Here is a 50,823-nt window from a genome sequence, read left to right as displayed (position 1 = left end):
TGTCGGTCTGGAACGCGCGGCCGATGGGGTCCGGCTTGACCGGCACACGGACCGGTGGGACGGCGCCGCGCACCCGGTTGGTGACGTCGGCGAGCATCGTCCGCAGGGACCGCTCGTAGTCGCCTCGCGCGCCGGGCTCCGTCGGCACTTCGATCTTCAGGTTGCGCTGGACCTGGTCGATGCGGCGGGCCAGGTCGGCGCGCAGAGCGTCGGTGTCCGCGCTGACCGGGATGCGGACCGCCTCGCGGCCGAGGGCACGGAGCTGCCGTTGGACGTCGTCGCGGAAGGCCCGCATCAGACCGTCAACGTCGGGGGTCTTCTCGCGAGGCGTGGTAGTGCGGGGGGTGGCCGGAGGCCGAGGCGGAGCCGGCGGCACGAGCGACTTCTTGTCGAACTGTGCCTCCACCGGAATCTTGATCTTCCGGCCGCCGAGGGAGTCGGTGATGGCCTTCTCGATCTCCGCCGACTTGAACTCGGCGACCACCGCGTCCCGCATCCGCCGGGCGAAGCCCTTGGCGGTGGCGGTGACCTCGACAGCTACAGCGCCGACGACAGCGGGGGAGGTCATGGGGATTGACCTCCCCCGCGCACGTCAGTCCTCGGTCGCCCGCCGCATTTCGCGGGCAAGGAACTCGTCGTCCAGGGCCCGTTCGAACTCGGCGGCCGTCGAAGGCCCGGCCTGCCCGGTGGCAGACGCCGGGGTCTGCCCGGCTGCGGCGGGGATGAGCCCGAGGTTGCGGAGCCGCTGGGCGACGTCGTCGCCGTTCGGTGCCTGCGCCTTCGGTGCCGAGATCGGCTTCTCACCGGGCAGCGGCACCGGCTCCGGGCGTTTGCCCTTCCCGCCGCCGCGCTGCCAGTTCGCTCCGGCCAGCCGCAGCTCGATACGCCGCAGCAGGTAGGTGTCGATGCTGACGTCGGCGGCGGGGCCGAGCATCCGCCGCCGGAACGCAGAGTCGGGCGGCAGGTGCTCGATGTAGCAGATCAGCTCCGTGACCGGGATGCGGTCTTGCGGCGGGCCGAAGAGGGCTTTTCGGAGGGCGATGCCGTGGTAGTGGTGGAGGTCGGCTGCGATGGCTCCGCCGTGCTCGTCGAGGAGTCGTCGGAGCCCTGCGCTTCCCCCGGCCGCATACCGGAGTGGGCGAGCCACTGGTCGAACAGGCGCATCATGGCGGGCGCAAACTGGTCGACGTCACCGAACCGCTCGGCCTGATCGCCAAGGCCCACGGTCAGCAGCTCGCGCATGGCCGCCATGTCCAGGCTGTCGGCGCGTTCGATGAGCCGCCAGTCCGAGATGTCGCCCAGGTGCGGCACCACCCACGACTGTCCACGCCACCGGAACGGGAACGGCTCGCGCAGCTCGGCGGCGTACGCGGCATCCAGGTCGAACTCGTCCACCGCCGGGGTCGTCGGCTGCTCAGACATTCGGGTTCACCTCCTCGGGCTCCTCGGCGCACACGGTGATGCGCTTCGCGAACAGGGTCAGGGTGACGAGCACGAGGCTGTCGGCGCGGATGTCCATCTCGTGGACCTTGACCGGGTGGTCGCGCGGCGCCAGCAGCTTCTGACCGTTGATGCGGATCTCGTTGGGGCAGATCACGTCGGCGGCCACGGTGGCGGGGGCGATGGGGTGGGTGCGCCGCTCGACGATCTCGATGACGGCGCCCACGGGACGGTCAGCCACGGTCGGTCACCTCCAGCCCTTCCGGTGCCCAGCCGGGGATGTCGCGGCGGGGATCGACGGGGGTGGGCTCCCACGTACGGGAGCGGGCGGCGCGGGCTGCGGCGACCGGCGACGGCTGTGCCGCGCCCAGGGTGACGGTGTCGGCCTGGAGGGTGAGGGTGACCTGCGGGCCCATCTCGCCGGGCACGACCTCGTAGGCGACCGCCGGCACCGGCAGGGTGACCCCGGCGATGGTGACGTCGAAGCCGACCAGGACGTCCGCCGGCTGTGTGCCGGTCGCCGGGTCGATCATGCCGAGGGCACCCAGCCGCTCGACGGCCTCGGTGCGGTCCTGCTGCACCTGTGGCGAAGCGGGGGCGCGGCGTTCGGTGATGGCGACGGTGACGCCCGGGGGCGTTGTGGACATGCGGGTCTCCTATGCGGGTCTCGTGCGGGTCAAGGGTTGGGTGTTGGGGTGGCGCTGGCGGGCGACCCGCACGGACTCCCGCCAGCGCCGGTTCAGGGCCCGGTCAGGGCAGGGCCAACGCGCTGTCTACGAAGTAGCGGTAGGCGACGTTGCCGTTGGGGTCGAGGAAGCACTTGACGGTCCACTGGTAGACCGTCACGTCCTGCGACGACCAGACGACGTCACCGCGCTCGGCGACCTGGCCGAGGGGGATGACGATGCGCTGCGCCTTCGTGCCGTCGAGGCCGTGCAGGATCCAGGTCCGCACGTCACGCACGGGCGGCTTCTCGGCGATCGACACACCCTCGGCGGTCTGGGTGATCGTGGAACCCGGGTACTGAATGCCGAGGGTGGTGAGGGTGGTCTGCATCGCCGCGAACTGGAACGTCTTCGTGAAGTCACCCGGAAGGCTGGCGGCGAGGGCGTTGCCCTGCCACATGAAGATGTCGTTCGTGTCCTGCGACGTGGCCTCGGTGATGCCGTCCGAGGTGATCGCACCGACGTCGCCGTAGATCGCCGCGTTAAGGGTGGTGGTGCCGTTTGTCGGCAGGACCGGGTTGGAGACGCCGTAGCCGGACACGGCGACGAGGCCGTTCTGGTAGGCGCGGATGGCGCTGGTGTCGACCGCCATGGGTCACTCCGTTCGTGGGCATGGTGAAGGCCCGGCGGTCGCCGGGTACGGACGTGTGCGGGTCCGAGAGAGCAGGTCAGAGGGTGTAGGCGGACAGCTTCAGCTCGGCGTTGTCGACGTTGATCTCCATCAGGGAGCCGTAGGCGACGGCGTCGAACGGGCCGATGTAGCGCGACGCCCCGGCGGGGATCGAGTAGGTGCGCGGGGCCGGGGCGAACCCGTCGATGGCGCCCTTGATGACGACGCCGAGGGTGCGGGCTGTCGCAGCGCCGTTGGCGTTGCGCACGAGCAGGAACGTGTTGCCGTTGTTGGCGACCTGGTGGTTGTTGGCGGGGTCGCCGTTCACCTCGGCGGCCGGCGCGACTCCGGAACGGGTGATGTTGGTGACGGGGACGGTGACGCGGGGCATGGCTCCTCCGGGCATGACGATGTCGCCGAGCCCGGCGCGGGTCGGCGTAGCAGGTGGGGTGGGGTCAGTCGGTGTGCAGGGTGAGCCGGTAGCTGGCGGTGCAGCGGCGGATCACCGGCACGTCGTACGGGATCAGGGCAGGCCGGGCGAGCGTGAGGACGTCCTTCACGAACACCCCGCCGTGGCTGGTGCCGGGCAGTAGCCGCCGCAGGGCCCGCCGGCACTCCTCGCCCAGATCGCGGGCCGCATCGCGGTCATCGGCGAAGCAGTCCACATCCACGTCGGCGACGTCGAGGGTGAGCACCTGGTCGCCAGGTCCGCCCGCGTCGTTGACGGCGACCTGCCGCAGGCCGGCGGTGAGCCGTGTCGGGAGGTCTTCCCCGACCGTCGGCTTCGGCGCGGTGAGGTGGGCGGGCAGCCACGCGACAATGAGCCCGACCGGGTTGGCGGACATCGGCGGCTATCCCCGGGCCGCAGGGAGCGCCCGCGACAGGATCCGCTGCGCCCGCATCTTCGACGTGCCCCGCTCCAGGTAGATCGCGTAGGGGGTGTTGTTGACGACCCGCGCGTACGCCGCGCCGTTCGGCTTGATGCCGGAGCGGACGGTGTGGGAGGCCACGTAGCGGCCGGTGCGGATCGGGGACAGCTGAACGGCCAGGGCCCGCACCAGCTCGGCGCGGCGTTCCACCTCCCGCACCATGAACGGCTCACCGATCATTCGGCGGATACCGGCCCGGTTGCTGCGCACCTTCACCTTCACCGGCACGACGCACCCCCGATCACAGGGCCGGCTGGTCGTGCAGGTTGCACGCCAACGTCTGCTGGAAGCGGATGGAGCCGTGCATGGTGCCCAGCACCACGAGCTGCTTCCCGACCAGCTCTGAGTCGCCGGGGCAGTCGACGATTTCGACGAGGTGGCCGGCGGTGACGGTGAGGCCGTCGGCCGCAGGCACGACCACCGCGAAGTTCGCTGCGGTGAGGTGTTGGTCGGCGACGATCGGTAGCAGCGACCCGTCGCCGGCCTGCTGCACGCGCAGCGGACCGTCGTAGATGAGCCGGAACGCGGTGTCGTAGATACGGCCGTGTGCGGTGCCCTGCCGGTCGGCGACCTTGCGGCCCCATGGCTCGAACCCTCGGTGGAACAGCCTGGTCCCAGGTAGCGGCACGCCTTCCCCCTCTACAGGTAGTCGTCGCCCCACGGAATCGGAGCCGGGAACGCCCACACCGGCATCAAGGGTTGGCCGCCTCCGGGCCCGGTGCCGCCTTGCTCGGCGGCGGCCTGCTCGCGTAGCGAGGTGGCCTGCGCCCGCAGCTCAGAGGCGACAGCGGGCCCGTCGGTGCTGAGGTCTTGCGTGCTGATCTTCTTCGCGATCAGCAGTTCCGACCGGGCTATGACTTCCAGCGCCGACGCCGCAGCGAGCTTGGCCTTGTCGCCCTCAGCGGCGAGGAGCGCCGCAAGCTGCCCGTCCTCGAACAGCGGTTCATGCTCGTTGACGTCGGTGATGAGTAGCCGCACCATGCCGATCGGGGTGGCCGGGTCCAGCTCGATCGGCGGCAGGCCGACCCTGGACCGAGCCACCACGAACGTGCCCTCGATCGCGTCGTCGACCCCCGACACTGACAGCCGCCAGGCGTGAGCGCCGGGCACCGTGGGCACATATCGTCCCGTGTAGACGTTCCCGATCGACGTGACCGTCATTGGCATGGTGACACCGCTCGGCAGGGTCACCGTGCCGACGACGGCAACGCCTGTCGCAGGTTCCTGGTCTTCGTCGAGGAGCGTCCAGTCGACGCTGAATCGGGAGCCGACCCAGTAGGCGCGGACCGGCCGGTACGGCTGCTGTGGGATCTCCTCGAACTCGTCGCCGCCTGCTGGCACCGGCATGGGGTCACCCCCCGTCGGCGTCGCAGGACAGCACGTCCGGCCGATCCATAAGTCCCGGGCTGGGTGCCGGCCGGACGGCAGGACCAGTCAGTAGCTCGTTCAGCTCAGCCAGGGCGCGACCGGCAAGCTCGGCCAGCGGTACCAGGTTCGGGTCGGAGACGGGGATCTGCTGCCGCAGTAGTAGGTCCCGCAGCATTTCCGCGACGTCAGGGCTCACGACAGCGGCCCCACGGTTGCCCCGGCGATCCGCACGAACAGGCCGGCCGTGGTGACCCAGATGTCGCCGTCGACCGGGCTGGTCGGCGCGACTCCGGGGGCGATGCGCAGGGGGGCCTTCGTGGCGGTCCCGGCAGGCAGGCGCAGCGTGCCCGGCACCTGCACGACGTGGGCCGCGGTGCCCAATATGAAGTCGTTGGCGGCAGTAGCCGTGGCAGCCACGTTGGTCGAGTCCCGACCGATCGCCACCGCTCCTGCGGCCGTGGCGGTCACCTGGTAGCCGAGAGCCAGGGATCCCGCCCCGGAAGCGCTCGCGTTGGCCCCGAGGCTCACGCTGCCGGCCCCGGCTGCCGTCGACTGGTAGCCGATCGTCGTGATGAACGAAGAGGCTGCGGTGGTGGCCTGTCCCGACTGGTATCCGACGGACGTCTGCCCATCAGCGGTCGTCGTGGCGTTCGCGGCCACGTTCCCCGGCTGGTACTGCGCGCCCTGCCCGATGGCGGTGTTGCTGTGTCCCGTCGTCAGGTTGAACTGGGTCTGTCCGCCGAGAGCAGTGTTGCTGTTCCCTGTCGTCAGGTTGTACTGCGAGGAGGATCCGACACCGGTGTTGAACAGGGACGTGGTGAGGTTCGCCTGCGCCTGGTCTCCGACGGCCACGTTGACCTGACCTGTGGTCATGGCCGTCTGCGACCCGCGCCCAACGCAGACGTTGTTGGTGCCGGTGGTCATGGCGGCCTGGGCGTTGTGCCCGATGCCCACGTTGTTGTCGCCGGTAGTCGCGGAGGCTTGGGCCTGGTACCCCACCGCCGTGTTCCCGGCCGCAGTCGTCATCGCTTGCTGGGCTCGTCCGCCGAGAGCCGTGTTGTTGTTGCCCGTAGTCAAGTTGAACTGGGCCAGCCCGCCGAGAGCGGTGGCCCCGATGGCGGTGGTGAGGTTGAACTGGGCCGCCTGGCCCACGGCGACGTTGTAGTTGGGCGTCGTGAGCTTGTTCTGGGCCTGGTCCCCGACGGCTACGTTGTTGGAGCCGGTGGTCAGCGCCTTCTGGGTGTCGGCTCCGAGCGCGATGTTGCCGAGACCGGTCGTGGCCACCTGCTGGGCGTTCTGGCCGATGGCGACGTTGCGCACCCCGGAGGCGAGCCCCTGCGCCCCAACGCCCAGGCGGAGACTCGTGGGGTTCCGCTGGGACTGGAGGTACGGCCAGAGGTCACTGACGCCTCCGAAGGTCACCGCCGGGAAGTTGGGGCCCGACGTCTGCCCGATCAGCTCCAGGTTGCGGTCCCGGGACTGCGCCGGGTATTCGGAGAGCGGCGGCACGCCGGGGATGACCACAGCCGCGCCGATCGAGCGGCACAGCGCCACGGCCTGCTCCAACTCATCGGCCATCACCGCCGACGTGACTCCGGCGTAGACGTCGTTGACGCCGTACTCCAGCACCACGTAGTCGGGGTTGTGCGGAGCGACGTCTGTGGCGAAACGAGCGATCATCTGGCTGAGTCGGTTGCCCGGGACGCCAGCGTTGATCACGTTCGTCTCGCCGAGACGGGTGTCCAGCTCCCGGTTGAACTCCAGCATCGACTCCGCCGTCCAGGAGTCCCCGAGCCAGACCACCGTCTGCCCCGCCCCGCCGGAGATGACGTAGGAGCCGTCCGCGCGCTTGGCGTGGGCGAGCCAGTAGCCGTACGCCCGACTCCCGCCCACGGCGTCGAAGGTGATGTGGCTGGCGTTGGTCCAGACCGGTGCGACCGTGGCGCCCGACGCGAGAGCTGTACCGACGGCCGGAGAGACCGTCAAGACGCTTCCCGCGACGTTGGTGACTGTGAGGAGTTGCTGGTTGGCGGTACCGGCGCCGGTGACCAGAAGGACGCCGGTGAGCAAACCTGTCGCGGAAGCGACGGTAAGGGTCGTCGCCCCAGCGGAGGCCGGAGCCGACAGAGTCGTGGCTGTGTTGCCCTGGCCGGTCACCCACGGCACAGAACCAAAGAAGTCGTTGTAGGCGTCAAGGTAGTCCACGCGGGGGGCGGCGGTGGGCAAGGCGGCGACGGTGGCGCTCAGGTCGGCGAGGTCTGCGGTCACCGTGGTCGTTGACGTTTCGACCGCGTCAAGACGCACGTCAAGGGCATTGTCGCCAGCCACTCGGGCGGCCTGCTCTGCGTTGACTGCCGAGACTGCCGAGCTGATTGCGGCCGTCACGGCGTCTTGGAAGTCTGCGACGGCCTCAGCAAGATTGTCTAGGCGATCATCGACTCGCGCGTACAACGGGACGATTGGTCCGCCGTTGATGGACGTATAGACCACGTCGGTGCCGACCGGGTATTGGAACTGCGGGATGCGAGAGTGGACGTCCACGATCAGCGTGGAGTCGATGATGTCCTCGCCGGAGAGTGTGAGCACGTCGGCCGGGATAGATGCCGCTTCGTCGGCGAACAGCGGAACCGAATATCCGCGGGCGCGTGCACGTCCGTCCCGCAGGAACACGACGCGGTACGCCTCGTCGGGGCCGATTAGGCGCCCAGACTCTGATGCGGCGTTGCCGCCAGCGGGAACGGGCATGGTGGTGTCCTTCTCTGCTTTGCAGGGTGGTTCGGTCGCCCGCCCCCGAGTGCGGGCGACCGAACCAGTCCGGGGGGATTAGCCCTGGCGGGCCTTGACCAGTTCGAGCAGGTCCGACTTGTCGGCCCGCACCAGGTCGTCGTAGCTGCCGCCCTGGGCGACCAGGTACTCCACGAGGACGTCGGGGTGGGATCGGCCGTCGGGGGCCTTCCCGCCGAGGGCGGCCAGCTTCTCGCGGGCCACCCGGCGGCGCTCCGCCGTGTCGGCGGTGTCCTTGTCGTCCGCCGACGGCTCCGGTCCGGCGGCCGACGGTGCCGTGTCGGTGGTTTCCTCGTCGGCCGGGGCGAGGGCCCGCGAGCCGTCGGGGTTGGGAACCACGGTGCCGTCGGCGATCGCGGCAGGCTCACCGTCGGCGTTGACGCCGCCGGTTTCGTCGCCGCCCACGCGGGCGGCCATGCCGATGTCGAGCAGGTGCTTCAGCTCCGGGGCGTCCTCGGGAATGAGGGCGCCCTTCAGCACGAACACCTTCGCGCGGCCGAGGGCCGTGTTGGTGGAGACGTAGGCGCCTTCGCCCACGAGCTGGTAGGTAGCCACGGTCAGGTCCCCTCTCAGCCCAGCGAGCCGGTGCCGGTGAGGCGGATCGCCGCGCCCGGCTCCTGCACGATCGGGACGGTGATGCGGCGGGCCCAGATGTCCCAGGCGTCGCGCTCGTCGATGCGCTTGCTCTTGTACTGGAGGCGGTTCTCCAGGGTGGCGTAGCCGGGGTCCAGTTCGGTTTCGTCGGCCATGCCGCCGAGCTGGTCCGGGTCGTACACCCACACGTCGTCGGAGGGGAGGTTGGCGACGGGGGTGGTGATGATCTCGTACTTGCCGAGGCGTTCGATGTCGCCGCCGTAGATCGGGTTGTCCGACGCCTCGCGGCGGCGCAGCGCGGCGATCGCCGGGTCGGTGATCAGCAGCGCGTACTTGGTCGTGCTCATCAGCACGGCGCGCGGGTTGTAGCCCTGGTTGAGGTCGACGACCTTCGCCGCGGCGAGTTCGACGTCGCGGAACAGCATCGGGCTCGCGGCGTTCCACGCGGCGCTCGCGGCGATGTTCGCGGTGACGGCCGACGCGACGGCGGCGGTGGTGAGCTTGTCGACCTTGCTGATGACGGCGTTGGCGGTCTTGATGAGGGCCCGGTTGAGTTCCTGGCCCTTGTAGACGCTGCGCTTCAGCTTCTCGTCGGTGAGGCTGACGGCCTGGCCCCACTTGCTGACGGCGGCCAGCGCGGCAGCGCCCTCGGGGGTGACGTCGCGCGGGTACTCGCCGCCGGGGGCGACGGACTCGACAGGCCGCGTGTTCATGATCGGCTCGGACTGCTCGAACGCGATCGCACCACCGGAGCTGCGGTAGCGGCCGGTGAGGATGCGGTCGCTGACGAACCGCAGCTCGGCGATGGTGCGCAGCCGACGCTTCAGGTAGGTGGGGTTTTCGAGCAGGCGGTGGATGGTGAGGAGGTCGCCGGCCAGCGTGGGAGCGGCCGGAGGGTAAGCGCCCGGCATGCGGGTGTCCTTCCAAGGTGGCCCGGCTGGCGGGCACGACGAAGAGGCCCGGCACGCGGGATGCGTGGGGCCTTGGTGTGCGGGTCAGGTTGTGGTGGTGCGGGTACGGCGACGCCCGCCGGTCACAGGGGGCCGGCGGGCATCACAGCGGGTGGGTCAGATCTCCATCCACTCCACGTCCACGCCGTCGGCGGCGGTGGTGAGGGCGATGCCGATGTTGTTGACCCCGGCGGTGCCCGAGGCGACGGTGCCCCCGGCACCGGAGTCGACACGAGCGGCGGCGGTGATCGCACCGGACGCCGGACTGACGTGGATCTTGCCTCGGGGGAAGTACGACACCCGCGAGCCGGAGGCGGCGTCGTGGGCGGCCACACCAACGACCGCGGCGGATCCGGCCCCCGCCGTCTGGACGGTGCCGTTGCCGGACACAGCGAGGAGGCGCCCGCCGGTCACGGCAGCCGAGGCAGTGGCGGTTACCTGGTCGACGTACAGGAACTTCGGTTCGTAGGCACCCACGGTCATGCTCCCTTCGCGGCGTACGGGCCATCGAGGCCGGCGGTCAGGGCCTCGTACTCGTCGTCGATGCCGGCGGTCTCGTCGGCGCCGGTGTAGCCGGTCGCGGCCACCGGCACGGCCGTGTTGGGGGCGATCGACGCCAGGATCTCGGTGATGACCTCGGGCGCCCGCTCGTAGCGGGCCTCCCAGCCCTCACGGTCGGCGGGCTTGATGCGGCCCTCCCGGACCGCCCCGTCGAACAGGGCCTTCTTCGCGTCGGCCGCCGCACTGGCCTTGATCTTCGCCAGCTCGCCGGACAGCTCCGCGATCTGGTTCTTCATCTCGTCGCGGGCCGCCGCGACCTGGTCGGGGCTCGGCGCGGCGTCGGCCTTCGTCTTCAGCTCGGCGAGCGCGGCCATCACGGCAGCGTCGTCGGCGTCGTTCGCGAGGCCGAGCCGCGAGCGCACGTCGGTGCTCAGGGTGGACACAGGGTCCTCCTTCGGGTCGGTGTTGGGCTCCGGCTCGGCGGCCGGGGGATTGGGGGCCGGCTCGCTCGGCGCGGGCTCGACGGGGTTGACCGGAGCGGGCTCGCTCTCGGCCGGTGCGGTTGTGGGCTCGGCGGCCGGTGCCGGGGGCGTCACGGCCGGCTGTTCCACCGGCGGCGCTGGGGGCGGCTCCGGCGTGGGCCGGGACTCCTCGGCGGACGCGAACACCATCCGCGACGCCGCCACCTGCTCGTCGGCCGGCACGTACGCGGTGCGGACCCGCTGCGGGGTACCGAACTCGATGCGGTCGCCATCGACCGTCACCGGCACGCGCACAAGGCTGCGGTCGGTGTTGTCCATGACGATCACCTCGTCGGGGGCGGCCTCGACGATCCACTGCTGCTCGGGCTGGCCGGACGAGTTCCACGCCTGGTGGATCCGCTCGGTCAGCGTGGGCTGGGGGTTGGGCACGGCGGATTCCTCCGATGCGTTGACGTTGCGGCGGTCACCGGGCCACAGTCCGGTCGCCTGGTGGTGGTACTCGGCGCACAGGCCCTCGGGGTCGCGGACGTGCTTGCGGAGGTGGCGGACGCAGCGGGTGAAGTCACCGCCGGTACCCCACCGGATCTTCGCGGCGCCCTCGCCGCGCAGCCAGTAGTCGCGCAGCTTGCCGTCCCCGGCTGCGGCGACCGGCAGCATCGGGCCGGGCACGTCCAGGTCGAACAGGTTGCCGCCGTCCACGGCCGTCAGGGGGATGTCGAAGTGGTCCCCGGCGAACGCGACTCGCACCCGGCAGAACCGCAGCGGGCCGGTGCGGTCGGTCAGCTCGGCGACGCGGCTGAGATCGTCGGTGTAGGCGAGCGTCACGTGCGGCACCCACGGCCGGTGCTGGGCGGGCAAGTCCAGCCGGTTGAGGCTGGCGACCTCGTTGACGACGGAGCGGACGAGCCGCTGCGTGTCGGCCAAATCGTCGCCCGACACCCCCAGCACGAGGCAGGTGTCTCGGTCCTTGCCGTCGGCAGGTGCGTCGCCGGGCGGATTGAACACGGAGATCGCGAAGCCGTGTGCTTCGGCGATCGGGACGCCGTTGGTGGCGCGGCGGATCGCGTCAACGATCTCCGCCCGGACCTTCGGGGACAGCTCGTCGGCTTTCCCGAGGTACATGAGGGTGACGTGCAGCTCGTCGACCGGCTCCCCGCCTTCGACGGCGAGGCGTTGCGCGTCTTCGGGGGTGGGGATGAGGGCGACCATCGCCCCGGTGTGCGCCGGCGCCTGATCGCCATCGGCTGCGGCCTTCAACGCAGCACCGGGCACCGATGCAGCGATCCGTACCTCGTCCTCCCCGGGCACACGATCCGCTGCCGCGGCGAGCCCGTACAGGGCGCGCACGTCGTCGAGGTTGTTCAGGGCGGTGAGGGTAGACACGCCGGGCGGGGTGACCCCGAGGAGCGCGACGGCGGTCAGCACGAACGGGTGGGTGTGCCCGAGGCCGCACCGGTAGTTGTAGGAGCCCTCCACCGACCGGTTGGGCCAGGCGGCGGCCTGCACGTCGGTCAGCCACGCCGGGCTGACCTGGTCGGCAATGAGGGTGTGTCCGCCGTCGGTGGTGCGCAGGTTCTCGTACCAGCCGATCGCGGGTTCCCCGTCGCCGGGCGTGAACCGGGTGTCGGTGTGGCCGATCTTGACGATGGGCTTCTGGATGGCCGGGCAGGACATGGCGGCGACGGCGGCGGCGAGGTCACCGCTGGTGGCGGTCCACTGGCCGGTGGAGATGTCCCAGCGGCCGGTGCGGATCAGCTCGACGCCGGGGCGGCGGGCCAGCTCAACGGTCGGCATCCTCACCACCCGCCTTTCTGATGCTCGATGGGTGGTGGAGGTCGGCGTCGTGTCCGCTCACGTAGCAGCCGTCGGCGCGTTCCAGGACAGGCGTGAACCCGGTCGGGAACGCCCGATCGATGCGGGGGTCCTTCGTGCGGGTCCACAGGTAGAGGGCTTTGCCGGCGACCTGGTGGAGGTCGCCGTCGGCGTCGACGACGATGCTGTGGCCGGCGGTGGTGATCTCGACGCGCGCCAACCGACCCCCCTCGCGGTGGGTCCGATGCCGGGCTACCCGGCGGCGCGGATCGTCAGAACAGGGTGGGTTCGTCGCCCGACGCCGTGACCGGCTTACCGCCGGCCTTGCCGTATGCGTCGGCGAGCACCTTGTACTGCTCGGGGGTGAGGCGGGAGTCGCTGTTCACGAGGTCCCACGAGTCGCCGCTGGCGGGGGTGTCGTCGTGCACACCCCACGCCTGCGCGTCGGTCGTCTTCGGCAGGGCCGTCCACCGGCGCTGCCGGAAGTCGGTGGCGGCCTGGTCGAGGGTGATGCGGCCAGCCATCAGGCCGTCGAGCACGTCACGCACGCTGCGACTCACCAGCATCCCCCTCTCTCAGCCTTGCCCGATTGGTTGGGCCGGGCGGCCCGTCACCGAGTTGTCGTACATCGCCCACGCCGCGAAGCGGTCGCGGAGCGAGTCGAACACCTCACGGTTGAGGGTGGCCCCACCGCTGGTCTTCTGCGCCCGGATGATCGCCGGAGGCACGAAGCGCCCGCCGTGGCCCTTGCCTGCCCGGTACTTGTCGACGCCGCGCCGGTATCGGGACAGAGCCCGATCTACGGACACCTCAACGGGGATGTCGACGAACACGCCGCGCGTCTTGTAGCCGTGGCGGGCCAGGGCATCGAGCCGCGATGTGACGCCGCCCTCTGACGACATCGTAATGTCCCAGATCACGTTGCGGCGGTCGCGGTACGCCATGTCGGCCAGGAGCTTTGTGATCCTGGACGACTCCTCGTGAACCAGCGCGGCCCGCTCCATCGGTGACAGGTCGGGGGCGTCGGGCACCTCGGGGATGAGGCCCCGGTCGGCCATCAGTTCTTTGACGTCGTCGGGGTTGAGGGTGAGGTACTGCGACTGGTCGATGCCGGCGTGGTCGCGCAGCACCGTGCTCTTGCCGGCGCCGCCGAGGCCACCGGCGATGACGGCCTTGCCGTCGCGGGGCACCTTGTCGGCCTTGGCGTACAGCTCTGCGGCGATCTCCCGGTGCAGGCGGTCTCGTTCCGGCTTCCACGCCCCGGTGGCGGTGGTGTGGGTGATGTCGGTCGACAGGGTTTTGCGGGCCTTGCCGATGGCCTGCTCGACCATCTTCTGCCGTTCGGCGAACTCGGCATCGGACATCGGTCCATCGGTGCTGCCGCCGGTGCCCGTTGACGGCTTGCCGCCGCCACCGGCGCCACCGGTGCGGGTCCACTTGCCGTCGCGGTCGCGCCGCTGGTTCGGGTCGAACCCACGGCGGCGGGCCGCCACGGTCTGCCCCTCGTCGGCGGTGTCTTCTTCCTCGGTCCCGGCCGGGTCTTCCTCGGTGTCGGGCTGGTGAGGAAGACGAGCCGGCGGGCCTGCCGGCAGCGGCCGGGGAGCGTTCGGGTCACGCTCGGGCAGCCGGTACTCGCGGCGCACCCACGCCTCCAGCTTCGGATCCGCGGCGAGGGCGCCCGAGTTGAGGAGCAGTTGCAGCGACTCGGCGGTGATCTCGCGGCGGGAGCCGACGCCGGACACGACGACCCGGGGGGCGGGCTCGTCTTCGCCCCAGTTCCAGTCGACGATCGGCACGCACACCTGCCGGGTAGCGGTGTCGGCGATCGCCTCCGCCTCCGATTCGAGGGCGAGGGTCCACGACTCCAAGAAGGTCTGGCCGAGAGCCCGGGAGCCGGTTTCGGTGGAGCCCAGGTCCAGGTGCGGCATGAGGACCGACCCGGCCATCTCCTGGTTCAAGAAGCGGGTGAACCCGACGGTGTCGGGGACCGACCCGGACAGGCCGACGATGCGCATGGTGAAGCCGGGTGGGGTCGCGGCGCCGGCCTGGTCACCGGCGCGGGCCGCCGACACCAACCGCTGCGCCTCGGCCATCTGCGCGGGCGACGGGTTCGTGCCGGGCAGCGCCTCAGCGACCGGGACGCCGGCACCCCACCTGCGGTTCGAGATGGCGGAGACCCGCACCATCTCCTTCTTGATTAGCCACGGCGCGTACGCGGGCCGCAGCAACGATCGGCCCTGCCACGACGCCCCTTCCCGGCTCCGGGAGTAGAAGACGAGCCGGCCGGCGGGGATCTGCGGCGACGCGTGCCGGTAGGTGATCTGCTGGTCGATACCGAGCAGCCGGCCGGTCTTCGGGTCGGCATGGATTGCGGTGATCGTCGCGGGGATGCGCTCGGCGAGGACCGCCAGCCGGGCCCGCCCGTCCGCGTCGATCTCCGCTTCCATCTCGAACGCGTAGTGACCCCACACCTGGGAGAGCAGCGCCGACCGCAGGTGGTCGTTCCACGACACGCCCCGACGTCGGGCACTGCCGGCGTGGTCGTCACCGACCACGTTCAGGCCGAGGCAGTCGGCGACGAACTGCGTCACCTCGGGCCGGCAGCCGGCGCCGTCGAGCTGCCACTGAGCCCGCCGGATCTGCAACGCGTACCCGTCAATGATGGCGGTGAGGCGCGGGTCGGTGCGCATCTCCGCGTACACGGGCACGCTCGCCGGGTACAGCAGGGCGGGGATGTGCTCGTAGACGTCGGCGACGATCGTGCCGTACTGGCCGTCGTCGACCATGCCGATGAGGGAGGTGGGGGCGGTCATCGCGGCCACCCCCTGCCACAGCTACAGCGGTTCGCTGGCCCAGTCGACCTCGTCGGCCGATGGCAAGGACAGAGGCGAAGGCGTCGGTGGGCCGGGTGCAGCACGGGTGATTGCGACCCTCACCGCATAGGCGAGCGTGTCCACCTGGTCATCGTGCGAGGCGTTCGGGAACGCGGCGTGCTCGTCGACCCACAGCTTCGTCCACCATGCCCCGGCCGGTAGCCACACCCGCCCGTTCGAGCACCACGCCGACGCAGGCAGCGCCCGCGACAGCTTGTCGGTCTCCGCTTCCAACGGAGTGATCGAGATGCCAGCGTTCGCGGCCTCCCGCACCAGCGTCAGCCCGTGCTGGGTGGCCTCCACGAACACGGTGTCGAGCTGCCACTTCTCGACGAGTGGCCGGGCGTGGCGGAAGTGGTCGTGTTCGCCGATGCGGGCTCGGAGCCGGTCGAGTAGCACCAGGTCGCCGGAGATGGTGCGGGCCCACGCGGAGATGACGGTCCAGTCGGCGCTGGTCTTGGTGGATGCGGCGAGGTCGACGGTGGCGAATCGCCAGCAGTCCCGCAGGTCGTACGTGCGTCCGCCGAGGACGAGGGCGGTCCCGGGGCCTGGTGACCAGTAGCGCCACCAGATCCGCTTGAAGATATTGCCCTCTGCTGGGGCTGGCCGCTGCTGGTACATGGCGGCGAAGACGTACTCGCCGACGTCTTTGCGGACCTGCGCCCAATCGCGTGCGCCTCGGGCGGAGATCATGCCTTCGCCGCGGCGGCGGCCGAGGATGTCGTTGTCTTCTTCGGCGACGGCGGGGATCCGCAGCTTGCGCCATCGGCCGCCGGTGGTTTGGTCGCCCTCGTTGGCGATGATCTGCTGGATGGGTTCGGATTCGTGCCAGAGGGTTTGTATCCAGGCCATGCGGGCGTTGGGGCTGCCCATGCGGGGGATGAGCACGGAGCGGTAGACGCTCATGGCTCGTTCGCGGATGGTCTCCGACTGGGCTTCGCTCATGTTCTTGAGGGGGTCATCCACCAAGATCACATCGCCGGGTTTACCCGTCAGCGCCCCATTGATGCCCGCGCAGTACACCTGCCCCCGGTGACCGGCGATGTTCCAGCGGCCAGCAGCACGCGAGTCCTTACGCAACCGGATACCAAGATCGACGGTGCCGTCTTGACCCGACCACTGCTCGACCGCATCCTTGATCGCCGCACCCCACCGGCGAGCCATCTCATCGCTGTACGACACGATCAAGATGCGCAACTCGGGGTTGACGCAGACCAACAGCCACAGCGGAAACCAATAGCTGACGGTGGTGGACTTGCCCTCCTGAGGGCTGACGAACGCCGCGACCTTCTTCTCGCGCCCGTCGGCCAAGTCCACCAGGGCGGCGTTGATCAGATCAAGGGCGGGGGTGCGCCATACACCGACCCGCTCACCACTGTCGTCGAGCCGCGGCGGATCCAGCTCGGCGCCCATGTCCAGTGGCGACGGCCACCGCTCCCGCAAAGCGGCCCGCCGACGCTGCGCCTCAGCCTGCCGGCGGCGATCCCGTTCAGCCCGCAGTTCCCGCAGTGTCCGCAGCTTCTCCAGCCGCATCGCCTTCAAGCTCGGCGGCGAGCTTGCGGATTTCAGCGTCGATGGCGTCAATGGTGATCGCCTCCACCTTCGTGGGGGCGTCCAGGCCGAGGTACTTCGCCCGGCGTTCCTGGATCTTCAGCAGGGTCGAGATGGCCTGCAACACCGGGCCGTCGTCGAGTAGGGGCTTCGGCTCGTCCCTGTCCAGGGTCCGTTCGTCGTAGACGACCTTCCCATGGGAGACGGTGATGTGCTCCCGCTTCAGGACGGCCCACGCGTCAGCCCAGAGGATGTCGAGCCGCTGAAGCTCCGTCTCGCGGAGCACTTCCACGGCGGCCTGCTGCTCGGCGAGGTTCGCTTCGAGCGCCCGGCTGATGTCCTGGCACGCCGCACCCCGCGAGTTGTAGCCCAGCTCGTCGGCGATCTGCTGGTAGCTGGCCCCGGCGAGGCGCATGGCGACTGCGGTGGCCCGGCGTTGAGCGATGTTCACACGCTGGGCTTTGGTGGGTCGACCCACGGTGTTCACGATCCTTCATGGGTTCACGTTGGGGTTTCCCCGGCCCGCCACCCCGTGAAGGCGGGCCGGGGGGAACATGTGGGGATGGGTCAGTCGGCAGGGGTGAAGTCGACGTAGTAGAACTGGCCGGGCTCGAACCGGGCCTCGGGGTTGTCGACGTTCAGCTTCAGCTCACCCCACGGGGTTGCCTTGGTGAACCTCGCGTTCTCGGGGGTGCTGGTGTCGTAGACCGGCGTCAGGGTGTAGCTGCGCGACGTGTTGGCGTCGGTCGGGTCGCCGTTGAAGGTGACGGAGTTGCAGCGGAACTTGGCGCGAACGGCCATGGCGGGTCTCTCCTGGGTGCGGTCGTTGGGGGGCGGAGCGTGAAGTCCGCGCAGTTCGGTCAGCAGCTTCTCGATGCGGTCGAGGCGGTCGCAGATGTCGCGGTCGTCGGCGGCTTCGGCGGCGCCCCAGTCGGTGGAGACGTTGGCGTAGAGGCTGGCGATCCAGACGAGGACGACGCTGTTGGCCCAGCCGAGGGGGAATGACAGGGCGCCGATGATGAGCCAGATGGCGGCTCTGGCGCGGTGGAACCACACCACTTGGCGGCCGGCCATGGACCACCCCCGTGTACGCCAAAAGCCCGCCGCGACCAGGGGTCGGGCGGGCTTTGGAGACAGTGGTGCTGCGCCAACATATACCGGGCGGAACACGTTGAGTGCAAGCTGGGTGGCTACGTGTGTCGTTGGCGGCGCATCACGGCGACGGCTTCGAGTACCTGGCCGGCGAGGTAGATGGTCTCTCGGCCACGTTTGTCGAAGCGGGGGAGCACCTTCCGGGTGGGGTCGTCGGGGTGGTTGGCGCACGCCCATTTGCGGATCATCAGGGGAGTGACGTTGACGAGTTCGGCGGCTTCGGCGGTGGTGAGTTCCCGGTCGGGTTCGATGACGTCTTCCCGGTCCAGCGGCCAGGTTTCGCCGAAGCTGGCGGCGGTGGCGTCGGCCTGGTCGCACAGGTCGGGGCGGGCGGCGCGTAGGTGTGCCCGGTACATGCGGGCGATGGCGCGTGCCCGGTGGGTGGGGTTGTCGAGGTAGTTGGGCCAGCGGGGGTTGGTCTGCTTGTCGTAGTCGGGGGTCACGGGGTGGCCGCCTCGGCGGGCGCGGCGTCGGCCGGCGAGGGCTCGGCGGGCTCGGGCTCCGGGTCGGGGGTGCCGGGCCATCGAAGCGTCAGCAGGTAGGCGTCGTAGTCCTCTTCCGGGCGGTGTTGGTCGCAGCGGTCGCAGTACACCCGGCAGTCGTCGTCTTCGTAGCGGGGCTCTGCCCGGTAGAGGGGGCCGTCGAGTTGGTCGGCGTCGCGGCCGTCGCAGGCCCAGCAGTCGCCGGGCACCCACCGGGAGCGGTGTGTCCAGCCGAGCATGGCGCGGGCGCGGGCGCGGAGCTGCTGGAGGTGGTGGACGGCTTCCCAGCCGGCGACGTCGGTGGGCTCGTCCTCGCATCCGGTCGGGTAGACCGTGGTGGCGGGGAGGGCGGCGAGGATGCGTAGGCGGGGGTGCAGGACGGTGACGGCCCGGTGCACTGCCGCGCCGTGACGGACCAGCGGCGGCAGATCGGCCAGGTGGGCGGCGGCCCGCACCTCCGTCTCCCAGGTCGTGAGGACGTGGTGGATCTCCCGCTGCAACGCCTCCGGCGCCCCACGTAGCGGCATCGGCGGGTCGCGGCGGGCGCCGGGCTGCGTGTTCATGGCCTGCGACAGCGACGGGGCCTGCATCTGCTCCAGGTCGATCCAGTCGTAGAGCAGGGTGTTGACGTCGCGGGCGGCGGCGGTCAGGCACGGGTCGCACAGAGGGGATCGGCCGTCGGTCCACCCAGGGTGCTTGGCGATGTGGTCGTAGCTGTGGCACCGGGTGTCGGAGACGCACTGCCGGTCGTCGTGGTGCTCGGTGTTGTCGGTCATGCGGGATCTCCTCCGGCGCAGCTCAGGGGCTACTGTTGGTGGTGATCTACGCGCACCGTCGAGGGTTCGGGGGGATCAACGTTGGGCGGCGGCCGGATCGGGGGGTCCGGCCGCCGCCGGCATTTCAAGGCCGGCGGAACCCGACGAGGAACGCGACGATCGCGCCGACCGTCAGGATCAGCTCGTTGTGGGCGATGCCGAGGCCGAGCCAGATGGTGCCGGCCAGCCACAGCAGGTCCGCCCGGTCGACGTCCGGTCGGCGGCGGGATTCCGTGCCGGGTCCTTCCGAGAGCAGCGAGGGGTGGGCGGAGGCAATCCGCCGCCACGTCGCCCACGGAAGCGGCTGCCGCGGCGTCTTCGTGCGGGGCGGCTTCACCGCGAGCTGTCCGGGATCGGCACGCCGGGTGCGGCCTGAACGTGACGGCGGGCGCCGAGCGCCTGCCCGCACACGCAGTTCCCGGCGCCGGAGTGGACGTCGCGGGCGTAGACATGCGGCTGCCCGTACTGGCTGGGGAACGGGCCGACGGAGCCCTCCCAACCGGGGACGTCGGCGTTCACCGGCCTGCCTCCCGGTCGTTGGCGTGCGTCAGCGGGTGCACGGGGGCGTTGAGGATGCCGGTCGGGTGCACGTAGTGGCTGATCGGCCCGTCGTCGGCGGTGTCGGTGATGGCGGTCCGGAGGGTGCCGTCGGTCAGTTCGACCAGCACCTCCAGCCGGTTGCCGTTGTGGGCGGTGTCCTTGATCAGCCACACGCCTTTGATTTCGATGGTGTCCACGCGGGTACCTCCGGGAGCTTGTGTGGGTGGGATGGTCACTGGTTGCCGTCGGACAGGCCCGGCGGGTGGATGACCGCCTGCGGGCGGGGTACGGATCCGGCACGGCCGGTGGTGTGGCGGATACCGGCCCGGACGGCGGAGTCCTTCGCGGCGACCAGGCCGTTGATGGCGGTGGTGAGTTCGGGGCTGTCCGTGCCGATCGCGTCGAGCAGGTTCACGGCAGCGGCGTAGAACGGCGCCGAGTAGGGGCGCAACGGCGGCGGTAGGTGCCCGTAGGTGAGCCACTGCAACCCGTCATGGATGGCGTCCCACCGGTGGCCGGCGACCATGTGGGCGTGTTCGGTGGTGCCGTAGGCGGGTGGTGGGCTGGTGGTCTGGTTAGGCATCGGTGGGTCCTTCCTGTTGGGTGTCGGGGGGCGGTCAGAAGCCGGTGATCTGGAACGGCGGGACGGGGACGGCCGCGGCGGCGAAGCGCTCCAGCGCCCGCCACTCGGCGAGTAGCCGGCCGGCGCGCTCGTCCATGGCCCGGTAGTGGTCGCGGACCTGCTCTACCTGCTCGTCGGTCAGTGCCATCGTGTGGTGGTCGGCGGTGCGGATGCCGGTGATGTGCCGGGGCTTGTCCGGGTCCGCGTCGAGTACGACGGCGCCGGCCGGAATGCTGGCGTCGAGGTGCACCGGGATGGCGCATAGGTCACCGAGGGGCGAGCCGTAGGGTCGGAAGCTGCTCACAGCCACCACCACCTTCCCTTGTGCCGCCACGGCGGGACCCGGACACCGGCGGCAGCGGTGAAGAGGGCGTGGAGGGCCGAGGCGAGTCGGGACCGTGGGGGCGGCGGCAGGCTCCGCAGCTCGGCGGCAAGAGCCCGCAGCGTCTCGGCTGGCACGTTGAAGTGGACGCGTGGGGATGGCCTCGGTACGGGTGGGCGTTGCGCCGACGTGAGGAACACGCTGGGGCGGTCGAGTCGCCACCCTTCCCAGGGGACGTGGATCCACCGGTTGCCGTCGGAGTCGACGATGCCGCCTTCCCAGTTCCCGCCGTCGGGCAGCGGCCAGAACCGGCCGTACGGGGGCGTCGATGGGCGCGTCACGGCTGCCACTCCTCGCGGTAGCCGGGCTGGTTGACGTACGGCAGGGCCAGCATCTTGAGGAACCACACCGCCTGAGTGGCGGCCTCCCGATAGTCCGGGTCGGCGGGGAAGTCTTCGAGGTCGCGCGCCCGGTCTTCACACCACTTCACGAGCCGCCGCTTGGCGTTCAGGTCGGCGAGGTGCTGGCGGCACAGTTGCTCCACGTCCGGCCAGGCGTGCCAGCCGGGGATGTACTTTCCCAGCAGTTTTGGATCTTGCAGGGTGAGGCTCGTTTGCTGCGCCCAGTAGAGGAGAGTCCGGGTCTGCTTCTCGGCGGCGTCGATCTGCTCGGCGAGCCACGTCAAGAGGTCGTCGCTCACCGTCGACCGCCGTTCCGGCGGCCCCGGCGCCCGTCGAGCCGAGCCGGTCCGGGGCCCGTGTTGCGGTTCTTCCGCAGCCACAGTGCCCGCTCCATCGGTTCGACGGGCGGCTGCTCGGGGGCCACCTGTCCGACCGTTGGTAGGCGGCCGAGCGTTTCCTGCATCGCCGCGAGCACGGGTGCCATCTCGGCGGCGAAGGACTCCGCCATTCGCTCCATGGAGCGCCAGGACGCGGCTACGGCCTGCCGGATCTGTTCCCGGTTGATGTCCGGCGTGTCCGGGGTCCACTCCGGCGAGTACACGACGAAGTGCTCATCCTCCCGGTACCCGGCTTCCCGAAGGACGGCGGCCTGTCGCCTGTTGACCAGCGGACGACTGTCGCTCATGGCAGCTCCCGGGTGTGCACGAACGCCGTCAGGCATGGCCCGACATACCGCTTGCCGAGTCGCAGGTTCCAGCCGCGTAGCGTCCCGTAGCGGGTCCGCCAGAAGCCGATGTGTGAGCCGGGTGGGGTTCCGTAGTAGACGGCGAGCCGCAGCCACCGGCCGGTCGTCTTGATCACGATGTCGCCGCCGTGCTGGTCGACGCCTCGCTCCCGGCGGGCCTTGATCTTCATGGAGTTACCACCGATCCGCCCACTCGGCGGGCTCGGCCATTCGCCCAGTCGACTTGGACGTGCGCGGTGTCGGACTCGTCGTGCGCCCGCTGGTAGTCGGCGGGCCGGTAGGAGAGCGGGCAGCCGTGCCCGTCGTGACGGAGCCGAATGCCCACGCGGTCCTCGAAGGTGAAGGACATGCTGCTGTGCACGAGCGCGCCGTCGTAGTCGATGCGGTCGGCAAGGAACCGCAGCCTGCGGGCGAGGCGCCGTCGGAGGCTCATCAGGACGTCACCGTGGAGACGAACCCATCGCCTGGGATCGTGCCGAGCAGCGTCCATACCGCCGGGTCAGTCAGGTTGGCCGGGTCGAAGCTGCCGAGCAGCGTTCCGACTGTGTGGTGCCTGGCGGCAGTGTGCGCTTCTGGCCCTGCCTCCTGGGCGGCCTCGATCTGCCGTAGTAGCCCTGCGGCTTCGTCGTCGGCGATCCGGCGAAGCAACTGGGTCTCCATGCGGTCCCACTCCCGGCGCATGTAGGCGGCCGGGTCGTGAGCAGCCTCCAGCCGGGACTCCAGCACCACCATGTCGTAGCCGTACCTGCGGTTGCCGACGGCCGTCCGCAGCCGGTAGTGCCACTCCTGCCGGGCGGCCGAGCGTTCGGCGGTCATGACCAGCATCGGGCCCGGGTAGGGCGCGCGGCAATGGGGGCAGAGCTGGATCGTCTCCAGGGCTACGACCGCAGTGCCGCGGCCGTTTCCGACCAGCCGGGGAGAACCGGCCACCCGGACGCCGGCCAAAGGTGCACCGTGGCGGTGGCATTCGCGGCAGCGGCGCTCCCAGGCGGGGATGCCGAGCGCGGCGCGGGCCGCTCCCTGCTGTTGGTCAGCCTGGCGGCGGCGCTCCCGCGCCAGCCAGAGTAGGTAGGCAGCATCATCCGAGCCGGCACGGCGGTGGATGCGGTGGAATGTCGAGTAGTCGTCGAGCAGGTGGTACGAGATGGGGCCGTGCCACCGGACCGTCGGCAGCGGCCGGCGGCAGGTGTCGCACCACCACTCCCACGTCTCCTGCACCTCGCGGGGGACGTCGCGCAGCAGGGCTGGCCGCAGGTCGGGCGGCGGCAGCTCCACCTGGTCCGGGTCGGTCAACTGGCGTTCTAGCCGCCGCCACGTGTCGTGGATGCGGGCGACCTGCTCGGTGCTGATGGCCCCGTCGTCCGCGTCCATGTCGGTCAGGTCGCAGCCCACGAACCTGTGCCCGTCGTCGAGGCGGAGATGCCACACCGTGGGGTCGGCCCGCTTGAAGACTTGCGCGTTGTAGCGGCCTTCTCTGATGGCCACGGTGTTGGCGGCGTGGACGGCGGTGATCGGGACCAGGGCCGTGTCGTCGGCTGCGGTGACAAGGTCGGGTCGCCAGCGCATGGGGGTGGCGTAGTGGCCCGTCTGGCGGGTGTCGGTGTCGCGGGCGATGTGGGTGGGTTCGCAGTCGATGCCGCAGTAGAGGGAGCCAGGGCGGGGTGGGGCACCGCAGGGGCAGTCACCGTTGATGGCGCGGTCGATGGTGTCCAGGATGTGCATGTGGTGCTCTTTTCGTCACTCTGGGTGTAAGTGTGCAGGTTGGTGTTTGCGGGCCTGCGGCGACCCCCGGGCCTGATGGTGGGTGTCAGCCCGGGGGATCGTCTGTCTCCAACTCGCCGGTAACCTCGGCGTTCACGTCTTCGGCGTCGACGTCGTCACCCTCGGTAAGCGGAGAGGCGGCGTTGAGGAAGCCCAGCAGCCCCGGCCCCACGTCGGGTGTCGTCTTCCGGCGCCGAACCCGCACCTTCCGGGGGATCAGCCCACGCTTCTCGGCGCACTTCTCCCCGTAGCCGTCCCAGGTGCGCCCGGTCGGGACCGGCTGGCGACAGCCCCGGCAGCGGCGCGGCACAGCGAGGACGCCTGGGAGGCCCGGCAGGGTCACCGCTCAGCCCTTCCCCGACCGCTCGGACGGCTCCAGCCCGGCAGCCTGCACGGGGCAGAGTCGGCGACCGCAGGTGTCGCAGCGGGACGTGAGGCGCCGCCACCACCCGACCCAGCGGGCGTGGCGGCCCGTCACGACGACACCCCACGGCCGGCCGGTCCAACGCGCAGCGCGGGCCGCTGCTGGGCGGCCATCAACGCCCCCTCCACCACGCCGATCAGCCGGTCCACCCGGCCGCGCTCGTGCTCGTAGTCGGCACGCTGCTGCCGGCCCCCCGTGGTGTTGCCGTAGTGGTCGGCGAGGGCGTCGAGCAGCGCCATCGCCAGGTCGTCGGTGAGGGCCATCGACGGGCCCGGCATCGCGACGCCCTCCGGTATGACGTCGACGGTCTGCTCGAACCGGAGGGCCTGCACCGCGCCGCCGTCGAGGCGGCGGGCGATCTGCATGGCCACCCCGTTGAGCGCGGCGTCGGGCGTCACGACCACCCGCCACGTCATGACGGCCCCCCGGCGGTCGTGGCGGCGACAGCGCACGCCTCGCAGCACAGGGTGGGGCAGGTCGCCCCGTCCCGGCGGATGGGGCGCAGGCGGAGCCCTTCGGTGGTGCGGTCGCAGACCAGGTCGAGGCGACAGCGGGACACCTCGGCGTTGGTGCGGCGGCCGGTCGGGTCGGGGCTGCGGCCCACCTGCGGGCGGCTGGCGGTCTTCGGCATGATCAGTTTCCTTCCGGTGTGCTGGGTTTGTAGGCGTCCTCGGCCGGCGTCTCCTCGGGCTGCGGGGCCGGGCCGGTCGGGTAGTGGTCGGGCTTGTGGAGCAAGCCCCCGCCGCCGCACTCCGGGCAGCGGACGAGGGTGCCCATCAGCCCGCCGTCCTCCACCCGGTCACCGGCGCGCGGTGCCGGGGTCGCCTGGTAGCGCACGCCGTAGGTGTCGGCGACGTGCTGCGGCGGAAGGCTGACCAGCTTCCCGATCGCCTCGACGAGCAGGTCCCGTTCGGCGGTCACGTTGTGCAGGGCGAGCGTGTGGCCGGCGTCGTCGGCGCGTAGGCCGGCGATCGTGGCGTCGCGGTGGGCGACCGTGGCGTTGGCCTCGGCGATCTCCTGCTCGACGGCGAGGGAACGATGGCGGGCCCACGACCGCATCGTCCGGGCCCGACGTACCTCGCGGGCGGTATCGAATGCGCCGGCCGCGTCCAGGACGAGGCGGGCCCGTTCCCGGAAGATGTCCCGCTCGAAGACCCGCTCCTGGGTCTCGGGCAGGTCGGCGCGGAACGCGGTCGACTCGCAGGCGGCAGCGAGCGCGGCGGCGGCCGGCTCGACCAGAGCGGCCTCCTGGTCGCGGCGGCGGGCAGCCGCGATGGTCTCGGCGGTATCGGTCATCGGTGGGCCTTTCGTTGACGGTAGGAGCGGTGCAGGGCTGCCAGGCGGGCACGGCGGGCCGTCCATTCGCGGCAGCCGGCGCAGCCCTGTATGGCGGGGCGGATCGACAGGCGCGTGGCTCCGGCGGCGGCGAGTTCGCGGCGCACGGCGTCGGGTCCGTGCTCGACGGTCACGTTGTCGGGGGCGCGCATCGTCACCACCACCTCGGCGGGGTGGCCCCGGCCCTCGCACCGGTTGCACGGCTCCATGTCGTTCGCGGGGTGGCTGCCGGAGCCCTGGCAGGTGCGGCAGGGTGCGGTGGTGAGGCACCAGCAGTTGCACGGGTGCGTTTCGGCGAGCGCCTTCCAGGCGTGCGCGTTGCCGGGCACCGTGGCCACGGTCGGGGAGAACTCGGCGTCCTCGGCGTCCATCCAGGTGTGCGGGCCGCCCTCGTGCTGACCGAACTGGCAGGACCAGCAGCGCGAGTAGCAGACGACAGCGGTCACCAGCCCATCCCCGCCTGTACGGTCTGCGCCTCGCACACCGCGCACTGCACACCAGCAGCGTCGGAGGTGTCGCCGCTGGCGTCTGCCGGGTAGACCATTTCGTTCGGCCAGATGTCGTCGCCACAACCGGCGCAGGTCCGCCACTGCCGGGCCTGCCGGCCACCCACCGGCCAGAAGCCGCCCGGGGGGCGTTTCGGCGGCTGGGAGACGATGCGGTGCAGGTCGCGGAACAGGCGGCAGTCACCGAGGGCGGTGTGCCGGTCGTACCAGTCCGGGTCGAGGCCGCACGCGCGGGCGATCTCGTCGGACTTGCGCGGCGCCGCGCAGCCCTGCGCGAGCAGCCAACCCCGGGCCATGCCGGGCACGTCCTCGGGGTGGTAGTGCCAGCCGGGCTCGATGTCCCAGTGGGCCATGCGCGGGGCCAGGGTGCCGGTGTCGAACGCCGGGTTGGAGCCGCAGATGACGGCCTGGCCGGCGGTCAGCTCGGCGACCTCGGTCAGCATCAGCGACTCGCGGTACACGCCGTCGGGCTCGGGCAGGATCCCGGGTACGTCGTGCACGAGGTGCACGCGGTCGCCGGTGCGGGTCACCCAGCGGGCCTGCGGGTGCCGCTCCCAGAACCGGCCGATGTCGAGAGACACCGGGTTGGCGTGGGTGAGGTCGATGTCGAGGATGTCGACGAACCAGTGGTACTCGACGTCGCGGTGGCCGGGCTGGCGGATGATCGCGGCCACCTCCCACGGGCGGCGGCTCTCATCTAGACGGGTGGTTTCGCAGTCCAGCCACACCAGGGTCGGACCGGTCATGGGCTTCTCCTTCATCGCCGGCCGTCCGGCGGCGGGTTGCTGGTGTCGGGTAAGTCCCATCCGCCTCGCCATGCGCTGGCGATGGCCTCGCGGAAGGTGGACGGGTTGAGTAGGCGCCCGTGCGGCCCCCGCCGGTCGGTGACGAACACGTACGGGAACGTGACCGCCACGAAGGCCAGGCGGGCGGCCCGGGAGCGGGCGAACAGCCAGGCGGCGGCCCGGACGCGCCGCTTCACGACGCCCCTCCGCCGGCTGTCCGCTCCGGGTACAGGTGGGCGGTCATCTCTGGCGTCCACCGGTGCGACGGCAGCCAGTCGTACAGCGGCCCCAGGTCACCGAGGAGCACCTTCGCGCAGGCGTCGATGGTGGCGGCCTGCATGTCCAGCACCTCGGCGATGTCCGGCTGGTTCGCCGCGCCTCGGGCGTACTCGCGTCGCCCCTCAGCGGCGGACCGCAGCAGCGCGGCCAACTCGGCAGACACCAGCTCCACGGCGACCTCCGCCACCTCGTCGACACGGCGGGCACAGATCGCACAGTCGGCGCTGAACTGGTGGCGATCGTGCGCGGACCGCGCGGCCAGCTCGGGCCGTTCCGGGTCGGTCGCCCATTGGCGGGTGCGGAGCCGAGCGGCGAGGCGGACGGCGAGGGAACTCGGGTTGGGTTCCGTCACGGCCGTGTCTCGTTCTGGGCGGCGCGGATGTTGTCCTTGTGCTGCCGGTGCCAGCGCTTCCGCGCGTTCGCGCCGTGCAGCCCCTCTGACCGGGCGCCGCAGGAGCAGACGGCGGGGCCGCAACACACCGGGTAGCCGTCGCGGCTGATACGGCCCTCGTTCGGCAGGGTGTGACCGGCGAGGCGGTTGGTCTTCACGGTGTTGGTCCTTTCGGCCTGGCGCTCAGGGCGGCGCGGCGAGCTGTCGTGAGCGCCCCCATCTCGCGGATGTCGATGGGCTGTGCGCCCAGCTCGATCGCCGCCGACCGGTACTTGTCGGTGACGTCGTAGTGCCAATGCACGCACGGCAGGGTGGAGTGGCACTTCCGCTTGCAGGTCTGGAACCAGCCGGGCAGCAGCCCGAGCTCGGCGGCGAACGCGTTCAGCTCGTCCACCGTGTCGGCGGTGAGGTGGGACCAGCGGCCGGACGTACGGCCGACGCGGGCGGGGATGCGGGCGTTGTCGACGTAGACGGTCACCGGCGTCTCCGGATGACGATGAGGCGGTGGATCACGGCGCCGGCTCCCGGGTGGTGTCGGCGCTCGCCAACTGCGCTTCTAGCTGGGCGATCTTCTCCGCCGGGGTCAGTCCGTCGCACCGCTGGACCGTGAGGGCGTACCGGACGCCGTCGGGGTGGTCCAGGGTGAACGCGACGAAGTTCGCCGCGCCCTCGGTCTGCTGTAGGAGGCTGGCCATCCACAACGAGAGCGCCTTCACCGCGTCCTCGGTGCCGGTGGTGGGGTGGAAGGCGTAGGCGAGCAGGTCGCCGGACTCGTCCACGCCCAGGGCGATCTCACCGACCGCTCCGGTTGGCTGCTTCCGGCGCTGCCCCTTTGCCGGTGTGGCGGCAGGATCGTAGATGACGACCATGCCGCCGGTGCTGGGGTCGTTGGACAGCGACAGGGTGTGCTCGGGGTAGCACTTGCTCATGCCTCGCATGGCGGACAGTGCGGCGTCGAGGGTTCGGCCGGGCAGGATCTTCGCGACGACGTGACGGGACACGGTCAGACCTCCGCCTTCTCGCCCGGCTCGTTGAGGCCGGTCTGGTCGGCGGTCGCCGCTGCGGCTCCCTCAGCGGCGCCGCTTTCCAGCCAGCGGGCGTACAGCTTGGCGTCGGCGAGCGTGGCGCGGGCCAACCAGCCCGGGTCCTCGTCTTCCTTGATGGACATGACCTCGCGGCGCTGGGCGGCGGCGGTGTTCAGGGCGTGAAGCCGGATCTCGACCGGCGTCGGGTTGAACGGCTGGGCGCGGTCGGAGGTGGGGTCGGCGGACAGGGCACCGGCTACGGCGAGCGCGGTCCGCTCCACAGCGTCCATGCCGGACCAGCCGTGCTCGTCGTGGTTGGCGCTGGCGACGACCTCGCCGTTGACGTGAATCTCGATGTGCTCGTCGTCGGGACGCTCGATGGTGATCGGGCCGGTGGCCATGGGTGTCTCCTCGGGTGTGCGGATCAGGCGGATGCGGGCGGGGGCACGGAACGGCGGGCGCGGGGGCGACAGTTCGGGCACCGGTCGGTACGGGAACCGGGGGCACCGACCACCAGCCAACCGGCACGCTCGGCGGCGTCGCGGATCGTGCCCGCGTTCCACTGCGCTGCCGGCGGGCCGGTGAAGCGGGTTGGGCACTTGTCGCAGTCGAGTGCGACCACCACGGCGATAGCCATCAGGACTCCTCGGTGGTGCGAGTCGCGGTCCACTGCTCGAACGGGCCACACGGCTGGAACTCACCCGTCGGGATCTCCACTTCGACGAAGGCGCCGGTGTCCCAGCTCTCCATCTCCGTCACCGTCTCGGTGCCCGTGACCACCCACCTGCGGTGCTGCTTCGGGCAGCGCTTCGCGTGGGACCACTTCCCGCATCCCGTGCAGCGCCACAGCGTCACGGCGAGGGCGGGGGCGGTCATCGGGTGACTCCGGTGCCGACCGGCCGGGCAGCCCGTTCGTCCGGGGTCTGGCCGTAGAGCGTCTGGACGCAGCCGGCGCAACTACGGACCTGCCGCCAACCCGTGCCGCCCAACCAGAGGGCGCCAGGCGGCGCGGGCGTCGGGGGCAGGGCGGTGATGACGTGGCGGTCGCCGGGCCGGATGAGCCGGCGGCATCCGGTGGAGCGCACCCCGCAGTAGTGGGACTTGCGGGCGGTGCGCGCGGTGCGGATCTCGGGCATGGCGGCGGTCACCGGCTCCCGGTGTTGGCGTCTTCGTGGGTTGGCGCGTGTGGCGGGCAGTCCGCGGCCGGGTGGTCGCAGGGGGCGGGCAGCTCCAGCAGGTGGCCGTCGGGCATTCGGGCGGTCGTGGGCGACAGCCATACGCCGTTGGCGTCGGTGACGGTGCCGACCAGGTAGGCCCGGTCGAGCCACACGCGGCAGGCCATCACGGCGTCGTCACCCAGTGAGGGGCGGCCTCGGTGAGGCGGGCGTGTTCGAAGTCGGCGGTCAGGGGGAACCAGGCGTTGCCGTGGCGGCCGGTGACGGTCACGCCTACCCCGTCGGAGCCGGCGCCCGAGCAGATGGGCCGGTGCAGGAGCACGATGTTGTCGGCGACGCCCACCATGCCGGCCGGGAGGTTCCGCATGGCGTGGCCGATGTGTCCGCCATCCCAGTCGACGGGCTGTGTGGCGACAACTGCGATGTGGCGCGCGTCGGCCAGGTAGCGCAGTGCGGAGGCGGGGCCGGTCGGGTCGGTGAGGAAGCGGGTGCCGTCGACCAGCAGTAGGCGGGCCGGCGGCTCGTGCTGGGTGAGCGCGCGGCGCAGGCCGCCGACGGTGTTGGTGTCGTCGGCGAACCAGAACGGGGCCCCCGTCACCTGCCGTTCGGTGTCACGGACGCGGGCGGCGTCGTCCGGGTCGAGCTGGAAGCGCTGCATGGCGGCCAGTGGGGCGTCGGAGAGGGCGGAGGCGAGTCGCAGCATCCGGTCGGCGGCGCTCGTTTCGAGGTCGGCGAGGACGGTGGGCACCTGGTCGCGGAACGCCGCCGCGCAGCAGATGGTGTCGAGCATGGTGGTCATGCCGGACTGGGAACGGCCGGCGACGATGGTGAGGGTGCCGGGTTGGAGGCCGCCGCCGAGGAGGGTGTTGAGGCTGGGCAGGCCAGTGGAGATCAGAGTCATGGTCAGGGCTCCTAGGCGGGGATCGCCATGTCGACGAACTTGGACAGGTGCAGGGGGGCTGCGACGGTGACGACGTCGGTAGGGCCGTCTCTGTGCTTGGCGAGGATGAAGTCGGCTTCCCCGGCGCGGGGGGACTCGGCGTCGTAGTAGTCGTCGCGGTGCAGCAGGAGCACAATGTCGGCGTCGTTCTCTATCGCGCCCGACTCGCGAAGATCCGACAGGTTTGGGCGCTTGTCGGCGCGCTGCTCCGGGCCTCGGTTCAGCTGCGACACCGCGATCACCGTGATGCTCAGCTCCATCGCGAGGAGCTTCAGGCCCCGCGACACGGCGGCCACGGCCTGCTGCCGGTTCTCCGACCGCGACGCAGTGGTCTCGATGAGCTGGAGGTAGTCGACGATCAGCAGCCGCAGCCCGTGCGCCCGGTGCAGCTTCCGCGCCCGCGACCGAATCTCCGCCAGGGTCATGTTTGCGGTGCCGTCGAGGTAGAGCGGCTTGTCGCCGGTATCCCCGGCCAGCCGGCCGACCGCCGTCCACTCGTGCTCGTTGAGCAGACCCGACTTGATGACGGTCAGCGGCACGTCCGATCCGGACGAGAGCAGCCGCTTACCGATCTCCTTGTCGGCCATCTCCAGGGAGAAGATGGCCGCGCAGATGTCGTGGTGCCATGCGGCGACCCGCGCGAACCCGGTCGTCGCGACGCTCTTGCCGAGGCCGGTGCGGGCGGCGACCACGATGAACTGTCCGCCGCGCCAGCCGCCGCCGAGGAGCCGGTTCAAGTCCTCGAAGCCGGTGGGGATGGGCCGGTCCTCGTCGGCGTCCGGGTCGGCTTCGGCGGCGGCCTGCATGGCGGCGAACACGTCGGGGATGACGAGAGACCACGGGCGGGGCCCGGCGACTAGCGACGAGTCGTCCAGAGCGGCTAGGCGCTCGCGCACATCGTCGGCGATGTCCTCAGGATCACGTCCGCTGCGTGCCTCCTGGTTGATGAAGGCGGACAGCGCCAGAAGATGCCGCTTGTGGGATGCCTTCCTGACCATGCGCGCGTAGTACGGTCCGTTCACGGCGAGCGGTACGCACGCGACCAAGGTGTGCAGGTAGGGTGCCCCGCCGACCCGGCTGAGTTTCCCTCCGAGCGCGTCAGCGACCGCTTCCGGATCCGTAGGGGCCTTCCGGGCGGCCAGCTCCAGGATCGTGTCGAAGATGGTCCCGTGGGCGGGCCGGTAGAAGTCGGTGCCCTTCAGTAGGCGTTCGATGTCGGCGGCTGCGTCGGCAGACAGCATCATCGCGCCTAGGACGATCTGCTCTGCACCGGAGTTGTGTGGTGGGGTCCGATCGAACTGGCCCTCATCCTCGTGCGGCGGCTCGTCGGGAACCGCAGGCGGGGCGGGCGGCCGGATCATGAGGTCGGTCATGCCTGCCGCCAGCGCCGGTCGTTGCCGACGAGCGCGACCCGGAAGGCGTCGCCGAGGCGGGACGCGACCCGATCGCCGACGGCCTTGACGAGCGGGTCACCGATGAGGTTGGTCGAGTAGATGCCGGGCAACTGGTGGGCCCACCGGTAGTCGATGAGCCGGAACAGGGTGTCGCCGGTCCAGTCGGACTGCTTGCCGGCGCCGATGTCGTCGAGCATCAGCAGGCCGGTCTGCATGTACCGCTCCAACACCCCGTGGTGTGAGCCGTCGGGGGACACGCGGGTCTGGGCGTTGAGGTCGGGGTGGGTGACGGCTTCCCACCGCAGCGGCCGGCCCTGCCGGGCGGTGGTCTCGACGACCTCCCGGATGACGCCCCAGCCCTGGTGAGTCTTCCCGACGCCGGTGGGGCCGACGAGCAGCAGCGACGGGGCGGCGGCCGGGTCGGCGAGGAGGCGCGCCAACCAGGTGCGTACGGCGGAATGGTCGGCACGGGCGTCGGCGAACGCCGGGGGCACCTTCGCGGCGAAGCGGCCCAGGGCCCGCTCGGTGCGGAACCGGGCGTGATCGAACGGGGTCGGCGTGTAGTCGCCGCCGGTGGACAGGTTGGCGGGGTCGATGCCCTTGCCGGCGAGGAAGTCGCCGACATCGAACCGCTCGGGCTCGTCCGGGTTGTGGGTCTGGTCGGTCACCGGGACACCCACCTTTCGTAGTCGTCGTCGGGCTGGTTGCGGTAGGGCTCGCGGGCCGGCGAGCGGGGCTGGGTGGTCGGGGACCGCTCGGCGGCGTTGCGCATCCAGTAACGCCAGGCGGCGGCCCAGTCGCTTTTGGTCGCGTCCTTGCTTCTCGCGGTCCAGAAGTCGCGGAACTTCGCCGTCTCGGTGGTGACGTTGACGTGCGGGATTTCCTTCGCGGCCCAGGCCGCCATGCCGTCGGTGACGGCGAAGTCATCGGGGATGCGTGTGGCGCGCTTCGGCTGCCGTTTGGTGGGTGGCGTGGGGGGCGCCGCCGGAGGCGGCGTGTCGAACAGAGCCTCCGAAGGAGGGTCTGTTGTGGGTACGGGAGTGGGAGTGGGGTCCCGGCGCGCGGGCGCGCGTGAGCCATCGCTTGCTTCGCCGTTGCCATCCTCGTCATGGCAAACCGATGGCAATTTGCCATCGGGAGTCGGGTCATTTCCGGCATCTGGGCGCTTGCCCCACCGGGCCGCCGCGCCACGCTTTCCCGCCTCCGACCGCGCCTCGCGCGTGCTCTCCGTCGGCAGGTAGTCGACGAAGTCGTGGATCATCCACCCGCCGGACTCGTGCTCGTCCCACAGCCCGTGAGCGACCAGGATCTGCGCGCCCTCCCGATAGGCCGGACCGAACCAGCGGCGAGGCAAGCCGGGCGGGATGAGCCCCGGCGTCTTGCCCTTCTTCCGCGTGTTCCGGTGCGCCCAGGTCCAGGCGAGCGTCCACAGCCCGATCGCGAACCCCGCAACGACAGGGTCGTCCCGGTCGAGCATCGCGACGACCTTTGGGTGGTCGTCGAACCCGTCGTCCATGCGTCCCCAACCCATCAGCGCTCCCCCTGCCCGTAGGCGCCGGACCTGGGGAGGTCGGGCGTGGCCGGCGAGACGCCGGGCCGGGCGGGTGCGTGGGTCACGTTGTGCTCCGTTCGGTGGTGCGGTTGTGCGGGGTGCAGGTGCGACTAGGGCTGTGGCCTGCGGTTTTGGTGTCCGTGGGTTGACCTGGACACGTGCCGACCTTACCCTCATTCCTTAGGACTTTCCAGCGGAATTACTAAGGAGTTTGGGATGATTCGACAAGCCGATCGGCGGACTACCGCAGGAAGTCCGCAGGAAGACCGGTACGATGCCGGCGTGAAGGTGGAACGCCACAGCGTCGAAGACGTCCGCAAGAACGTCGGCCAGTGGGCAGTCGCGGCCGGAGACGGACCGATCGACTCCCACAAGGTCGTCACCCGGCACGGCGCCGAACGCCTGGTCATCGTCGACATGGACTGGTACCGGAAGGCCCGCAAGGCGATGAAGGACCCCACCGACCTGTAGCCGCCTCACCCCGCACCACCCGAGCCCGACGCCACCCCAGCGTCGGGCTTTACGGCTGCCCACCGCCCAGGCGGCGGGTGCTCCTCACACCGCCACCCACACGGGTACAGCCGCGCAGGCCGCCCACACGGCGTCACCCCCGCACCGCACCCCTGAGACGGCGGCGCCGGGCGCACGAACCCCGGCGCCGGCCGGCGCACGATCGTCACCTGCTGACGGCCCACCACCACATCCCTCCGGCTTCTCGACCCCGGGTGGTGCGGCTCGCCCTTTGACGGGCCGCACCACGGCCCGGGGCTACTTCTTCTCGGTGAGGGTCAGCGACGGCGTCTTGATGGTCATGGGGGCGTCGGTGAGCAGCCACCGACCGTTCCACTGGACCTCCACACCGGTGTCGGTGAAGAAGTAGATGCCGCCCTCGTCGCCGCCGTACGAGCCGTCGTCGGTCGGCCCCTGGATGCTGAGGTTGCCCCAACTGCTGGAGTAGATGTCGTCGGTCGGCGTGAGCTGGGCGCCCGTGCTGGTGACCTTGCCCTTGATCACGTAGTAGGCGTAGACGCCACCGGTGTCGGCGAGCAGGTAGATGTAGCGCACCCGGTCGGGCTGGTTGTTCCGCTTCAGGTGCTCGATGATGTTGGCCCGCTCCAGCGAGTCCGTCAGGTTCGGGATCGGGTCGTTCTTCTTCTGGGCCTCGTAGTTGGCGTTCGCGGTCGGGTCGTTCTGCTCCTTGCCGTCGCCGTCGTCGCAGGCGGTACCGGCGCCGAGCACGAGCGCGGCCAGGGCGGCGACGGCGAGGACGCGGGTGCGGGTCTTGACGGTCATGCGGATCTCCTCGGTGGTCGGTTCGGTGTTCAGCGGGGGACGGCCGGAGTCGGCGAGTGCGCCGCCCGGCAGTCGGTGGTGGAGTCGGTGTCGTCGATGCGCTCCGGCAGTGACGTGTCGCGCCACTGCGCGCGGGAGACCTTCGCGGCCTCGGCGTTGTACGCGCCGACCATCTCCATGCACCGGTTCACCAGGCCGCGGTAGTTCGTTTCCGCGAACTCGGTGGGCTTACGGGACAGCTCGGCGTACGCCTCGTCGATCCGCCGGTCCGTGGAGCGGATCTGCTCGTACTGGCCGACGAACCACTCCTGGGCGTTGACCCGGTTGCGGCCGTCGTTGGTGATGCGGGTGGCGTCACCGGCGCCCTTGACGTCGGACGTGGCGACCCGGAAGCCCCAGACGCCGACGGCGACGAGGCCGATGACGGCGGCGACGGCCAGGCCGGCGAGGACGATGCGCCAGCCGGCGGCCAAGCCGACTGCGGAGGCGTCGGCGACCTCGCGCCGCTCCTCGCGTGTGCGCTGGAAACTGCCCATGGCGGTTCTCCTTCGTGGGTGTAGGTGTGGTGGTCAGGCGACCGACGCCAGCCGGCGTCGCTCTCGCCGGATCGGCTGGATGGCACCCCGGAACCGGTCCCCGACGGTCACCAGCGACATCGCGTCCGTGCCGGCGAACGTGAGCTTCAGGCCGCCGCCGCGCTGCCGGACCTGACCGAACGCGGCCAACATCTCCCCGTTGAACTCGATCGCGTCGACCGGCGCGGCCGGCGGCATCACCGCGAGGAGCTGCCGCACGTCCGGCAGGTCCACGTCCCGGTCGACCACGGTCACCGCGAGGCCCGGCATTCCCGAGTCCGTCGAGCGGGCCGCCCGCAGCTTCGCCCGGTCGGTGATGCCCTCGACGTAGTCGAGGCCGACCGGCACCCACCAGTTCTTCTCGTTGACCTTGAAGGTCTTCGCGAGCAGCGCGGCGTCAGGCAAACCGAGCACGATCGACCACGGCCGGGAGGTCCCACCGCGCCGGGCGAACACCCCCTCCTGCATCGCTTCCTCGGGCAGGTCGTCGGGGTGCCACGACGACACGCCCATCCGCAGCTCGTCCGTCGCCATGGCGTGGACCTGCTCGCCGTCCCACTGGATGCGGATGGCGAACGTCTCGGGGATCTCCTTGTCCTGGCCGGCGAGAGGCAGGACGTCGTTGATGAGGCCGACGAAGTCGCCGGACGGAATGTAGGTGGTGTCGTAGCCGGTCATCTCGGGCTCCTGCCTGGTCTGGGCGGGTACGGGCGCGTCGGGTGGGGGCCGTTGCTCATCGGGCGCGCTCCACCGGGGGGACGTAGAACGGCATCAGCTCGCGGCGCTTCGCGTCGGCGATGGCCGCTGCGGTTGCCTCGGTCGCGTAGGTGCCAAGGAAGTAGTTGCGGCCCTGGAACTTGACCCGGGCCTGCCACCGGCCTGACTTCATCGGGTGGACGCCGCGGTAGCGGGACTTGCCTCGCCCGGCGACGTTCTGGCTGGACCCGCTCGCGTTGACGACTCGCAGGTTCCGCCGTCGGTAGTCCGTGACGTTGCCGTCGCGGTGGTCGCCGATGAGCCCGTCGCGAGTTTCAAGGCCCAAGATCCAGCGGTGGAGCAACTGCATTCGGCCGTTCTCGGCGAGCTGGACGTATCCGTGCGAGCCGATTGAAAGGCCCCGACCGCCCAGGCGCAGGTAGTCGTCGATATCCACCAGGACCGGCTGGGCGCCGGTCTTGGTGGAGGCGTGCAGTTCAACCCAGGCGCGCATTAGAAGGGCGGTTCGGAGTCGAAGCCGCTGCCGGCGGCGGACCGGCCGTGCGCCGGGCTGGCGGGCGCGGGGCTGCCGGTAGCCCACGGGTCGTCGTGGTCGCCGCCGCCCTGACCGCCACCGCCACCGCCACCGCCGCCGGAGCGCGACATCTTCTGGACCTTCGCGGTCGCGTACTTCAGCGACGGGCCAATCTCGTCGACCTCCAGCTCGATGACGGTCCGCTTCTCGCCCTCACGCGTCTCGTAGGACCGCTGACGCAGCCGGCCCGACACGATGACGCGGGCGCCGCGCTGCAACGACTCGGCGACATGCTCGGCGGCCTGACGCCAGATCGTGCAGGCCAGGAACAGCGGCTCCCCGTCCTTCCACTCCCCGGACGCCTTGTCGAGGAACCTCGGAGTCGAGGCGATGCGGAACTTCGCAACGGCCGCCCCGTTGGGGGTGAACCGCAGCTCCGGGTCATCGGTCAGGTTCCCGATGACCGTGATGGTGGTATCTCCTGCCATGTGGCTTCTCCTTCGCGGGTTGGGTGGGGTGGGCTACTGCTGGTGGGCGCGGAGGACGCGGAGGCCACCGCGACGCTTCAGGGCCCGGCGCTCGTCCTCGCTCATGCCGCCCCACACCCCGAAGTCCTGGCCGGACTCCAACGCCCACTGGAGGCACTGGTCGGTGACAGGGCAGCGGCGGCAGACGGCCTTGGCCTGCTCGACCTGCAACAGGGCGGGGCCGGTGGTGCCGACCGCGAAGAACAGCTCCGGGTCTTCGTCACGGCACACTCCGCGGTGCCGCCAGTCGATGCCGCCGAGGTCGGCGGACGTCGAGGCGCTGTCGAGGCCGTGCGTCGACCGGCCCCTCACTTGACGGCCTCGGTCTCGGTAGTGCGGGTGGTGTGGGTGCGGGTCACGGGCCACTCCTTGTCGTCGTCACGGGTTGGGATGTCCTCGGGCCGCCGGTAGCCGTACTGGGCGGCGTGACCGAGGTCGAGATCGAGCAGGGGCCGCAGGTCGGCCGGCGTGGGGGCGTTCACTGGCTTTCCTCGCCGTACAGGTCGACCTGCCGGCCGCTGTCCGGGCAGGGCTCGCCGGTCTTCGGGTGCTTGTGCGGGTAGATGCGCTGATCAGCGCGGCCGACTGCCACCTGCTCGCGCGGGCATCCGGTGCAGTTGATCCGGGGGAGACGAGGGCGGGCCATCACGCCTCACCGCCGTTCGCGAGCTCCAGCAGCACGTCGGCGTGGCAGGGCTGGTCGAGCGGGCACGTGCAGGCCAGGTTCGTCCCGGCCAGGTTGCGGCGGATGTCCTCGACGGTGACCTTCAGGAACCGGCCGCTGCCGCTCGGGAAGGCCATGCGCATGCCCGGGGTCGGGTCGGTGAGGGTCAGCCGGTACAGCTCGACGATCTCCTCGCGGGTCGCCCAGCGAACGTGGGTCTCGACGATGTCGTCCGCGCTGAACCACATGTCGTGGCTCGCGCCGGCACCGCTGCAACGGCCCTCGTAGTCCCACTCGCGTCCGAACCGCTCCAGGTGCTTCGGCCCGAACCGGACGAGTCCACGCGACCGGTCGCGGTAGACGAACGGGTTGCCGTAACGGGATGGGCGGGTGACGAGGCGGGTGTTCGGCGGGAGCTGGGTGCCGGCGAACCGGTTCCACTGGACGCGCTTCGGGCTCACCGGGCCACCGCCCCGACCGGGTGGCCGTCGTGCAGCTCGCCGTCGAGCAGCCGGCCGGCCGCCTTCAACCCGACCCGGGCGACGTGCGCCCACGCCTCGTCCTCGGTACCGGTGAACTCCCCGAACGGCTTGGTCTTACCGGTGACCGGGTCAACCCAGCAGTGCCGCTGCGGGTTGAGCCAGGCGTCACCGATCGGCCAGTCAGCCGGGTACTGGTCGTGCCATTCGCCGTTCTGCTTGTGGTGGAACACCACCCCGGCTGCCTGGCACTGGTCACGCAAGGACCGGAACCAGGCCGGGTGCGTCGGCCGCGCCTTCGGGCCGGACTCGCCCTCGGTGATCACCCAGGAGATGCCGCCGTTCTCCGGGTCGAGCCAGTGCCCGTACGACAGCTCGCCGGTGAACCCGTCGGCGGCGCAGTACCCGCACCACTCCCGCCCGTCGCCGTCTACGACGATCTCGGTACGGCCGTGGGCGTCGCAGTACGCCGGGTCGAGGTCGACCGGGCCGAGCAGGGGAGCAGCGGATACGAACTTGACCGGGGCCGGCAGGGCGAGCAGGGCGGGGATGCGCTGGTCAGCGAACCGCTGCGTCTCCGCGCTGACCCCGAGCCACACGTTGCGCGGCCACGGGTAGCCCCACGGCACCATGCCGGCGACGTTCTCGGGCCGCTTGGTCAGCAGCATCCACGTCAGCGCGGGGGTCTGCTCGATCAGGTCCCACAGCCGGCGGCGGGCGTCCACCACGTCGGGGTGGTCCTCGAACACGTCGGCCATCGACGCGGAGAAGACGCGGAGGGTCTTGCCCTCGGCGACCGCCTCCCGGTTCCACTTCAGCGGCTTCGCCCAGTTGCCCTCGGACATCATCCGGCGGCCGACGGTCCGCCCCCAGTGGTTGCCGCCCCACCGGCTGTCGGTGGCCTTCGCGTAGCAGAACCGGCACGCGGGGGACACCTTCGCGCACCCCCACCAGGGGTTGAAGGTGTGATCGGCCCAGGAGATCCCGGTGTTCTCAGCCACGGCTGGCCTCCTTCGCGGCGTGGTGCTGGCGGATCAGGACGTCGGTGGCGATCCGCCCGGCAGGGCTCGCCGGCTCGGTCTCGCGGATGCGTTCCAGCGCGGCCCGGAACGCCTCGGCGTCCAGGGCGGCCAAGTCGACGGCGGCCGGGGCGGTCGCCGGGCGGGGGCGGCGGATCGCGGCCAGCTCCCGGGCAACGCGGCCCGACAGCAGGTCCCCAGGCCGCCACACGCCCACGTCGGCGCCAGCGGCGGTGAGGATGTCCATCCACATCTGCTGCTCCGGCTCGATGACGCCGGTGGTGGATTTCAGCTCGCGGAACAGCACCCCGCCGGGGCCGGCGAGGGTGAGGTCCAGCCAGCCGGCACCGTCACCCTGAACGGGAGTGATCCACTTTCCGGGGCGGATCTCGACGGGGCGGAAGTGCGCGACGAGGACAGGCCGGTAGTGCCGCTGGACGAGTTCGATGATCCCGTCTTGCAGCTCGGCCTCTTCGCGGCGGCGAGTTCCCGGCACGGCCGGGCGGCTGCGGGCCTTCGGCGGCATCAGCGGCTCACCGCCTCGGCGATCTGCCGCCAACCATCAACCGTGACTTCACCGTGCTCGCACTCCCCGCAACCACTTCCTGCACATGCGGGACACACCCGCAGGCCGGCTACGTCCTGCCGACGGGATATCGGCCGACCAGAGAGCGCCGCCCGGCTGAGCAAGCGGGCACGCTTCTCTTCGGTGACCTCGCCGCTACCAAGGCAGTCAGTGCAGATGCCGCCGGCACCAGCCACCCCGTAACCGTCTCCGCTTCCCTCACCCACGCACGTTGGGCAGACCACCATTCGGATCGCCATCAGCGGCTCACCGCCTCGGCGAGCGATCGGCGTACTGCCGCCTGCACGTCCAGCGGTTCGGTGGGCAGCGTCCACGGCAGGGTCAGGGAGCCCCGGGCCGGCACGACGGCCGGCAGCATCACGGCCCGGTCGAGGACGAGGTGGTAGCAGGGGCCGCCGTCGCCGTAGAACGGCTCACCCCACGGCTCGCAGCAGGTCCGGCCCGGGGCACCGCCGTACGCGGCCGGATGGCAGTCGACCAGGTCAGCGACCGCGATGACCGCCCCGAGCTTCATCCCCCACGACGCGTCGCGGCCGTACAGGGCGATGACCCGGGGGTCGGCGTCACCCTGGGTGTGGATCTTCTTGCCGGCGTGGATGGCGATCGGCCCCCGGAAGGAGGTGTAGCGGGGCCGGTTCTCGACCGTCTTGCGGCCGATGGCGATGCACTGCGCGTACGGCTGCCGCACGGTGATCGCGTGGGCGACGGTGTCCAGCGGCCGGGTCACGCTGGCACCTGCTCGGCGGCGGCCAGGGCGTCCACGGCATCGATCAGAGCGGCCTCGCGCGGAAACCCGATGAGGGGTGGCTTGCTGAACTGCGCCCGCCACGCCTTCGCGGCCTCGGCAACTTGGCTTAGCCGCTCAATCTCGGCAGCCTGCTCGGCGACCATGGCCCGCAGCCCGGCCACGGTTGGCGCAGCCCGGCGCAGCGACTCCAAGTCACGGGCGTACAGCGGGTGCCCGTCGATCACGTTGTAGATGCCGTCGCCGTTGGCGGCGATGTATGCACCGACCCGCTCGGCTGCCATCACCGGATCCGGCGTGTCTCGGCTGTCCCACTTGATGTTGTCTGGCTGGTCGGGGATCACCTCAACGTCGTCGAGGCCGACCTCCCTCTTCTCTTCGCCAATCCAGATGTGGGCCGTCCAGTCGGAGTTCCGAAACGCTCTGCTCTGGGTGCGGCCCACCATGATCGCGCCGTTCCACGCGTAGCGGACCCAGACGCCAATCGGGTGAGCCGCGTTGAATTCGTCAACGAGGCGACGGCAGGCGGTGTCGCGTGCCGGCGTCATCTCTTGCTGCGTGATCTCGCGGGCCGTCATGCCGGCACCCGCTCGGCGGGCAGGCGGTCGATGGCGGCGGCGAGCGCTTCCATCCGCTCGACTCGCTGGAGCGTGGTCAGGCCCGGCCTTCTCGACTTCCTGCTGCGGGCCGTACGTGCTCTCGTCCATGCGGGTCCTCCTCAGCGCTTGTGGATGGGGGCGGGCTGCTCGATGACGTCCACCGGGATGCCGGCGGACCGGGCCCGGCCGATGCAGTCCTTCGTGCCGGTCGATCCGCCGAGCCAGAACGCGACCGCCCGGTCTGCGCCGAGGTCGACCATGTGCTGGTTGCGGTAGTTGCCGGCGGTCGGGCAGATCGAGCGGCCACGCCCCCGAGTCCGGCGGTGGTTCGGTTGGCATGTCGCCGGCCGGCACTGCGCGGTCCACCGGGCCGGATGCGGCTCCTCGTCGACCGGCAGCGGGTGAAAGAGCAGGGTCACCCACATGTGGGCGAGCCAGTCCGCCGACCGGTGCGGGCGCACACCCGACGGCCGCAGCGGCGACGGGTAGCAGGCCCCGTGCACGACCACCAGCCGGCTCGCGCCCGCCTCCACCGCGACGCGGGTCTGCTGGTCCATCTCCTGGCGGAACCGGACCAGGTTGTCCCAGTCCCGGGAGCCGGTCACGAGCAGCCGGTACACGCCCCCGATCACGACGCCACCGCCGGCGCCTGTCCAGACCAGCCGCCGTCTGCGTCGAGCCACACCCGCCCATGCAGGGCGTGGTCGACGGGCATGAGCGCCGGGTTGTCGGGCTGCCGGATCGCCCACCCGCCGTGGCGGGCGGCGTCCCGGTTGGACTCGACCCAGCCGTGGCAGCCGGTCGTCGCGGACCCGCACAGCAAGATCAGGTTGTGGGCCTGGTTGGTGTCGGGGCGGCGGGTGCCGCCGGCTCCCCGGGCCCGCCGGTGCTGCACCGACCAATCCCGGCCCCGGCGACCGTGCAGTTCCGCCCCGCAGCGCACGCAACACCCCTGATCCCGCCTGAGGACGATGTGCACCGTGGCGGTGTCGGGGCCGGTGTCGGCTGCCGGCCGGGCGGCCCGAACCGCAGGCTTGCGGTCCAGGGCCGCCGACCGGTTCAGCGTCGACCGGACGGTGAGCGTCGACCACGGGTTGCGGTTCCCGGTGGCGGCCAAGGCCGCGCGACGCTTCGCCGACATGGGAGACAGGCCGGAGCGGTTCATGCCGGGTCCGAGGCGTCGACCACGGCGGCCGGGGCGAGCACCCCGACGGGCAGCTCCAGCGGGCGGATACCGTCGGCGATCTCGTCCGCAGCCGCCCCGACGAGTGCCTTGGTGTCCTTGCTGGCGGTCAGCGAGATGCTTCCGAACCCGCCGCCGGGTCGCCACTCCACGCCCGGGATGGCCTCACCCTGCGGGTCGCACGGCGGGTTGCCCCGCCCCAGCACGCCCTCCAGGAACCGACCCTGCCACGCCGGGCGTACACGGTGGACCGTTTCGATCTCGGTGGGGTACCGCTGCGCGACCCATGCCCGGAACGCCGGCTCGTCGACCACGGCGACCGACGGGTTGCTGGTCGAACCGGACACGGTGATGCCGGGCAGCTTCCAGCTCGGTACCACGCCCTGTTCGGCGTACTCCCGTTCGGCGTCGCCGGTGAGCTTGCGGCGGAGCCGCTTCGCCAACGTCTCGCAGGCGAAGATCGCGCGAGCGACCTCGGCGCGGTTCACGCCGCCGCTCCGGCCATCTCGATGCCGGCCTGCTCGCCCTGTGGCGCGGGGGGCTCCGGGTGGTATGCCTCGGCGGGAGGAGCGCCGTAGTTCGCGGCGGGAGTTTCGGCGACTGCGTCGAGGTAGTCGCGCCGGTGCTCGTTCCTCGCCTGTGCGCCCTGGTGGCTGTCGGCGCCCTCGCGATGCACGCCCCTCCGGTGCTGGTCCATCGCCTGCGCCGCCTGCGCGGGCTGGCCGTTGGCCGGTGCCGGGGCGTCGGGCATCTCCGGCTTGCGTCGGTTGATGAGCCCGAACAGGTACTTCTGCTCGGCCTCGGTGATCTTCCCGTCCGCCAAGGCGGGTTCGATCTTGTCGTACGCCTGCTTGAGCTGGGCCATCGACTCTGCCGCCTCGACGGCCAGTTCGATCACGGCCGCCGCGTCCGAGAGGGGGGCGTCGCTGCCCGCCACCATCGGCACGATGTCCCGCGCGCCCGTGTTGCTCGGGTCCCAGCCGTACCGCTCGAAGATCAACCGCTCCAGGGTGAACCCGGGCAGTCCTCGCTCCGGGTCGACGCCGGGACGGACCCCGTTGACCACCGTGCGGAGCTTGATGAGCTTCGGGTTGCCGTCGCGGGTCATCCGCACCCAGATCGGCATCGACGAGGCGAACGACTTCTGGCCGGCGACCTTCCACGTCGTCTTGCCGTTGACCGGCTTCCCGTTCTCGAACAGGGTGACCTCTTCACCCCGGGACAGCAGGATCACGATGCCCTTGGTGGTGAGCAGGACCGTCATGAGCTTCCGCCACCGGGCGGTCGCGTCGTTCCAGAAGTTCGAGGTGATGTCGATTTCGGCGTTCGGGTTCTCGGCGAGCTTCCTCTTGTTGCTGGTGGTGCTGCGGGCCCGGTTCTCGGTCCACTCGCTGAGCAGGTCCCAGACGGCGCCCTGCTGGTCGATGACCAGGACGGGCGGCTTCTCGCGGGCCTCGGCGGCGCGGGCGGCCTCGTCGCGGAAGTCGCAGGCGGCCCGGTACAGGGCGGCGTAGTCCCACACCTTCGCGCGGTTGTCGGGGACGACGATCTTGTATCGCGCGCCGGGGATCTTGATGTACTGGTCGGCGGTCGTCTCGTCGCCCAGCTCGATCCAGTAGGTGGTTCCGACCTTCGGTGACCCGGACAGCTCGGCTGCGGTCCAGCTTCGGCCGGACCCCGTCTCGCCTTCCAGCAGGACGACGGGTGGCGGCACGAGGCCGGTGGGCTCGCGAGTGATCAACGCCATGGTGGTGCTCCTTCGGATGTGCTCGGCCTGGTCAGCGGCCGGTGGTTCAGATGTCGGTGGCCCGGATGTGTCGGGCGTCGTCGTCGAGTTCGCGGCGGAGGCAGTCGGACCGGTCGCAGCCGGCGAGGAGGCCGGGGACCGCGCTGCCGCAGTGGGGGCAGGTGGTGGGGTGGGCGACGACCGGCCCGCCGGAGACGGTCAGTGCGGGCGCTGGGCCGGCGGGCGTGCTGCCGGCGGGCCAGATCGTCGCGACGGTCACCGCTCCGCGCCGTCCTGGTCGCGGTTGCGGCGGTACACGAGGGTCAGCGGCCCGGACTGCTGGTTGATGCGCTCGGGCCGGTACCAGGGCGCGTTGAGCCGGCAGGAGGAGTCGCCGCCGGAGGCGACCAGGATGACCCGGGTGCCGTCCGGCCCGATGCCCTCGGCGTCGGCCTTGTCGTCGTAGTCCGGCGAGTACGAGACGCCGAAGTGGTGGACGCCGAGCCTGTCGCGCCACACGTCGTCGGGCTGCGGCGGCCACTCAGCGGGGGCGACCCGGGTGATCGTGACGTCGGCGTGGCGGTGGAGCTTGATGATGCCGATGACGCCGTCCTGGCCGAACGCTCCGTTGGTGGGCCCGTAGGTCAGGCCCACGGTGCCGGGCTGAGTCTCGATGACGCGGGCGGCGCGGATGGTGACGTCGACCAGCTCGCCGGGCTCGAAGTCAGTCACGGGCGTACCTCCTGGTGAGGGCCGGTTTGGTGGGGTGGGATTACTTCCAAACCTACCGGAGTTCCTTAGGAATTTCCAGAGAACTAGCTCAGGACTTCGGGTGTTTTCTCTGGCCGTCCGGCGGCCTGGCGGCGGCCTCCAGCACGCGCCCCGCCTTCCACATGCCGGCCAGGAACATCCCCATGCCCGGAGCGACCACCGGCGGCTCCAGTGCCGGCCAGCCCATGCGGTCGAGCCCCACCACGACAGCCAGCAGCGTCAAGCCGGTCACGATCCAGTCCGTGCAGTTCACGACCGTCCCCGCTGCGGAGGGATCTGCTCGACCCGGCCCACATAGCGGGTCGGTGCCGCCGTCCGGCTCGCCGCCAGTTCGGCAGGAGCGAGATCCCCTGCCGGCCGGGGGATCGGGGCGGCGGCTCGCACCACTCGTCGCACGACCCGCACCGACCGGTGCCGCCCCGCAGGGTGCGGCCGTGCCGCCTGCTGCCGGGCAATCGCCTGCTGTCGGCGGACCTCACGGACGCGCCGCCACACGTCCGTGACATGCAGCAGCAGCCCTCCCGCGACGGCCAGCGCCACCGCACCGATCAGGTAGCCGCCCGGCGGGTGGTTCACCGCCACATCCATCAGCCAGGCGATCACGACCGCACCTGCATCTCTGCGGGCGTCGCCGGGCGAAGCCGCGGCGCTCGGTCACCGTGGCCGAAGTGGGACCGGTAGCCGGTCGTGTTGATCGGCCATGGGGCCGGTGCCCGGAGCCGGGGCGTGCTCGGCGGGGTGGGGGTGGACGGCGTCGGCCAGCAGTCGGCGCACGGCAGGCAGCCGAGCCCGACGGCCAGGTAGGCGCCGACCGGTGTCAGCTCGACGAGGTCCCGGCCGCACCCGGTCACCGTCTGCCGCTCGGTGGCCCGGTGGTAGTCGACGCCGGGGGCCGCCGTACGTGGCAGCACGACGACGTCCAGGACCCCGAGGCCGGTCGGCAGCTTCACCCTGCCACCGCCCGCATCCCGACCACCGTCATGCCGACGAGCAGGATGAGCAGCAGTGCGAGCAGACCCCCTCCGGCGACGGCGTCCAGCCACCAGGGGGAGGGCGTCTCGGTGTCGGTGTCGAGCACCAGCGGCTCGATCGGCTCCGGGGTTGCCGCGACGAGCTTTGTGCCGACGCGGCGCCGGGGGCGGTCCGGCTTCTGCGGGGTCACGCCGCACCCGCCAGGGTCGCGGCGTGCCGCTCGGCGGCGGCGATGTCGACGTCCAGCGCGCCGAGCTGGCGCAGCTCCTCCGGGTTGGCGGTGCCGTACACCTCCGCCAGGTCACCGACGGTGGGCTCCCACTCGGTCACCATGTGGGCGGGCAGGTTGGCGATGCCGGCGACGAAGGTAGGACTCTGCCAGTCGGGGGTGGTGGGTGCAGCGTTCGCCGCCGACTCCTGTAGCTTGACGGTCATCTGGACCAGCTCCTTCGGTGTGGTCTGGGTGAGCCCCCGAGCCGGGTCACGGCCGGCTGTGGGCACGGGAAGCGGGCGGACGCCGGTCAGGGCGTCCGCCCTTCGTGTTGTGAGAGGTCTGCGCCTGCCCCGACCAGCCGGCGAAAGCTGGTCGGGGCTTCGCTCACCGCTGGCGATGCGGTGTCGAGCCGGGCGTGCGGCCTCACCCGGTAGGGGCGGGTGGCGTGGGCCCGGACCGGCGACGTCGACGCAGCCGGTCCGGGCTCCGGCCGGATGGCCGGAGGCATCAGGGCGGGGCGGCGGGTGGTCACGCGCGCCGCCGGGTGGTCTTGGTGGTGCCGTTACGGCGGGCGAGTGCGGACTGCCGGCCACGTTCGGCCATCTCGGCACGCAGCAGCAGGTCGCACCGTCGGGCCCGTTCGACGGGGTCGGTGATGTCGTCGGGGATTTGGGCGTCGTAGCGGGCCATGCGGGCGGCCTGGGCGGCGGCCTTGCGTCCGGCCTCGTTGGTTTGCCGGGCGGCCCGGACGAGGCCGCCGGTGCGGCCGATGTGCTGGTGGTGGGTGAGGCGTTCAGGCACCGTGCGTCACCTGCTGGAACGTGTCGTGCAGGGGCCAGTCGCAGAGGCGGGCGATCTCCTGCGCTCGGGACATGCGGATGTCGTGCAGGCCCTTACGCAGCCGGTAGAAGGTCATGCGCGGGTAGCCGAGGCGGGTGGCGAGGGCGTCGATCTCGGTGACACCGAGACGAGTCATCAGCCGCTCCACGGCGGCGTCGGTGAGGCGCCAGTAGGCGGGCGTGGCATCTGTGGTGATGCCAGGCTCAACGACCTGGGTATCAGCCATGATGCACACTTTGCACGCATCATGCGTGATACGCAAGAGAGGACACGCCGGTTAACCGTTTCGGCTGATCTTAGGCCCTATAGTTACCCCGGTGAATATGATTCGCTGGGGAGTGAGGAGCGACGCCGCCGAACCGACGCGGCATCACGCGCGATACGTACCAGCCCTGATACATGACAGCGGTCCGGGCCGGTCGTATGGTGCACCCATGCCCGCGCCCGAACCCGGCCCCGACAGCGCCCTCGTGCGCCTCGGCCGACTCATCCGGGACGCGCGCGAAGACCTCGAACTGACCCAAACCGAACTCGCCAACCGCTCCGGCGTCTCCCGCCCCACCATCCAGCGGTACGAGAACGCCAAGAGCCCGGCACCCGAGTTCGACAAGGTCCGAGCGATCATCATCGCCCTGGACGTCGACACCCGGGAGATCCCCGTCGCCCTCGGCATCGTCACCCGCGAGGAGATGGGCCTACCCCCGGAGCGTGCCCGGCCCCGCCGATTCGACGCGACCACCGAAGAGATCCTGGCGATGCTCGAAGACCCCCGCTACTCGCAGGCCGAGAAGGTCGCACTGCGGGAGCTGCTGCGCGCCCAGCTCGCCACCCGCCCCCAGCAGTCGGCCGCCGCGTCCGGGCCTGCCGACGCGGTCTGAAGGAGCGCCCCGATGACCTGCCAGCCAGCACTCGCCTACGCGTTTCTCGGACAGCAGGACAGGCAGGTCACACGCTCACGCTTAGTCGCTCGGGGCGGTTCTCCTTACAAGCGAGGGGTCGCAGGTTCGAAACCTGCCGCGCCCACCCTTCATCAATGACTGGCACGAGGTACCCACTACGTCGGCGTGACTGCTCGGCGGAGGAGGTCGCGCTGGTCCCGGGTCCAGTCGTACGCCGCGCGTACGGCTTCGGCCGCTCCCGATTCGCGGAGCCGGACCATCGCGGGCTCGCCGACCTGGGCTGCGGCTTCGATGCCACGCCAGCACCGGTCCTGCCACCACAGGATCGTGTCGATCAGAGCGGACCGGTCCGCCAGCCCGTAGGCGTCGGCGATGACGCGGACAAGCTCCGCTGCCTGCGGGGCGTCCCGGACGCCGGGACCGAGTCCGACGTACTGCCAGCAGACGTGTGCGACGTCGTGGAGCCGCGCGCCGGGTGCGGCGATGTCCCAGTCGATGAAAGCCACGGGCAGCATCTGTCCGTCGATGTCCCGGTAGACCGTGTTCTTCGGCGACAGGTCGTTGTGGCACACGACCTCGTGACCGTCGGCGAGATCCGTTCCGGCGGTCAGGTCGTGGAAGTGACGGACCTGCCGAGCGACGGCGGCGAGGCTCTGCTCCGATCGTAGGGACGGCGGCTCGTGGCTCTGCCGCCACGGCACCTCGCCGTCGATGAAGCTGAGCACCTCCCGGCCCCGGTGGTCCGTGCCGAGGAACCGCGGTGCACCGGCCCAGTGATGCTGCTCGAAGTGCCGCAGCAGACGGCGGACGAAGACCGGGTCGCGGGGCGGTGACTTCCGTACGGTGTCGCCGACCAGCACGACGTCACTGACGAGACCTCCGGCCAGCGGCTGCTCCGCCGGGTCGGGGGGAGATGAAGCCGGTCGTGTGTCGTGCGGGTCCGCCACGCTGTCCCTCGATCCACTGGACGATCGAAGCCAGAGACACCGTATCGCGGGCGTGCACCGGCACGAGGTTGCCGCGGTACCGGAGGGTCGTCATCGAGACCGCAGGGAGCGGAGCCGCCCGTACGAACACCGGTGTGTTTCACCCGGGCTTCCGGATCCGCCGCGATCCGCGCGTCGCGTGACGTGAGCGGGGGGCGGCAACCCGGCAGGCACCAGAAACCTGTCGATGAGTGCGCACCCCTGGCCTGCGGAGCGACGTCACCGGGCGAGCACGGCGGTGAGCACCGGGAGCGACGACTCATGGGCGAGACGCAGGCCGTCAGCGGAGATCGTCATCGGCGCATTCGGACCGATGCGGAGTCGCACCGAGGGTGGGGCCGGTCGTCAGGAGGGCGTGGAGGACGGCGGGGCCGGCGACGAGCCGACCACATGCAAGATCCGTTCTTGCAGCGCGTGGCCGAGCGACGGGCCGGGAGGGGAGAAGGCGGCGGCTACCAGCGGCTCGGGGAAGATCCGCCAGATGCTGGCCGCGTGTTCCTCTCCATCGGCGGGGACCTGATAGGTGACGGGTGGTCCCAGTTGCAGAGCGACCGGCATCGACAGGCCGAGGAGTCGACTGACGTCGAGGCCCGCCGGTCCTTTGGCGAGGTCTGCCGGACCCAGCCACGAGCAGTTCACCCAGGAATAGATGGTGTGAACCTCGTTTATGGTGGCGGCCCGATCCGGTGCCACCCCGAAGACGGTGGCCACGCAAACTGGCCGCGGGCCAGGCTCGCGGGTGACCTCGGTCCGAAAGGTCGGGTCGTGTTCGAGTGCCTCCACGACCCGCGCGGCGAGTTGGTCCCGCAGCGGTGCGGGCAGCTTCCGCTCGCCGTGCGAGGGCGCGGATGCCCGCGACACCAAGAAGACGCCGGACACCGCCGCCAACGGCAGGACGATCGCCAGCACCCACCACTTACGCACGTGTGGCCCCCTGACCGCCTGGCGCCAGCTTCATGCCGCGACAGGCGTGACGCTAACCGATCGCGCGGAACTTTGGTGACCATGAGGCGTACCGCCCCTGCGGGAGGGGCTGGCGGTCATTCCCGCCGCGATCTGCTGTCCACAGAGGGGCGGTGGGTGGAGCGCTGGCTAGATCTCCAGCCGGAGTCCGGCCCAGCGGTCAAGCCAGCCCTTGCTCTCCACTCGGTGCCGTACCTTCGCGCGGCCCACCGCGTCGTCGAAGGCCGGAGAGGGGCGGACGACCATTCCCACCAGGTCGGCCAGCCCGTGGCAGGACACCAGGCGGACAGCGTCACCACGAAGGGTGACCGCGATGCACGTCGCCGTCTCCGGCCAGCGTGACATCGCGTTCAGCGTGGACGTGTAGGGCTCATCGCCGTTGCGCAGGTGCATCCGTGCCTGGTTGCGAATCTCCCACGGCACCCCGGGCAGGGCCACCATTGCTCGGGCCTCGACGCGGGCGTCCTCGCGCGGGTCGAGCCTCTCCGGGTCGAAGTAGGCGATGTCCACGTCGCGCTCCGGGGAGAGCGGGAGGTTGCTGATCGTGTCCCATACGCGGTTGCGTACGAAGCCGGCACCGATCCACCAGTCCGGTATCCCGAGGCCGGCCGTAGCCCGGAGTACCCTCATCGCTGTCGGGTCCGACTCGATCACGCCCACGACGTCCCGCGCGCTCATGGCCATGCCTTGAGACCCTAGGGCGTGGTTCACGGGTGGTGGGTCACGCTGCCCGGCTGGCGGTCGCGCTCACACCAGTTCGGCGATCACCGCGCGGACCATTCGGCGGCCGTGCTCGGCCATGCGGGGAAAGGTGCGCCGGTAGTAGTCGACGCCCGTCAGCGATGGTGCGAGGGCCCAGCCGCAGGCGCGGTGCCAGGTGGCGTCGTCGTACGCGATTGCCTTCCGGTACGCGTCCCGAGCCGCGCCGGTGAAGGTCCACGGCGCCGGTGCCACGTCCGGTGCCGGATCGCCGACACCGAGTGCGCCGAAGTCGACGACCGCGGCCAGCCGGCCGGCGTCGGTGATCAGATTGCCCGGCTGCAGATCGCCGTGGATCCATACGGGGTCTCGGTCCCAGTCGGGAGCGGCGAGGCAGGCGTCCCAGGCGGCCGCGGCCGCGGCCACGTCGAAGCCGTCGTCATGCTCGGCGAGGCGGGGCAGCACCCGGCGGACGTTCGCGTCGACGTGCCGCAGGGCGGACCCGCGGGAACCCGGTGGCTTGACCGGGCCGCCGGCAGGATCCACCCGGTGCAGGGCGTGGACGAAGGCCGCCACGTCGCGGGCCA

87 protein-coding genes (2 of these 87 cut by a window edge) are annotated in these 50,823 nt (G+C 71.0%); 2 read left to right on the top strand and 85 right to left on the bottom strand.

Annotated elements, in window-relative coordinates; genetic code table 11:
• The 55 genes from ACN27A_RS12370 to ACN27A_RS12100 all read right to left on the bottom strand — a co-directional run.
• Positions 1 to 568 carry the 5' portion of a phage tail protein gene (locus tag ACN27A_RS12370; protein WP_421452736.1) on the bottom strand. It extends 2,828 nt beyond the left edge of the window, so the window shows 568 of its 3,396 coding nt (coding positions 1-568); the start codon lies at positions 566 to 568; its stop codon lies beyond the left edge, outside the window.
• A gap of 24 nt (positions 569 to 592) precedes the next feature.
• A complete protein-coding gene (locus tag ACN27A_RS12365) occupies positions 593 to 934 on the bottom strand; it encodes a hypothetical protein (protein WP_421452734.1) in 342 nt (113 codons plus the stop codon).
• 47 nt (positions 935 to 981) lie between these two features.
• Positions 982 to 1,422 (bottom strand): hypothetical protein, encoded by a 441-nt coding sequence (locus tag ACN27A_RS12360; RefSeq protein WP_421452731.1) that lies wholly within the window; start codon positions 1,420 to 1,422, stop codon positions 982 to 984.
• Complete coding sequence (locus tag ACN27A_RS12355) at positions 1,415 to 1,681, bottom strand: hypothetical protein (RefSeq protein WP_421452728.1); 267 nt, start codon at positions 1,679 to 1,681, stop codon at positions 1,415 to 1,417. The genes ACN27A_RS12360 and ACN27A_RS12355 overlap by 8 nt, the downstream gene beginning before the upstream one ends.
• The gene (locus ACN27A_RS12350) at positions 1,674 to 2,087 is read right to left on the bottom strand and encodes a hypothetical protein (protein WP_421452725.1); all 414 of its coding nucleotides are present in this window, start codon (positions 2,085 to 2,087) and stop codon (positions 1,674 to 1,676) included. Before ACN27A_RS12350 ends, ACN27A_RS12355 begins: the two co-directional genes overlap by 8 nt.
• 103 nt (positions 2,088 to 2,190) lie before the next feature.
• A complete protein-coding gene (locus ACN27A_RS12345) occupies positions 2,191 to 2,757 on the bottom strand; it encodes a hypothetical protein (protein WP_421452723.1) in 567 nt (188 codons plus the stop codon).
• A 76-nt stretch (positions 2,758 to 2,833) separates the two neighbouring features.
• Positions 2,834 to 3,166, bottom strand: coding sequence for a hypothetical protein (locus tag ACN27A_RS12340; RefSeq protein ID WP_421452720.1), 333 nt, complete (start codon positions 3,164 to 3,166; stop codon positions 2,834 to 2,836).
• A gap of 64 nt (positions 3,167 to 3,230) precedes the next feature.
• Positions 3,231 to 3,620 carry a hypothetical protein gene (locus ACN27A_RS12335; protein ID WP_421452718.1) on the bottom strand — a complete coding sequence of 130 codons (390 nt, stop codon included), beginning with the start codon at positions 3,618 to 3,620 and terminating at the stop codon, positions 3,231 to 3,233.
• A 6-nt stretch (positions 3,621 to 3,626) separates the two neighbouring features.
• Positions 3,627 to 3,932, bottom strand: a complete 306-nt coding sequence (locus ACN27A_RS12330; protein ID WP_421452715.1) for an HK97 gp10 family phage protein — start codon at positions 3,930 to 3,932, stop codon at positions 3,627 to 3,629.
• Between the two features lie 13 nt (positions 3,933 to 3,945).
• Positions 3,946 to 4,332 (bottom strand): DUF6093 family protein, encoded by a 387-nt coding sequence (locus tag ACN27A_RS12325; protein WP_421452712.1) that lies wholly within the window; start codon positions 4,330 to 4,332, stop codon positions 3,946 to 3,948.
• 11 nt (positions 4,333 to 4,343) lie between these two features.
• Positions 4,344 to 5,051: a hypothetical protein gene (locus ACN27A_RS12320; RefSeq protein ID WP_421452709.1), complete on the bottom strand. Its 708-nt coding sequence runs from the start codon at positions 5,049 to 5,051 to the stop codon at positions 4,344 to 4,346.
• A 213-nt stretch (positions 5,052 to 5,264) separates the two neighbouring features.
• Positions 5,265 to 7,817, bottom strand: coding sequence for a GDSL-type esterase/lipase family protein (locus ACN27A_RS12315; RefSeq protein WP_421452706.1), 2,553 nt, complete (start codon positions 7,815 to 7,817; stop codon positions 5,265 to 5,267).
• A gap of 78 nt (positions 7,818 to 7,895) precedes the next feature.
• Positions 7,896 to 8,411, bottom strand: a complete 516-nt coding sequence (locus tag ACN27A_RS12310) for a hypothetical protein (RefSeq protein WP_421452704.1) — start codon at positions 8,409 to 8,411, stop codon at positions 7,896 to 7,898.
• A 14-nt stretch (positions 8,412 to 8,425) separates the two neighbouring features.
• Positions 8,426 to 9,361, bottom strand: coding sequence for a hypothetical protein (locus ACN27A_RS12305; protein ID WP_421452701.1), 936 nt, complete (start codon positions 9,359 to 9,361; stop codon positions 8,426 to 8,428).
• Between the two features lie 156 nt (positions 9,362 to 9,517).
• Positions 9,518 to 9,877 carry a capsid cement protein gene (locus ACN27A_RS12300; protein ID WP_421452698.1) on the bottom strand — a complete coding sequence of 120 codons (360 nt, stop codon included), beginning with the start codon at positions 9,875 to 9,877 and terminating at the stop codon, positions 9,518 to 9,520.
• A gap of 2 nt (positions 9,878 to 9,879) precedes the next feature.
• Positions 9,880 to 12,177 carry a 2'-5' RNA ligase family protein gene (locus ACN27A_RS12295; RefSeq protein ID WP_421452695.1) on the bottom strand — a complete coding sequence of 766 codons (2,298 nt, stop codon included), beginning with the start codon at positions 12,175 to 12,177 and terminating at the stop codon, positions 9,880 to 9,882.
• Positions 12,164 to 12,415 (bottom strand): hypothetical protein, encoded by a 252-nt coding sequence (locus ACN27A_RS12290; RefSeq protein ID WP_421452692.1) that lies wholly within the window; start codon positions 12,413 to 12,415, stop codon positions 12,164 to 12,166. Before ACN27A_RS12290 ends, ACN27A_RS12295 begins: the two co-directional genes overlap by 14 nt.
• 52 nt (positions 12,416 to 12,467) lie before the next feature.
• Positions 12,468 to 12,755, bottom strand: coding sequence for a hypothetical protein (locus tag ACN27A_RS12285; protein ID WP_421452689.1), 288 nt, complete (start codon positions 12,753 to 12,755; stop codon positions 12,468 to 12,470).
• Between the two features lie 15 nt (positions 12,756 to 12,770).
• Entirely contained in the window at positions 12,771 to 15,008 is a 2,238-nt protein-coding gene (locus ACN27A_RS12280) for a phage portal protein family protein (RefSeq protein ID WP_421452687.1), read from the bottom strand.
• Positions 15,009 to 15,029: 21 nt separating this feature from the next.
• Positions 15,030 to 16,601 (bottom strand): phage terminase large subunit, encoded by a 1,572-nt coding sequence (gene terL / locus ACN27A_RS12275; RefSeq protein ID WP_421452684.1) that lies wholly within the window; start codon positions 16,599 to 16,601, stop codon positions 15,030 to 15,032.
• The gene (locus ACN27A_RS12270; protein WP_421452681.1) at positions 16,558 to 17,106 is read right to left on the bottom strand and encodes a hypothetical protein; all 549 of its coding nucleotides are present in this window, start codon (positions 17,104 to 17,106) and stop codon (positions 16,558 to 16,560) included. The genes terL and ACN27A_RS12270 overlap by 44 nt, the downstream gene beginning before the upstream one ends.
• An 80-nt stretch (positions 17,107 to 17,186) precedes the next feature.
• On the bottom strand, positions 17,187 to 17,693 hold the full coding sequence (locus ACN27A_RS12265; RefSeq protein WP_421452678.1) for a hypothetical protein: 507 nt from the start codon (positions 17,691 to 17,693) through the stop codon (positions 17,187 to 17,189).
• Between the two features lie 116 nt (positions 17,694 to 17,809).
• Entirely contained in the window at positions 17,810 to 18,214 is a 405-nt protein-coding gene (locus ACN27A_RS12260; RefSeq protein ID WP_421452676.1) for a hypothetical protein, read from the bottom strand.
• Positions 18,211 to 19,029 carry a hypothetical protein gene (locus ACN27A_RS12255; protein WP_421452675.1) on the bottom strand — a complete coding sequence of 273 codons (819 nt, stop codon included), beginning with the start codon at positions 19,027 to 19,029 and terminating at the stop codon, positions 18,211 to 18,213. The genes ACN27A_RS12260 and ACN27A_RS12255 overlap by 4 nt, the downstream gene beginning before the upstream one ends.
• 124 nt (positions 19,030 to 19,153) lie before the next feature.
• Complete coding sequence (locus ACN27A_RS12250; protein WP_421452672.1) at positions 19,154 to 19,405, bottom strand: hypothetical protein; 252 nt, start codon at positions 19,403 to 19,405, stop codon at positions 19,154 to 19,156.
• Positions 19,402 to 19,587 (bottom strand): hypothetical protein, encoded by a 186-nt coding sequence (locus ACN27A_RS12245; protein WP_421452669.1) that lies wholly within the window; start codon positions 19,585 to 19,587, stop codon positions 19,402 to 19,404. The genes ACN27A_RS12250 and ACN27A_RS12245 overlap by 4 nt, the downstream gene beginning before the upstream one ends.
• Complete coding sequence (locus tag ACN27A_RS12240; protein ID WP_421452667.1) at positions 19,584 to 19,805, bottom strand: hypothetical protein; 222 nt, start codon at positions 19,803 to 19,805, stop codon at positions 19,584 to 19,586. The genes ACN27A_RS12245 and ACN27A_RS12240 overlap by 4 nt, the downstream gene beginning before the upstream one ends.
• Positions 19,806 to 19,840: 35 nt before the next feature.
• On the bottom strand, positions 19,841 to 20,191 hold the full coding sequence (locus ACN27A_RS12235) for a hypothetical protein (RefSeq protein WP_421452664.1): 351 nt from the start codon (positions 20,189 to 20,191) through the stop codon (positions 19,841 to 19,843).
• Between the two features lie 34 nt (positions 20,192 to 20,225).
• A complete protein-coding gene (locus ACN27A_RS12230) occupies positions 20,226 to 20,534 on the bottom strand; it encodes a hypothetical protein (protein WP_421452662.1) in 309 nt (102 codons plus the stop codon).
• Positions 20,531 to 20,893, bottom strand: coding sequence for a hypothetical protein (locus tag ACN27A_RS12225; RefSeq protein ID WP_421452660.1), 363 nt, complete (start codon positions 20,891 to 20,893; stop codon positions 20,531 to 20,533). Before ACN27A_RS12225 ends, ACN27A_RS12230 begins: the two co-directional genes overlap by 4 nt.
• Positions 20,890 to 21,252 carry a DUF6221 family protein gene (locus ACN27A_RS12220; RefSeq protein WP_421452657.1) on the bottom strand — a complete coding sequence of 121 codons (363 nt, stop codon included), beginning with the start codon at positions 21,250 to 21,252 and terminating at the stop codon, positions 20,890 to 20,892. Before ACN27A_RS12220 ends, ACN27A_RS12225 begins: the two co-directional genes overlap by 4 nt.
• Positions 21,249 to 21,638: a hypothetical protein gene (locus tag ACN27A_RS12215; protein WP_421452654.1), complete on the bottom strand. Its 390-nt coding sequence runs from the start codon at positions 21,636 to 21,638 to the stop codon at positions 21,249 to 21,251. Before ACN27A_RS12215 ends, ACN27A_RS12220 begins: the two co-directional genes overlap by 4 nt.
• Positions 21,635 to 21,868: a hypothetical protein gene (locus ACN27A_RS12210; RefSeq protein ID WP_421452652.1), complete on the bottom strand. Its 234-nt coding sequence runs from the start codon at positions 21,866 to 21,868 to the stop codon at positions 21,635 to 21,637. The genes ACN27A_RS12215 and ACN27A_RS12210 overlap by 4 nt, the downstream gene beginning before the upstream one ends.
• A complete protein-coding gene (locus ACN27A_RS12205; RefSeq protein ID WP_421452649.1) occupies positions 21,865 to 22,131 on the bottom strand; it encodes a hypothetical protein in 267 nt (88 codons plus the stop codon). The genes ACN27A_RS12210 and ACN27A_RS12205 overlap by 4 nt, the downstream gene beginning before the upstream one ends.
• Positions 22,131 to 23,420 (bottom strand): hypothetical protein, encoded by a 1,290-nt coding sequence (locus ACN27A_RS12200; protein ID WP_421452647.1) that lies wholly within the window; start codon positions 23,418 to 23,420, stop codon positions 22,131 to 22,133. The genes ACN27A_RS12205 and ACN27A_RS12200 overlap by 1 nt, the downstream gene beginning before the upstream one ends.
• 85 nt (positions 23,421 to 23,505) lie before the next feature.
• Positions 23,506 to 23,802 (bottom strand): hypothetical protein, encoded by a 297-nt coding sequence (locus ACN27A_RS12195; RefSeq protein ID WP_421452644.1) that lies wholly within the window; start codon positions 23,800 to 23,802, stop codon positions 23,506 to 23,508.
• Positions 23,803 to 23,933: 131 nt separating this feature from the next.
• Entirely contained in the window at positions 23,934 to 24,299 is a 366-nt protein-coding gene (locus ACN27A_RS12190) for a hypothetical protein (RefSeq protein ID WP_421452642.1), read from the bottom strand.
• Positions 24,296 to 24,514 (bottom strand): hypothetical protein, encoded by a 219-nt coding sequence (locus ACN27A_RS12185; RefSeq protein ID WP_421452641.1) that lies wholly within the window; start codon positions 24,512 to 24,514, stop codon positions 24,296 to 24,298. Before ACN27A_RS12185 ends, ACN27A_RS12190 begins: the two co-directional genes overlap by 4 nt.
• Before the next feature lie 2 nt (positions 24,515 to 24,516).
• Positions 24,517 to 25,179 (bottom strand): hypothetical protein, encoded by a 663-nt coding sequence (locus tag ACN27A_RS12180; protein ID WP_421452640.1) that lies wholly within the window; start codon positions 25,177 to 25,179, stop codon positions 24,517 to 24,519.
• Positions 25,176 to 25,664, bottom strand: coding sequence for a hypothetical protein (locus ACN27A_RS12175; RefSeq protein ID WP_421452637.1), 489 nt, complete (start codon positions 25,662 to 25,664; stop codon positions 25,176 to 25,178). Before ACN27A_RS12175 ends, ACN27A_RS12180 begins: the two co-directional genes overlap by 4 nt.
• On the bottom strand, positions 25,661 to 26,470 hold the full coding sequence (locus ACN27A_RS12170; protein WP_421452635.1) for a hypothetical protein: 810 nt from the start codon (positions 26,468 to 26,470) through the stop codon (positions 25,661 to 25,663). Before ACN27A_RS12170 ends, ACN27A_RS12175 begins: the two co-directional genes overlap by 4 nt.
• Before the next feature lie 11 nt (positions 26,471 to 26,481).
• Positions 26,482 to 26,706: a hypothetical protein gene (locus ACN27A_RS12165; protein WP_421452632.1), complete on the bottom strand. Its 225-nt coding sequence runs from the start codon at positions 26,704 to 26,706 to the stop codon at positions 26,482 to 26,484.
• Entirely contained in the window at positions 26,703 to 27,140 is a 438-nt protein-coding gene (locus ACN27A_RS12160) for a hypothetical protein (RefSeq protein WP_421452629.1), read from the bottom strand. The genes ACN27A_RS12165 and ACN27A_RS12160 overlap by 4 nt, the downstream gene beginning before the upstream one ends.
• On the bottom strand, positions 27,137 to 27,337 hold the full coding sequence (locus ACN27A_RS12155) for a hypothetical protein (protein WP_421452627.1): 201 nt from the start codon (positions 27,335 to 27,337) through the stop codon (positions 27,137 to 27,139). The genes ACN27A_RS12160 and ACN27A_RS12155 overlap by 4 nt, the downstream gene beginning before the upstream one ends.
• A complete protein-coding gene (locus tag ACN27A_RS12150; RefSeq protein WP_421452625.1) occupies positions 27,334 to 27,657 on the bottom strand; it encodes a DUF4031 domain-containing protein in 324 nt (107 codons plus the stop codon). Before ACN27A_RS12150 ends, ACN27A_RS12155 begins: the two co-directional genes overlap by 4 nt.
• A 31-nt stretch (positions 27,658 to 27,688) precedes the next feature.
• Complete coding sequence (locus ACN27A_RS12145; protein WP_421452623.1) at positions 27,689 to 28,180, bottom strand: hypothetical protein; 492 nt, start codon at positions 28,178 to 28,180, stop codon at positions 27,689 to 27,691.
• A gap of 2 nt (positions 28,181 to 28,182) precedes the next feature.
• Positions 28,183 to 28,605, bottom strand: a complete 423-nt coding sequence (locus tag ACN27A_RS12140) for a hypothetical protein (RefSeq protein ID WP_421452620.1) — start codon at positions 28,603 to 28,605, stop codon at positions 28,183 to 28,185.
• Between the two features lie 23 nt (positions 28,606 to 28,628).
• The gene (locus tag ACN27A_RS12135; protein ID WP_421452617.1) at positions 28,629 to 28,841 is read right to left on the bottom strand and encodes a hypothetical protein; all 213 of its coding nucleotides are present in this window, start codon (positions 28,839 to 28,841) and stop codon (positions 28,629 to 28,631) included.
• Entirely contained in the window at positions 28,841 to 29,080 is a 240-nt protein-coding gene (locus tag ACN27A_RS12130) for a hypothetical protein (protein ID WP_421452615.1), read from the bottom strand. The genes ACN27A_RS12135 and ACN27A_RS12130 overlap by 1 nt, the downstream gene beginning before the upstream one ends.
• Entirely contained in the window at positions 29,077 to 29,352 is a 276-nt protein-coding gene (locus ACN27A_RS12125) for a hypothetical protein (RefSeq protein ID WP_421452613.1), read from the bottom strand. The genes ACN27A_RS12130 and ACN27A_RS12125 overlap by 4 nt, the downstream gene beginning before the upstream one ends.
• Positions 29,349 to 29,546 (bottom strand): hypothetical protein, encoded by a 198-nt coding sequence (locus ACN27A_RS12120; protein WP_421452610.1) that lies wholly within the window; start codon positions 29,544 to 29,546, stop codon positions 29,349 to 29,351. Before ACN27A_RS12120 ends, ACN27A_RS12125 begins: the two co-directional genes overlap by 4 nt.
• Positions 29,546 to 30,280: a DnaB-like helicase C-terminal domain-containing protein gene (locus tag ACN27A_RS12115; protein WP_421452607.1), complete on the bottom strand. Its 735-nt coding sequence runs from the start codon at positions 30,278 to 30,280 to the stop codon at positions 29,546 to 29,548. Before ACN27A_RS12115 ends, ACN27A_RS12120 begins: the two co-directional genes overlap by 1 nt.
• An 11-nt stretch (positions 30,281 to 30,291) precedes the next feature.
• Complete coding sequence (locus tag ACN27A_RS12110) at positions 30,292 to 31,692, bottom strand: replicative DNA helicase (RefSeq protein ID WP_421452604.1); 1,401 nt, start codon at positions 31,690 to 31,692, stop codon at positions 30,292 to 30,294.
• Positions 31,689 to 32,381: an ATP-binding protein gene (locus ACN27A_RS12105; RefSeq protein ID WP_421452602.1), complete on the bottom strand. Its 693-nt coding sequence runs from the start codon at positions 32,379 to 32,381 to the stop codon at positions 31,689 to 31,691. Before ACN27A_RS12105 ends, ACN27A_RS12110 begins: the two co-directional genes overlap by 4 nt.
• Positions 32,378 to 33,229: a hypothetical protein gene (locus tag ACN27A_RS12100; protein ID WP_421452599.1), complete on the bottom strand. Its 852-nt coding sequence runs from the start codon at positions 33,227 to 33,229 to the stop codon at positions 32,378 to 32,380. The genes ACN27A_RS12105 and ACN27A_RS12100 overlap by 4 nt, the downstream gene beginning before the upstream one ends.
• Positions 33,230 to 33,547: 318 nt before the next feature.
• On the opposite strand from ACN27A_RS12100, the gene ACN27A_RS12095 reads away from it, so the two are divergent.
• Positions 33,548 to 33,736, top strand: coding sequence for a hypothetical protein (locus ACN27A_RS12095; protein ID WP_421452597.1), 189 nt, complete (start codon positions 33,548 to 33,550; stop codon positions 33,734 to 33,736).
• A gap of 297 nt (positions 33,737 to 34,033) precedes the next feature.
• Here ACN27A_RS12095 and ACN27A_RS12090 read toward each other — a convergent pair whose 3' ends face one another.
• The 26 genes from ACN27A_RS12090 to ACN27A_RS11965 all read right to left on the bottom strand — a co-directional run bounded on the left by ACN27A_RS12090 (position 34,034) and on the right by ACN27A_RS11965 (position 46,915).
• Complete coding sequence (locus ACN27A_RS12090; protein ID WP_421452595.1) at positions 34,034 to 34,558, bottom strand: hypothetical protein; 525 nt, start codon at positions 34,556 to 34,558, stop codon at positions 34,034 to 34,036.
• Between the two features lie 29 nt (positions 34,559 to 34,587).
• Positions 34,588 to 35,094: a hypothetical protein gene (locus ACN27A_RS12085; protein WP_421452592.1), complete on the bottom strand. Its 507-nt coding sequence runs from the start codon at positions 35,092 to 35,094 to the stop codon at positions 34,588 to 34,590.
• Between the two features lie 33 nt (positions 35,095 to 35,127).
• Complete coding sequence (locus tag ACN27A_RS12080; protein ID WP_421452589.1) at positions 35,128 to 35,811, bottom strand: hypothetical protein; 684 nt, start codon at positions 35,809 to 35,811, stop codon at positions 35,128 to 35,130.
• Positions 35,812 to 35,866: 55 nt separating this feature from the next.
• Positions 35,867 to 36,343, bottom strand: coding sequence for a hypothetical protein (locus ACN27A_RS12075; protein WP_421452586.1), 477 nt, complete (start codon positions 36,341 to 36,343; stop codon positions 35,867 to 35,869).
• Complete coding sequence (locus ACN27A_RS12070; protein WP_421452584.1) at positions 36,343 to 36,852, bottom strand: single-stranded DNA-binding protein; 510 nt, start codon at positions 36,850 to 36,852, stop codon at positions 36,343 to 36,345. The genes ACN27A_RS12075 and ACN27A_RS12070 overlap by 1 nt, the downstream gene beginning before the upstream one ends.
• A 33-nt stretch (positions 36,853 to 36,885) precedes the next feature.
• Positions 36,886 to 37,143 carry a WhiB family transcriptional regulator gene (locus ACN27A_RS12065; protein WP_421458447.1) on the bottom strand — a complete coding sequence of 86 codons (258 nt, stop codon included), beginning with the start codon at positions 37,141 to 37,143 and terminating at the stop codon, positions 36,886 to 36,888.
• 56 nt (positions 37,144 to 37,199) lie between these two features.
• Positions 37,200 to 37,373, bottom strand: coding sequence for a hypothetical protein (locus tag ACN27A_RS12060; protein WP_421452582.1), 174 nt, complete (start codon positions 37,371 to 37,373; stop codon positions 37,200 to 37,202).
• Positions 37,370 to 37,537 (bottom strand): hypothetical protein, encoded by a 168-nt coding sequence (locus ACN27A_RS12055; RefSeq protein ID WP_421452580.1) that lies wholly within the window; start codon positions 37,535 to 37,537, stop codon positions 37,370 to 37,372. Before ACN27A_RS12055 ends, ACN27A_RS12060 begins: the two co-directional genes overlap by 4 nt.
• Positions 37,537 to 38,016, bottom strand: a complete 480-nt coding sequence (locus ACN27A_RS12050; protein WP_421452577.1) for a DUF4326 domain-containing protein — start codon at positions 38,014 to 38,016, stop codon at positions 37,537 to 37,539. Before ACN27A_RS12050 ends, ACN27A_RS12055 begins: the two co-directional genes overlap by 1 nt.
• Entirely contained in the window at positions 38,013 to 39,035 is a 1,023-nt protein-coding gene (locus ACN27A_RS12045; protein ID WP_421452574.1) for a DUF5131 family protein, read from the bottom strand. Before ACN27A_RS12045 ends, ACN27A_RS12050 begins: the two co-directional genes overlap by 4 nt.
• Positions 39,028 to 39,612 (bottom strand): hypothetical protein, encoded by a 585-nt coding sequence (locus ACN27A_RS12040; RefSeq protein WP_421452572.1) that lies wholly within the window; start codon positions 39,610 to 39,612, stop codon positions 39,028 to 39,030. The genes ACN27A_RS12045 and ACN27A_RS12040 overlap by 8 nt, the downstream gene beginning before the upstream one ends.
• Positions 39,613 to 39,877: 265 nt before the next feature.
• A complete protein-coding gene (locus ACN27A_RS12035; RefSeq protein WP_421452571.1) occupies positions 39,878 to 40,366 on the bottom strand; it encodes a hypothetical protein in 489 nt (162 codons plus the stop codon).
• Entirely contained in the window at positions 40,363 to 41,091 is a 729-nt protein-coding gene (locus ACN27A_RS12030; RefSeq protein ID WP_421452569.1) for a hypothetical protein, read from the bottom strand. Before ACN27A_RS12030 ends, ACN27A_RS12035 begins: the two co-directional genes overlap by 4 nt.
• 11 nt (positions 41,092 to 41,102) lie before the next feature.
• Entirely contained in the window at positions 41,103 to 41,615 is a 513-nt protein-coding gene (locus ACN27A_RS12025) for a hypothetical protein (protein WP_421452567.1), read from the bottom strand.
• Positions 41,612 to 42,124: an HNH endonuclease gene (locus ACN27A_RS12020; protein ID WP_421452564.1), complete on the bottom strand. Its 513-nt coding sequence runs from the start codon at positions 42,122 to 42,124 to the stop codon at positions 41,612 to 41,614. Before ACN27A_RS12020 ends, ACN27A_RS12025 begins: the two co-directional genes overlap by 4 nt.
• Positions 42,125 to 42,144: 20 nt before the next feature.
• Positions 42,145 to 42,654 (bottom strand): hypothetical protein, encoded by a 510-nt coding sequence (locus ACN27A_RS12015; RefSeq protein WP_421452562.1) that lies wholly within the window; start codon positions 42,652 to 42,654, stop codon positions 42,145 to 42,147.
• Positions 42,651 to 43,913 carry a hypothetical protein gene (locus ACN27A_RS12010; RefSeq protein ID WP_421452559.1) on the bottom strand — a complete coding sequence of 421 codons (1,263 nt, stop codon included), beginning with the start codon at positions 43,911 to 43,913 and terminating at the stop codon, positions 42,651 to 42,653. The genes ACN27A_RS12015 and ACN27A_RS12010 overlap by 4 nt, the downstream gene beginning before the upstream one ends.
• Positions 43,914 to 43,959: 46 nt before the next feature.
• On the bottom strand, positions 43,960 to 44,172 hold the full coding sequence (locus tag ACN27A_RS12005) for a hypothetical protein (protein WP_421452557.1): 213 nt from the start codon (positions 44,170 to 44,172) through the stop codon (positions 43,960 to 43,962).
• Positions 44,169 to 44,624 carry a hypothetical protein gene (locus tag ACN27A_RS12000; RefSeq protein WP_421452554.1) on the bottom strand — a complete coding sequence of 152 codons (456 nt, stop codon included), beginning with the start codon at positions 44,622 to 44,624 and terminating at the stop codon, positions 44,169 to 44,171. The genes ACN27A_RS12005 and ACN27A_RS12000 overlap by 4 nt, the downstream gene beginning before the upstream one ends.
• Positions 44,625 to 44,712: 88 nt before the next feature.
• Positions 44,713 to 44,895: a hypothetical protein gene (locus ACN27A_RS11995; protein WP_421452552.1), complete on the bottom strand. Its 183-nt coding sequence runs from the start codon at positions 44,893 to 44,895 to the stop codon at positions 44,713 to 44,715.
• A 17-nt stretch (positions 44,896 to 44,912) separates the two neighbouring features.
• Positions 44,913 to 45,266: a hypothetical protein gene (locus ACN27A_RS11990; RefSeq protein ID WP_421452549.1), complete on the bottom strand. Its 354-nt coding sequence runs from the start codon at positions 45,264 to 45,266 to the stop codon at positions 44,913 to 44,915.
• Positions 45,263 to 45,613, bottom strand: a complete 351-nt coding sequence (locus ACN27A_RS11985) for a hypothetical protein (RefSeq protein ID WP_421452547.1) — start codon at positions 45,611 to 45,613, stop codon at positions 45,263 to 45,265. Before ACN27A_RS11985 ends, ACN27A_RS11990 begins: the two co-directional genes overlap by 4 nt.
• Positions 45,610 to 45,825, bottom strand: a complete 216-nt coding sequence (locus tag ACN27A_RS11980; RefSeq protein ID WP_421452544.1) for a hypothetical protein — start codon at positions 45,823 to 45,825, stop codon at positions 45,610 to 45,612. Before ACN27A_RS11980 ends, ACN27A_RS11985 begins: the two co-directional genes overlap by 4 nt.
• Positions 45,822 to 46,070, bottom strand: coding sequence for a hypothetical protein (locus ACN27A_RS11975; protein WP_421452541.1), 249 nt, complete (start codon positions 46,068 to 46,070; stop codon positions 45,822 to 45,824). Before ACN27A_RS11975 ends, ACN27A_RS11980 begins: the two co-directional genes overlap by 4 nt.
• A 307-nt stretch (positions 46,071 to 46,377) precedes the next feature.
• Positions 46,378 to 46,650, bottom strand: coding sequence for a hypothetical protein (locus tag ACN27A_RS11970; protein ID WP_421452538.1), 273 nt, complete (start codon positions 46,648 to 46,650; stop codon positions 46,378 to 46,380).
• On the bottom strand, positions 46,643 to 46,915 hold the full coding sequence (locus ACN27A_RS11965) for a hypothetical protein (RefSeq protein WP_421452536.1): 273 nt from the start codon (positions 46,913 to 46,915) through the stop codon (positions 46,643 to 46,645). Before ACN27A_RS11965 ends, ACN27A_RS11970 begins: the two co-directional genes overlap by 8 nt.
• A 208-nt stretch (positions 46,916 to 47,123) precedes the next feature.
• Here ACN27A_RS11965 and ACN27A_RS11960 point away from each other — a divergent pair, with 208 nt between their 5' ends.
• Entirely contained in the window at positions 47,124 to 47,567 is a 444-nt protein-coding gene (locus ACN27A_RS11960) for a helix-turn-helix domain-containing protein (RefSeq protein ID WP_421452533.1), read from the top strand.
• 176 nt (positions 47,568 to 47,743) lie between these two features.
• Here the strand turns inward: ACN27A_RS11960 and ACN27A_RS11955 are convergent, their stop codons facing one another.
• The 4 genes from ACN27A_RS11955 to ACN27A_RS11940 form a co-directional block, all read right to left on the bottom strand.
• On the bottom strand, positions 47,744 to 48,535 hold the full coding sequence (locus ACN27A_RS11955; protein WP_421452530.1) for a phosphotransferase: 792 nt from the start codon (positions 48,533 to 48,535) through the stop codon (positions 47,744 to 47,746).
• Positions 48,536 to 48,919: 384 nt separating this feature from the next.
• Complete coding sequence (locus ACN27A_RS11950; protein ID WP_421452527.1) at positions 48,920 to 49,498, bottom strand: hypothetical protein; 579 nt, start codon at positions 49,496 to 49,498, stop codon at positions 48,920 to 48,922.
• Positions 49,499 to 49,666: 168 nt separating this feature from the next.
• A complete protein-coding gene (locus ACN27A_RS11945) occupies positions 49,667 to 50,221 on the bottom strand; it encodes a nucleotidyltransferase family protein (protein ID WP_421452524.1) in 555 nt (184 codons plus the stop codon).
• Between the two features lie 63 nt (positions 50,222 to 50,284).
• A protein-coding gene (locus ACN27A_RS11940) for an aminoglycoside phosphotransferase family protein (protein WP_421452521.1) crosses the window boundary here: on the bottom strand, positions 50,285 to 50,823 show its 3' portion. 253 nt of this gene lie beyond the right edge of the window; only the last 539 of its 792 coding nucleotides appear in the window; the start codon falls outside the window, past its right edge; the stop codon is at positions 50,285 to 50,287.

It is taken from the genome of Micromonospora sp. WMMD737 (assembly GCF_049179055.1).
GTDB classification, from domain to species: Bacteria; Actinomycetota; Actinomycetes; order Mycobacteriales; family Micromonosporaceae; genus Micromonospora; species Micromonospora reichwaldensis.
The sequence above is the reverse complement of the archived record's forward strand: the minus strand, read 5'-3'. Positions and strand labels throughout refer to the sequence as shown.

Coding starts and splice junctions, on each gene's coding strand:
- ACN27A_RS12295 (WP_421452695.1), bottom strand. CDS start 12,177: ATGCCGACCGTTGAGCTGGCCCGCCGCCCCGGCGTCGAGCTGATCCGC.
- ACN27A_RS12360 (WP_421452731.1), bottom strand. CDS start 1,422: ATGTCTGAGCAGCCGACGACCCCGGCGGTGGACGAGTTCGACCTGGAT.
- ACN27A_RS12305 (WP_421452701.1), bottom strand. CDS start 9,361: ATGCCGGGCGCTTACCCTCCGGCCGCTCCCACGCTGGCCGGCGACCTC.
- ACN27A_RS12190 (WP_421452642.1), bottom strand. CDS start 24,299: ATGACGTGGCGGGTGGTCGTGACGCCCGACGCCGCGCTCAACGGGGTG.
- ACN27A_RS12180 (WP_421452640.1), bottom strand. CDS start 25,179: ATGACCGATACCGCCGAGACCATCGCGGCTGCCCGCCGCCGCGACCAG.
- ACN27A_RS11965 (WP_421452536.1), bottom strand. CDS start 46,915: ATGGCTGATACCCAGGTCGTTGAGCCTGGCATCACCACAGATGCCACG.
- ACN27A_RS12080 (WP_421452589.1), bottom strand. CDS start 35,811: ATGACCGGCTACGACACCACCTACATTCCGTCCGGCGACTTCGTCGGC.
- ACN27A_RS12170 (WP_421452635.1), bottom strand. CDS start 26,470: ATGACCGGTCCGACCCTGGTGTGGCTGGACTGCGAAACCACCCGTCTA.
- ACN27A_RS12365 (WP_421452734.1), bottom strand. CDS start 934: ATGCTCGGCCCCGCCGCCGACGTCAGCATCGACACCTACCTGCTGCGG.
- terL (WP_421452684.1), bottom strand. CDS start 16,601: ATGCGGCTGGAGAAGCTGCGGACACTGCGGGAACTGCGGGCTGAACGG.
- ACN27A_RS11975 (WP_421452541.1), bottom strand. CDS start 46,070: ATGACCGTCAAGCTACAGGAGTCGGCGGCGAACGCTGCACCCACCACC.
- ACN27A_RS12030 (WP_421452569.1), bottom strand. CDS start 41,091: ATGGACGAGAGCACGTACGGCCCGCAGCAGGAAGTCGAGAAGGCCGGG.
- ACN27A_RS12070 (WP_421452584.1), bottom strand. CDS start 36,852: ATGGCAGGAGATACCACCATCACGGTCATCGGGAACCTGACCGATGAC.
- ACN27A_RS12085 (WP_421452592.1), bottom strand. CDS start 35,094: ATGGGCAGTTTCCAGCGCACACGCGAGGAGCGGCGCGAGGTCGCCGAC.
- ACN27A_RS12265 (WP_421452678.1), bottom strand. CDS start 17,693: ATGGCCGGCCGCCAAGTGGTGTGGTTCCACCGCGCCAGAGCCGCCATC.
- ACN27A_RS12210 (WP_421452652.1), bottom strand. CDS start 21,868: ATGAAGATCAAGGCCCGCCGGGAGCGAGGCGTCGACCAGCACGGCGGC.
- ACN27A_RS12090 (WP_421452595.1), bottom strand. CDS start 34,558: ATGACCGTCAAGACCCGCACCCGCGTCCTCGCCGTCGCCGCCCTGGCC.
- ACN27A_RS12345 (WP_421452723.1), bottom strand. CDS start 2,757: ATGGCGGTCGACACCAGCGCCATCCGCGCCTACCAGAACGGCCTCGTC.
- ACN27A_RS12075 (WP_421452586.1), bottom strand. CDS start 36,343: ATGCGCGCCTGGGTTGAACTGCACGCCTCCACCAAGACCGGCGCCCAG.
- ACN27A_RS12010 (WP_421452559.1), bottom strand. CDS start 43,913: ATGGCGTTGATCACTCGCGAGCCCACCGGCCTCGTGCCGCCACCCGTC.
- ACN27A_RS12340 (WP_421452720.1), bottom strand. CDS start 3,166: ATGCCCCGCGTCACCGTCCCCGTCACCAACATCACCCGTTCCGGAGTC.
- ACN27A_RS12055 (WP_421452580.1), bottom strand. CDS start 37,537: ATGGCCCGCCCTCGTCTCCCCCGGATCAACTGCACCGGATGCCCGCGC.
- ACN27A_RS12350 (WP_421452725.1), bottom strand. CDS start 2,087: ATGTCCACAACGCCCCCGGGCGTCACCGTCGCCATCACCGAACGCCGC.
- ACN27A_RS12315 (WP_421452706.1), bottom strand. CDS start 7,817: ATGCCCGTTCCCGCTGGCGGCAACGCCGCATCAGAGTCTGGGCGCCTA.
- ACN27A_RS12255 (WP_421452675.1), bottom strand. CDS start 19,029: ATGACCGACAACACCGAGCACCACGACGACCGGCAGTGCGTCTCCGAC.
- ACN27A_RS12215 (WP_421452654.1), bottom strand. CDS start 21,638: ATGAGCGACAGTCGTCCGCTGGTCAACAGGCGACAGGCCGCCGTCCTT.
- ACN27A_RS12200 (WP_421452647.1), bottom strand. CDS start 23,420: ATGCACATCCTGGACACCATCGACCGCGCCATCAACGGTGACTGCCCC.
- ACN27A_RS12020 (WP_421452564.1), bottom strand. CDS start 42,124: ATGTCGGCGAAGCGTCGCGCGGCCTTGGCCGCCACCGGGAACCGCAAC.
- ACN27A_RS12135 (WP_421452617.1), bottom strand. CDS start 28,841: ATGGCTATCGCCGTGGTGGTCGCACTCGACTGCGACAAGTGCCCAACC.
- ACN27A_RS12280 (WP_421452687.1), bottom strand. CDS start 15,008: ATGACCGCCCCCACCTCCCTCATCGGCATGGTCGACGACGGCCAGTAC.
- ACN27A_RS12100 (WP_421452599.1), bottom strand. CDS start 33,229: ATGGACGACGGGTTCGACGACCACCCAAAGGTCGTCGCGATGCTCGAC.
- ACN27A_RS12120 (WP_421452610.1), bottom strand. CDS start 29,546: ATGGCCTGCCGCGTGTGGCTCGACCGGGCCTACCTGGTCGGCACCGTC.
- ACN27A_RS12185 (WP_421452641.1), bottom strand. CDS start 24,514: ATGCCGAAGACCGCCAGCCGCCCGCAGGTGGGCCGCAGCCCCGACCCG.
- ACN27A_RS12335 (WP_421452718.1), bottom strand. CDS start 3,620: ATGTCCGCCAACCCGGTCGGGCTCATTGTCGCGTGGCTGCCCGCCCAC.
- ACN27A_RS12140 (WP_421452620.1), bottom strand. CDS start 28,605: ATGGCCACCGGCCCGATCACCATCGAGCGTCCCGACGACGAGCACATC.
- ACN27A_RS12205 (WP_421452649.1), bottom strand. CDS start 22,131: ATGAGCCTCCGACGGCGCCTCGCCCGCAGGCTGCGGTTCCTTGCCGAC.
- ACN27A_RS11960 (WP_421452533.1), top strand. CDS start 47,124: ATGCCCGCGCCCGAACCCGGCCCCGACAGCGCCCTCGTGCGCCTCGGC.
- ACN27A_RS12115 (WP_421452607.1), bottom strand. CDS start 30,280: ATGACTCTGATCTCCACTGGCCTGCCCAGCCTCAACACCCTCCTCGGC.
- ACN27A_RS11945 (WP_421452524.1), bottom strand. CDS start 50,221: ATGGCCATGAGCGCGCGGGACGTCGTGGGCGTGATCGAGTCGGACCCG.
- ACN27A_RS12130 (WP_421452615.1), bottom strand. CDS start 29,080: ATGACCGCCCCCGCCCTCGCCGTGACGCTGTGGCGCTGCACGGGATGC.
- ACN27A_RS12110 (WP_421452604.1), bottom strand. CDS start 31,692: ATGACCGACCTCATGATCCGGCCGCCCGCCCCGCCTGCGGTTCCCGAC.
- ACN27A_RS12320 (WP_421452709.1), bottom strand. CDS start 5,051: ATGCCGGTGCCAGCAGGCGGCGACGAGTTCGAGGAGATCCCACAGCAG.
- ACN27A_RS12235 (WP_421452664.1), bottom strand. CDS start 20,191: ATGCCTAACCAGACCACCAGCCCACCACCCGCCTACGGCACCACCGAA.